This window comes from Microbacterium sp. NPDC056234, from assembly GCF_042267585.1.
GTDB lineage: Bacteria > Actinomycetota > Actinomycetes > Actinomycetales > Microbacteriaceae > Microbacterium.
The window spans coordinates 244941-298823 of the sequence record NZ_JBHJTE010000005.1 but is presented as its reverse complement, the minus strand read 5'-3'; the positions used below and the strand labels follow the sequence as shown (position 1 = coordinate 298823).

Sequence of the window (53883 nt, the reverse complement as noted above, 5' to 3'; positions counted from 1 at the left end):
ATCCGGACTTCGTCGACACCTGGCCGGTGCACTGCGTCGCCGGCACCGCCGGTGCGGAGTACGACCCCTTGCTCGCCACGGATGCTGTGACCCACCATGTCCGCAAAGGGCAGGGCAAGCCCGCGTACTCGATGTTCGAAGGCGTGTCGGACGAGGGTGAGACGGTCGCCGAGATCCTGACGGCGCGCGGGGTGCTGACGGCCGACGTCGTCGGCATCGCGACGGATCATTGCGTGCGGGCGTCGGCGTTGGATGCGATCGCCCACGGCGTGCACGTGCGCATCCTCACCGGGCTCGTCGCAGGCGTGGGGGCCGATTCGAGCGCTGCCGCTCTCGCGGAGCTCGCGCATGCCGGCGCGGATCTGGTCGAAGACGAACAGTCGTGACCCGCAGCGTCCTGCTGCTGCGCGCGGTCAACGTCTCGGGTCGCAACCGGGTGCCCATGGCGCGCCTGCGTGACGTGCTGGCGGATGAGACCGACCTCACCGGGGTGAGCACGTACATCGCGAGCGGGAACATCATCTGCGACGCACCGCAGGATGCCGCGGCATCCTGCGCACTGGTCCAGAAAGTGATCGCGGCGGAGTTCGACGTGGACACCCCGGTGATCGCCCGTACGCATGCCGAACTGGTCGCCTCCCTCGATGCGCAGCCTTTCGTGGATGGGATCGACAAGTACGTGCATGCGATGTTCCTCGCGGGCGCTCCTGCCACCGGCGCGGTGGAGAAGCTGACCGAACGTCTGATCCCGGGCGAGCGGCTCGCGCTGATCGGACACGACCTCTGGATCGACTACGCCTCCGGTGTGCAGGGGACCAGGCTCACCAAAGCGGTCTTCGACCGCGCGCTCGGCGTCGCGGGCACCGCCCGCAATCTGCGCACGGTGCGCAAGCTGGTCGAGCTCACACGATGACGTCGTATCCGTCCACGATCGCCGCTGCCGTCGAGCGCGAGTCGGTGATCAAGAAGTCCCGCTTCATCGCTCATGTCGTGCCGGTCGCTTCGCCCGAGGATGCGGATGCCGTCATCGCGAGGCTCAAGAAGCAGTTCTGGGACGCGAGGCACAACTGCTCGGCCCAGGTCACCGGAACCCTGGGGGACCGGGCGCGCTCCTCCGATGACGGGGAGCCGTCAGGAACAGCAGGCGTTCCCATGCTCGAGGTCTTGCGCCGCCGCGAGCTGACCGATGTGGTCGCCGTCGTGACGCGCTACTTCGGCGGAGTGAAGCTCGGGGCAGGCGGGCTCGTCAGGGCGTACTCGTCGGCCGTCTCGGAAGCGCTGGATGCCGCGGTGGTGCTAGATCGGATGCCGTTGTCGCAGGCGATCGTCGCGGTGCCGCACAGCGACGCCGGTCGATTCGACAACCTGCTGCGCGACTGGCTCGACGGACGCACCGGCATCCTCGGGGGTACGGAGTACGGCGCGGATGCCGTGTTCGAGGCGTGGGTCGGCGAGGACGCGCTCGCGGAGCTCGAGGCGGATGTGGCCGCCTGGTCGTCGGGCGCGTGGCGGGTCGTCGCCGGCGGGGTCACTCGTGTGATCGACGTGCCGCGCTGAGACTCACCAGTCGGCTTCGCGGACGACGGCGGGGTGCTGCCCCGCGTCGTAGACGCGCACCCAGGAGGGGCGGACGACGACAACGAGGAATCCGTCCGCGAGTGCTCGTGAACCGGGGAAGCGACGTTCATAGGCGTGGCCGTAGTGCTGCCGCTCGTCGTCCTCGACGATGGTCGCATCGCCCTCGACCTGCACGCTCACGTTCCCCGCAGTGCCGATCACGACCGCGACGCGGCGGAGCGCGCGCAGGTTCTCGACCTTGCGCGCGGCATCCGGCGTGTTGAAGATCAGCGTGCCGTCCTCCAGCGCGGCCAGTCCCACCAGTGCCGCTTCCGGCGAACCGTCGGACGAGGCGGTGGCGATGACACCGCATCCGGTGGCAACGACGAACCGGGCGATCGAGGCGGGATCGTGGGGATCGGGCGTCATGTATCCACGCTAGGACATCACACCTTCCACGACGTCGCTCATGGCCGAGGGAGGATTCGTCGAGTCGCGCTGCAGATCGACTCGCCGGGCGCCGCACTCAGCGCATCGGACGTACACGACGCACCCTTCGCTCGTCGCGTGACGGGATTCGGTGATCCAGCCGTGTTCGTGGACGCGGCGGACGTGCGGGCGAGGGATCGGCCGAGTGTGCAGTGAGGTCATGGAACCATCGTGATGTAATGGTCTTATGCATCTCAACCCTTACGGAGAGTACGCGGTGCTCCTCGCGGCATCGCTCGCGAACGACTGGCCGCCGGACCGCGCCGGTGTCGAGCAGCGCACGCGCGAGATGGGGATGACCATGTTCTTCCCTCCTGCGTCGGGCGATCATGCCGGGGTGCGCCGAGTCGTCGACGACTGGCTCGAGATCGTGGATGCTCCGGCGCCCGAGCAACGCGCGGCGCTGCTCAATGTCCAGATGGCGCAGGCCGCAGCGTATCCGCGACTGACGGACCACGATGGCGAGGGCTGGCATCTGCACTACCGCGATGCCGACGACTCGCTGCCCTTCGTGCTGCGAGCGATCATCAGCGTCGGGACATCCCTGCATCTGGTCACCCGGGGGATGCACCGGCTCGGACGGTGTGCCGCAGATCCGTGCACGAACGTCGTGGTCGATGTGACGCGTAACGGTCGCCAGCGGTTCTGCTCAGTGCGCTGCGCGAATCGCGCCGCTGTGCGGAGGCACCGCGCCAGAACGTGATGCCTCCGCACTGACGCTCAGGCGTGTTGAGCGCGGTGGATGCCTTCGTCGATCTCCTTGATGACTTTCGTGTTGAAAGCAGGGAGGTCATCCGGTGTGCGACTGGATACCAGGCCCTGGTCGACCACGACCTCCTGATCGACCCAGTCCGCCCCGGCGTTGCGCAGATCTGTCGCGAGGCTCGGATAGCTCGTGATCGTGCGTCCCTCGACGACCCCCGCTTCGATGAGAATCCATGCGCCGTGGCAGATGACGCCGACGGGCTTGTGCTGCTCGAAGAACGCTCGGGCGAATGCGACCGAATCCTGGTCCATGCGCAGATGATCAGCATTCACGACTCCGCCGGGAAGCACGAGGGCATCGAAGGAATCGGCCGCGGCATCCGCGGCAGCGATGTCCACGGTCTGCACGTGCCCGTTCTTGCCGGTGATCTCATCCGGCTTCGGCGACACCATCGTCGCGGAGGCGCCGGCGTCGATCACCGCCTGCCAGGGGCTCGTCAGCTCGCTGTCCTCGAATCCGTCCGTCGCGAGGAACGCGACAGCGGCGTCTGTGAGATGGGTCATGGCGGCATCCTTTCCGTTGAGTCGGATCTCTGTTCGCGGATGCCTCCACGCTCGCTCAGGATGTCGCGATGTGGCAGGGGGTCGCGTCCCGCGAACGAGAGTGATACGGCCGATCGCCCGGCGCGCTGCGGATCGCCAGCGGATCAGCGCCCGTCCGAAAGCGCCGGCTCTGTCCCACGGATGCCGCATGTTTTCGCGCGGCATGTGCGCTGGACGAACTTCGTGCTGTCATGGCCTCTCCAGAACTGACTGTTCCGAAGTAACAGCGCCGGGCGCAGACATCTCGTCTACGCGCCGGAATACGGTGGGCCCCGTGGGGCTCGAACCCACGACCCGCGGATTAACCTGCCACTTCGGCTTTCGCCGCCATCCTGACGGATGTTCGTGGTCTGGACTGTCCCTTCACCATGGCTTTCGCTGTAGGTGCCACCCGTCCAGTCTCTACACCTTCCGGACTCGCGTCCGGCTTGGCTCGGGATTGCCAACTGGTTTCCCAGGAAGGGTTCCCCGACTTTGAGTGGTGTCATCCTCGAGGTTTCCCCCGAGGCGCTCCTATTGTGTTGAAGTCCGATGCTCTGCCAACTGAGCTAGAGGCCCGTGATTCCATTCTAGGGGGCGGCAAGAGGCCGTCGGCGACACAGCTCGCCGACGGCCTCCCTGGTGTTCAGTGCATCCCCATGCGACTGATCCGCGCCATTCCTCCCCCGAGGAAGACGGCGCGGTCCCTGGCTCACTGAGCCGGGGGCATGAGGACCGCGTCGATCAGGTACACGGTCGCGTTCGCGGTCTGCACGCCGCCGCACACGATGTTGGCGTCGTTGACCATCCACATGTCACCCTCGCCGGTGACCTCGAGGTCGGCTCCCTGCACGGTGGTGTGAGCGCCTGCGATGTCGGCCGGCTCGATCTGTCCGGGCACCACGTGGTACGTCAGGATCGACGACAGGGTGGCGGAGTCGGTCTTGAGACCTTCGATGGTCGCGGGGTCGATCGCGGCGAAGGCGTCGTCCACCGGGGCGAACACGGTGAACTCGTCACCGTTGAGCGTGTCGACGAGGTTGACGTCGGGGTTGAGCTCGCCGCTCACAGCTGCGACGAGCGTCTTCAGCAGCGGGTTGTTGGAGGCCGCGACAGCCACCGGGTCCTGGGACATCCCCTGGATCGAACCGTCGCCCTCGGGAACGGCCTCGGCGTACGCCTCGCAACCGGGGCCGACGAGGTTCGCGGCGGGGTCCATCTCGGGAGTCTCCGTCGTCTCTTCCGACGTCTCGGGAGCACTCGGCTCGGTCGGCTCCTCTGCCGTGTCGCTGCTCATGGAACAGCCTGCCAGCACGAGAACGCTGGCGAAGCCGAGCGACAGTGCTGCGGTCATCTTCTTCTTGGTGCTGAACATCTCTCTACCTCCGGAGATCGGTGCCGCGGCCTTCCCGCGGCGTCACAGCTTCTTCGGAGCCTCCGCGGGATCGGATGGGGCGGATCTCAACTTTTTTCTCAGCCAATCCGATCGCAGGGTCGGAGCCGAAGTACTCGCGACGGAAGGCGAGGAAATGGACCTCATCATCATCGGGCTGCTCGGCGGCCTCATCACGGGGATCTCACCGTGCATCCTGCCGGTGCTGCCGGTCATCTTCCTCACGGGAGGAGCGCAGTCGGCGCGGTTCGAGGGAGGGGGAGACTATCTGCCGGCACGGCGCAGTCGGCCGTACTTCGTGATCGCCGGGCTCGTGCTGAGCTTCAGTCTCGTGACCCTGGTCGGATCGCTGATCCTCGGACTTCTCAACCTGCCGCAGGACATCATCCGGTGGGTCGGGATCGCGGTGCTGATCCTCATCGGTGTCGGCCTGCTCATCCCGAGGTTCGAGCAGCTGCTGGAGAAGCCGTTCCAGTGGCTGCCGAAGAAGGAAGTCCAGAACCGCGGAAGCGGATTCGGCGTGGGGCTCGCGCTCGGTGCTGTCTTCGTCCCCTGCGCAGGGCCCGTACTCGCGGCCATCATCGTCGCCGGCTCCACCGGGCAGATCGGCATCGGCACGGTGCTGCTGACCGTCTCCTTCGCCATCGGAGTGGCGATCCCTCTTCTGGCGTTCGCGCTCGCAGGACGGGGACTCATCGAGCGGATCAAGGCCTTCCGCAGCCGTGAGCGCGGACTGCGCATCGCCGCCGGCATCGCGATGATCGCGCTCGCGGTCGGCCTCATCTTCAACGTGCCGCAGATGCTTCAGCGGCTTCTGCCCGACTACACCGCAGGATTGCAGCAGGATCTCGCCGAAGAGCAGGCGGATGCTCTGGATCTCGGCGGTCTCGTCACCGACGAGAACCGCGAGTTGGACAACTGCACGAACGGCGCCGAGGAGCTCGAGTCGTGCGGTACCGCTCCCTCGATCCGCGGCATCCAGGAGTGGATGAACACCCCGGATGGTGCGGCGGTCGACCTTGCGGATCTGCGCGGTCAGGTCGTCCTGGTCGACTTCTGGGCGTACTCGTGCATCAACTGCCAGCGTTCGATCCCGCATGTCGTCGCCTGGGATCAGGCCTATGCGGATGCCGGGCTTCAGGTCATCGGCGTCCACTCTCCGGAGTACGCCTTCGAGAAGGACCCGGGTAACGTCGCCGCCGGCATCGCCGACTTCGGAATCGAGTACCCGGTCGCGCTGGACAACAACCTGTCGACCTGGACGAACTACCGCAACCGGTATTGGCCGGCGCACTATCTGATCGATGCCGAGGGCGTGGTGCGCCACATCTCGTTCGGTGAGGGCAACTACGCCGCGACGGAGAAGCTGATCCGAGAGCTGCTCGAGAAGGCGGACCCTGGGGTCGCACTGCCCGAACCGACGGACATCGAAGACACGACGCCGGACGTCGGCTCGACGACTCGTGAGACGTTCCTCGGTTCGTCGAAGGACGTCAACTACGGTGGCGACGAGCGGTATGGCGCGGGGATTTCGACGTTCGAGCTCCCCGATGAGCAGCCGGAGGACAGCTTCGCGCTGGAAGGCACCTGGAACATCGAGACGCAGTACGCGACGCCGGAAGACGGGTCAGGAACGATCCGACTCGACTACCGGGCATCCGAGGTGCGCATGGTGCTCGCCGGAACGGGGGAGATCATCGTCCGGGATGCCGACGGCACGGAACGCACCGTCGCCGTCGAGGGCACTCCCCGCTCCTACCAGGTCGTGAAACAGGATGGCAACGAACGCGGCGTCATCACGGTCGACGTGCCCGCAGGCGTCGAGGTCTACTCGTTCACCTTCGGGTGAGGTCGCGTCAGGTGAGCTCGTCTCGAGTGAGCTCACCTGACCGAAGCGGTGCGCCGGATGCAGAAGAGAGGAGGTGGATGCGGCATGCTTATGGAGATGGTCATCGACGGCGTGGACGTGCCGGAGGACGGCTCGGCGGGAGATCTCGCCGCCGACCTCCTCATTCGCGTCGCCGAGGGAGATCAGCGGGCCTTCGCCGAGCTCTACGACATGCTGTCTTCCCGCGTGTTCGGTCTCATCCTGCGCGTGCTGGTCAACCGCTCGCAGAGCGAGGAGGTGCTCCAGGAAGTCTTCCTGGAGGTCTGGCAATCCGCTGCGCGGTTCGCTCCGAACAAGGGGCAGGGAAGAACATGGGTCCTCACCATCGCACACCGGCGGGCGGTCGACAGAGTGCGCGCGTCGCAGGCGAGCGCCGACCGGGATGTGAAGGCGGGGATCCGAGAGCTGGGAGTCGCGCATGACAGCGTCGCCGAACAGGTCGAACTGAGCATGGACGGACAACGCGTCGTCGCGGCACTGGGGACACTCTCCGAGCCGCAGCGCGAGGCACTCGTGCTGGCATATTACGGCGGTTACAGTCAGAGCGAGATCTCGGTGCTCACCGCAACGCCGCTGGGGACGATCAAGACACGGATGAGAGACGGGCTCACGCGCCTGAGAAGCGAGATGGGGGTGATCGCATGAACGAGAAGGAATTCGCCGAACTGTCGGCAGGGCATGCGCTGAACGCCCTGTCCGCGCAGGACGAGCGCCGATACGCGGAGGCCCTGCGTGCACATCCCGAGTGGCGGGAGCTCGCCGAGACGGATGCCGAGGCAGCCGCCTTCCTGGCCGCAACCGCTCCGGCGCACGAGCCGCCGGCGGCGGTCCGCGACGATCTCCTCGCCCTGATCGCGAAGACGCCGCAGGGTGCACCGGACGAGCAGCCCGGCGCGACCGACGACCAGCCCGGCGCGAGGGATTTACCGTCACAGGCACGGATGACGGGAACATCCTCGGAGGAGTCCGCGCCCGAACAGGCGCCGCGGCGCAGGTCGCGGATGCTGTTCGCCCTCGCCGCCTGTCTCGTCCTCATCGTCGGCATCGGTGCAGGTGCCGCGGTGGTCATCGGCCAGCTGCAGCGACCGGCATCCGTGGTGGCGCTGGAGCAGATCGAGAACGCACCGGATGCCCAGGCGGCCTCCGTCGAGCTCGAATCGGGTGCTGTCGCGACCGCCCACTGGTCCGCGTCGCTCGGCGAGGCGGTACTTGTGACCGACGGCCTCGAGCCGCTGGACGACGATCTCACCTACGAACTCTGGTTCGTGCGAGGCGACGCCCCGGTGTCCGCCGGCGTCTTCGACGTCGCGGACGAGACGAGCACCGCCCTTCTCGAGGGGGAGATGCACGCGGGAGACGCGATCGCAGTCACCGTCGAGGAGGCAGGCGGATCTCCGAGCGGTGCGCCGACGACGGATCCGATCATCGTGATCCCGACCGCCTGAGCGCGACTAGCCTGGAGGGATGTCCGAGTTCCACCGCCCGGTCCGCCGCCCCTCGGCGTCGTTCGACAACATCGCCGGTTCCGCAGGACCCGCAGAGCGATCGCGCGTGGCTCACGCCACGGCAGCCGCACTGCTCGCGCGTGCGCGTGCTGACGAGACCGGTGAGAGCACGGAGCGTCTGATCGCCTTCACTGCGGAGCACGGCATCGACGAGATCGCTGAGCTGTGGTCCGCGGCGCCGGCGGTCTCGCTGCCTGGAGCCCTGTGGCGGCTGTATCTCATCCATCTGGCGATCCACACGGACCCGCAGACGGCGGCGCTTCTGTATGAGCGCGGCAGGGTCGAACTCGCGACGGCCGATACGGTCGTCGCAGGAGCACCCGCTCCCGCCAGCCCGGAGGAGCTGGTCGACCTCATCGACCAGATCATGCGCGGCGCCTTCCGCGGCGACTTCGCGATCGCCCTCGACCGGGCGGCGGCTTTCTGCCGAGTGCACGCCTCCGGCGCCACGCACGTCGCCGACGACTACGAGGCCACGGAGTCGGAACGGGCGAGTGAGCTGACGACCCGCGCCCTGCGTCTGAGCGTCTACGCGAAGGATCTGAGCACCGCCGCCGACGCGTGGCGTGCCGGCATCCTGAACTGACCTACGTCCTGCGCTGGGCCCGGACATGAGAGGACCGGGCCGCAAGAACGCCTCTCGGCGGAAGGCCGCTCGCAGCGGCAGAATTTGGAGCCCGGGGTTATGCGGCCCGGCCAATCCATTGTAACGCGAGCGGGCGGAGCGTATTCCCGACGGATCGGCCGTAGAGTCGATCCATGACCCGGCGCTTCGCTCTGATCATCGACCCCGTCCCTGCCTCCGAGGAGCGCATCGACTACTCCGAGACGTTCACCGAGGTGGATGCCGCGGCTCCCGCGCTCAGCGTCGGAGAGCTCAGCACACAGCGCGGCGACGGGGTCTTCGAGTCGATCGGCGTCGTCGACGGACACCCGCAGGAACTGGTGCCGCATCTGCACCGATTGGCGCACTCCGCGCAGCTGTGCGACCTTCCCGCCCCCAACATCGAGCAGTGGCGTCAGGCGGTGCGTGTCGCCGCGACCGCCTGCCCGCCCGGCGAGGCGGTCATCAAGCTCATCCTCAGCCGTGGCGTGGAGCACGGGCCGACGCCGACCGCCTGGGTGACCGCGGCCCCGGCGTCCGATTTCTCCTGGGTGCGCACGGAGGGCGTCCGCGTCGTGACGCTGGACCGCGGCTATGACCTGAGCGCGGCCGAGCGTGCTCCGTGGCTGCTGCTGGGCGCCAAGACGCTGTCGTATGCCGTGAACATGGCGGCTCTGCGCGAGGCGGCGCGCCGCGGGGCCGACGACGCGATCTTTCTCTCCAGCGACGGGTTCGTGCTCGAGGCTCCGACCGCGTCGCTGATCCTGCGCTTCGGAGACCGGTTCGTGACGCCGGCGCCGAACGGCGGCATCCTGCACGGCACCACGCAGCTGAGCGTGTACGACCACCTGGCTTCGCAGGGCTTCACGACGGATTACGCGCAGGTTCCGGCATCCGATCTGGCGAAGGCGGATGCCGCGTGGTTGGTGTCGAGCGTGCGCCTGGCGGCGCCGATCACCGCGATCGACGGACGTCGGGTCGCCGCCGACCGCGAGTTCACGGCCGAGCTGAACCGTTACCTGCTGTCCCCGCGGGACTGACCGGTGCTGTCCCGTTCCGAGTTCCGGACGGTGACACGTGTCGCTCGCTATTCAGGCGACGAAACGCCGCGCGGCGACCGTGCCGTCCGGAATTCGACACACCGACGAGCGCGCCGCGCGCGGATCACGCCCGCAGATGCGCGCCGGCCGCGACCTTCGCCAGGATCGCGGTTTTTACGGTGGGCCAATCGTGGACGATCATCGCGTAGTCGAATCGAAGAGTCTCATAGCCGAGAGCTGCGGCGCGGGCATCGCGGAGCAGGTCCTTGTGGCGGCGTGAACCGCCCTCCCGGGCCTTCTCCGTGTCGTCGTGATTCTCCTTGCCATCGGCCTCGACGATCAGGCGGTCGCCGATGACGAAGTCCACCTCGCCGACGCCGTCGATCTGCACCTGCGTGCGCACGGCGACGCCGACGCGGTGAAGTCGCAGGCGCACGAGCGACTCCAACCCGCTGTCGGCATCGGATCGAGCGAACTCCAAGAGCCGGCGCATCGAGGGCGGTAACCGCCACCCCAGCCAATCGAGGGCCCGAGCGGACAGGCGGCTTTGCCGAAGCCCCGATTCGAGCGCGACGAAGAACGCCTCTTCGCCCGCGCAGACAGCGATCTGCAGGAGGACGTTCTCGACGGGCGGCAGACGCCCGAGCGTGACGGTGCCCGCATCCCAGTGCACCGTGACGTCCGAGCACCCGCGACGACCGCAGGGACGTCGGTCTCCCGCTGTGCCGAGCCAGAGGTGGAACGGGGCGTTCTTCTCATCGCCCGTGTCGAGGACCCAGAGGCTGTGCAGACGGCCCGCCTCCTGGCAAGCCGGTGCGCCGCCGTGCTCGGCGGCATGGATCATGGCGTCCGAGGCATCCGCGAGGGCGTAGACGCCTTGACGCACTCGTCGGATCTCGCCGGTAGCCGCTGCGCGGGCGATCTCGCGCTGGGTCACGCCACGCGTGCGGAGTTCGTGAGTGCGGGCGACAGGTCCGATGGTTCGCAGTGCGGTGGTGGCATGGACGAATGACATCTCTCGAGGGTGCCGCGTGCTCGACCCGGCATCGTCGGAATCACGGCATCCGTGGATAACTTCTCAGATTTCCAGAATGTGCAGGGCGAGTGCGATGTGTCGAATCCCAGACGGTCGAACGCGACAGCGGCGTGTCGCAGATGCGACACGCCGCTCGATCACCGCAGCATCCGGAATTCGGCACGCGGCCGCCCGAACCGAGGGCCTCAGCTCACCCGAAGCGTCCGGAGACGTAGTCCTCGGTCGCCTGCACGGTCGGCGTCGTGAAGATCGACGTCGTGTCGTCGTACTCGATCAGCTTGCCCGGCTTGCCGGTGCCGGCGATGTTGAAGAACGCCGTCTTGTCCGATACGCGGGAGGCCTGCTGCATGTTGTGCGTCACGATCACGATCGTGAACTCGTTCTTCAGCTCGCCGATGAGTTCTTCGATCGCATAGGTCGAGATCGGGTCGAGGGCCGAGCACGGCTCGTCCATCAGCAGCACCTCGGGGGAGACGGCGATGGCGCGGGCGATGCACAGACGCTGCTGCTGCCCACCGGACAGGCCGGAGCCAGGGCGGTCGAGACGGTCCTTGACCTCGTTCCAGAGGTTCGCGCCGGTGAGGGACTTCTCGACGAGGTCGTCAGCCTCGCTCTTCGAGATGCGCTTGTTGTTCAGCTTGACGCCAGCGAGCACGTTCTCCTTGATCGACATCGTCGGGAACGGGTTCGGGCGCTGGAACACCATGCCGACCTGACGGCGGACGAGCACAGGGTCGACGCCCGGCGCGTACAGGTCTTTGCCGTCCAGCAGCACCTCGCCCTGGACACGCGCGCCGGGGATGACCTCGTGCATGCGGTTCAGGGTGCGCAGGAACGTGGACTTGCCGCAACCGGACGGACCGATGAAGGCGGTGACGCTGCGCGGCTGGATGTCGAGGGAGACGCCCTCCACAGCGAGGAAGTCGCCGTAGTAGACGTTGAGGTCGTTGACTTCGATGCTCTTGGACACTTCAGTTCCTTCGGGTTGCGGCTCAGCGGCCGGAGGTCTTCGGGGCGAACCATTTCGCGATCAGACGCGCGAGCAGGTTCAGGACCATGACGATCAGGATGAGCGTGAGTGCGGATGCCCACGCGCGGTCCAGGGCGGCTTCGGGGTTCGTTCCCTGGTTCATGTACTGGTTGTAGGCGAACACCGGCAGGGTCATCATCTGACCGCTGAACAGGTTGGTGTTCAGGCTCAGGGTGAATCCGGCGGTCAGCAGCAGCGGTGCGGTCTCGCCGATGACGCGCGAGATCGAGAGCATGATCGACGTCGTGATGCCGGCGATCGAGGTCGGAAGCACGACCTTGAGGATCGTGAGCCACTTCGGAACGCCGAGGGCGTACGAGGCCTCACGCAGCTCGTTGGGGACGATGCGCAGCAGCTCCTCGCTGCCTCGCACGACGACGGGCGTCATCAGCACGGCCAGGGCGAGAGCGCCCATGAAGCCCATCGAGATGCCGGGGCCGAGGACCAGCGCGAACACGGCGTAGATGAACAGACCGGCGACGATCGACGGGATGCCGGTCATCACGTCGACGAAGAACGTGATCCCCTTGGCGATCTTGCCCCGTCCGTACTCGACCAGGTAGATCGACGTCATGAGGCCGACCGGGATCGAGATGACCGCGGCCATCAGGGTGATCAGCACGGTGCCCCAGATGGCGTGCACGATTCCGCCGCCCTCGCCGACGACGTTGCGCATCGAGAAGGAGAAGAACTCGGCATCGAAACGGGCCAGGCCGTTGGCCACCACGGTCCACAGCAGCGAGATCAGGGGGAGCAGCGCGATGACGAACGCCGTGGCGACGAGCGCCGTCATGAGGCGGTCGACGGCCTTGCGACGGCTTTCGGCGATCGAGGAGATCACCGTGATGAGCACCATGTAGAGCAGGATGCCGACGACGACGGCCCCTGCGACGTTGAAGTCCGCGATGTCCACGCCGATGGAGGCGACTCCGAAGATCGCGAACGAGACGACGAGGGAGCCGGCGAGCAGTGCCCAGGGGGCCCACTTGGGGAGCTTGCCCGAGGTGAGAGCGGCCGAGGGCGCGGGTGCGGTGAGAACGGTCATGTCAGTTCGCTCCGGAGAACTCGGCACGGCGGGCGACGATCCAGCGCGCCAGCGCGTTGACGGCGAAGGTCACGACGAACAGGATGAGTCCGGTCGCGATGAGAGTGTTGACGCCGGTGTCGTGTGCTTCGGGGAACGCCAGCGCGATGTTCGCGGGGATCGGCGTAGGGTTCGTCGAGGTGAGCACGAGGAAGCTGACCACGGCGGACGGCGAGAGCACCATCGTCACGGCCATCGTCTCACCGAGCGCGCGTCCCAGGGCGAGCATCGCGGCGGAGACCATGCCGCCGCGCGCGAAGGGCAGCACAGCCATGCGGACCATCTCCCAACGGGTGGAGCCGAGCGCGAGCGCTGCCTCCTCATGGAGCTTCGGGGTCTGCAGGAACACCTCGCGGCAGATCGCGGTCATGATCGGGATGATCATCACCGCGAGCACGACGGCTGCGGTGAGGATGGTGCGACCGGTGGGGGACACCTGGCCGCCGAAGAAGGGGATCCAGCTGGCGTTGGCGTTCAGCCAGGCGTATACGGGCTGGAGCAGGGGGGCCAGTACGAGCCCGCCCCAGAGACCGAACACGACCGAGGGGACGGCGGCGAGCAGGTCGATGAGGTAGCCGAGCACGGATGCGAGTCGACGCGGCGCGTAGTGCGAGATGAACAGCGCGATGCCGATGGCGATCGGCGCAGCCATGACCAGTGCCATGAACGACGCCCACAGCGTGCCGAACACGAGCGGCCACACGTAGGACCAGAACGATTCGCCCCGGAGGATGTGGTTGCCGGAGGTGTCGGCCTCGAACGCCGGGATGCTCTGGATGATGAGGAACGTGGCGACGGCGGCGAGGACGACGAGGATGATGATGCCCGCGCCGAGTGCGGTGCCGGAGAAGACGCGGTCGCCGAGCCGTTGCTTGGCCTTGATCGGTGCGGGTGGTTCCGTCGCCGTCGTGGTGACGACGGGGGCCTGCTCGGTCGTGCTCATGGTCTCCCTGTTTCGGGCGGGTGGATGAAGAGCGGATTCTGGACCTGCCGATGCCCTCGCGTCCTGTCAGGACGCGAGGGCATCAGCGTCAGCGTTCAGCCGGATGGCTGATGTCAGCCGACCTGGATCAGTTCGATCGCGGCGTTGACCTTCTCGCGAAGGCCGTCCGAGATGGGGGCGTTGCCGGCGTTCTCAGCGGCTGCGTCCTGGCCCTCGGCGCTGGCGACGTAGGTGAAGTACTCCTTGACGAGGGTCGCGACGTTCTCGTCCTCGTACTGCTCGCAGCCGATCAGGTAGCTGACCAGTGCGATCGGGTAGGCGCCGTCCGCTGCAGCAGCGGGGTCGACGTCGAACGCGAGGTCGCCTTCGCCGCGGCCCTCTTCGAGAGCGGCGCCCTCGACGAGCTGCGAAGCGGCCTCTGCCGAGTAGGCGACGTACTCGCCGTTGACACCGACGTGCACCTGGCCGAGGTCGCCGACCTGCGATGCGTCAGCGAAGCCGATGGTGCCGTTGCCGGAGGTGATGGCCTGGACGACGCCCGACGTGCCCTGTGCGGCCTCGCCGCCCTGGATCGGCCACTCGTCCGAGACCTCGTAGGTCCAGATCTCGGGCGCGGTGGCCGCGAGGTAGTTCGCGAAGGTCTCCTGCGTGCCGGACGGGTCCGAGCGGTGCACGGGCGTGATCGCGAGATCCGGCAGCGTGGCGTCCGGGTTGAGCGTCGCGATGGCCTCGGAGTTCCAGTTGGTGATCGTGCCCGCGAAGATGCCAGCGATGGTGGCGGCATCCAGGTTCAGCGTCTCCACACCCTCGAGGTTGAAGGCGACGGCGACCGGCGAGATGTAGACGGGGACCTCGACGATGTCGTCGGTGACGCAGGTGCCGAAGCCGCCGGCGGCGATCTCCTCGGCGTTGAACGCGCGGTCGGAGCCGATGAAGTTGCTCGCACCGGCGAGGAAGTTCTCGCGACCCGTGCCGGAGCCGGTGGGCTCGTAGTTGATCGTGACGCCCTCGTTCGCGGTCTGGAACGCGGCGACCCAGGCCTCCTGGGCGGCCGTCTGCGAGGACGCACCGGTCGCGTCCAGCGTGCCGGACAGCGTGGACGTGGAGGGCTCTTCGGAGGAGCCGCCGGCGGGCGCCTCGTTCGCGGCGCAGCCGGCGAGTGCGAGAGCGGCGACGGCGCCGACGGCGCCGATTCGTGCGATTCGGGAGATCTTCACTGTGGATCCTTCGATCGATGATGGGTGGGGCCCGGTGCAGGGCACACAGTGACGCTAGGGGTGACGGTTAACGAGACTCTCCCGCGCAGGTAAACGAGAGGTGAACGGGCGGCAACCCTCTGGGGTGCCTCGCCGCTGCCTCGCGCACGCCGTCAGACCGTCGGGACGTGTGTCTCGATCGCGATGATCCCGGATCCCGGGTTCGTCTTGGACAGATGCACGACGGAGAATGCGGCGACCTCGAGCGCGGATGCGCTGGACACGTAGGAGCCGCGCAGCGTCCCCGTCGCGAGCGCGATCTCGGTGAGCACATCGGGGAGCACGGGGCCATGGCTGCAGATCACCGCGGGCTTGCGCGACCGCACGCGCTTGCCGATCACGGCTCGCACGTCCGAGAAACCGTCCTCCCAGGCATCCTGGCTCAGACGAGGGGTCTCGACCGGTACGCGTTCCAGCGCCTTCGCGAGGGGCGCCACCGTCTGCACGCACCGAGCGGCGTCGCTGGTGACGATCTTGCGCACGCCGAACGCGCGCAGCGGTCCGACGATCGCCTTCGCCTGGCGCCTGCCGCGCTCGGTGAGCGGGCGACCGGCGTCCGGACCATCCCATTCCGAGCGGGACATGGCCTTCGCATGGCGCAGCGCGATCAGTGGGAAGGTGTGGAGCACACCATCGTCGACGAGCTTCTCGAACGCGTCCAGGATCTCCACGTCCACCGGATAGCTCAGCTGGGCGCGCGCCTTCTTCAGGCTGACCCACTCGATCGCGGCGATCTCACCGTTCGGGACGAAGCTCGAGCGGCGAATCGCCTCTTCGGTCGCCTCAGCCGCCCAGTAGTGCACGACCTTCTGGCGCTTCGGACGCATGAAGTACCGACTGACGCCGACCGGGACTCCGAGGAAGACGCGGATGCCGGTCTCCTCATGGACCTCGCGCACGGCGGTCTCGGCGAGCATCTCGCCGGGGTCCACCTTGCCCTTGGGGAGCGTGACGTCCCGGTACTTCGTCCGGTGGATCAGGAGGACGCGCAGTTTCGAATCGACCAGGCGCCACACGACGGCGCCGGCCGCATATACGGCCTTGTCATCGCGTACGACCTCCGTCGCGGCGCCCCTGGTCGAGTGGACGGTCATCGCACCGAACGGCTCCGACGCCGCCTGCGGATCTGGCTCATGGTCTTATCCTGCAGGTCGATGAGCGGCTTGCCGGCGGCATCCACGGTGTGGCGCACCCAGACGCCGCCTTCGCCGAGATGCCAGGAGTTCGTTCCATCGTCCATCGCGAGGTCGAACAGCGTGATGAGCTCCGCGACGTGCTCCGGGTCGACGACGCGCACCAGCGCCTCGACGCGGCGGTCGAGATTGCGGTGCATCATGTCGGCGCTGCCGATGTGCACCTGCGGGTCGCCGTCGTTGTGGAACGCGAAGATGCGCGAATGCTCGAGGTACCGGCCGAGGATGCTGCGAACGGTGATGTTGTCGGTGATCCCTGGCAGATCGGCACGCAGACTGCAGATGCCGCGCACCCACACGTCGACCTTCACGCCGGCCGCGCTCGCCCGATACAGACCGTCGATGATCTCCTCGTCGACCATGGAGTTCACCTTGATCCGGATGTGCGCCGGCTTGCCGTCGAGGGCGTTCTGGCGTTCGTTCTCGATGTGGCGCAGCAGCCCCTTGCGCAGGTGGAGCGGCGCGACGAGCAGACGCTTGAACTTCTTCTCGATCGCGTACCCGCTGAGCTCGTTGAACAGTCGGGTGAGGTCCTTGCCGACCTGAGGGTCGGCGGTGAACAGGCCGAAGTCCTCGTAGATGCGGCTCGTCTTCGGGTTGTAGTTGCCCGTTCCGACGTGAGAGTAGTGCCGCAGCATCCCGTCTTCCTCGCGGATGACGAGGGCGAGCTTGCAGTGCGTCTTCAGCCCGACCAGGCCGTAGACGACATGGACGCCGGCCTTCTCCAGCTTGCGCGCCCAGACGATGTTGTTGGCTTCGTCGAAGCGCGCCTTCACCTCGACCAGCGCCAGCACCTGCTTGCCGGCTTCGGCCGCGTCGATGAGCGCCTGGACCACCGGGCTGTCACCCGAGGTGCGGTACAGGGTCTGCTTGATGGCGAGCACGTGCGGATCGCGTGCGGCCTGTTCGAGGAACGCCTGCACACTGGTCGCGAAGGACTCGTACGGGTGGTGCACGAGCACGTCCCGCTTGCGGATGCTGGTGAAGATGTCGCGACGCTCGTTGTTGTCGCCCGGCTGGAAGGCCAGCGCCGTCGTCGGCAGATGCGGCGGGTAGCGCAGGTCGGGGCGCTGGATGCGGCTGAGATCGAACAGCCCGCGCAGGTCGAGCGGCCCGGGGAGGCGATAGACCTCCTTGTCGGTGATGTCGAGCTCTTTCACGAGCAGGTCGAGCGTGAGCTCGTCCATGTCGTCGGTGATCTCCAGACGGATCGGCGGACCGAAGCGTCGGCGCAGCAGCTCGGCCTCGAGTGCCTGGATGAGGTTCTCGCTCTCATCCTCTTCGATCTCGACGTCCTCGTTGCGGGTGAGGCGGAATGCGTGGTGGTCGAGCACCTCCATGCCGGGGAAGAGATCGCCGAGGTGATTCGCGATCAGCTCTTCGAGGCGCAGGAACCGCTTGATCTCGCTCGCTCCCGGGACCTCGACGAAGCGGGGGAGCATCGGCGGCACCTTGAGACGCGCGAATTCCTGCCGGCCGGTGCGGGCGTTGCGGATGCGGATCGCGAGGTTCAGCGACAGTCCGGAGATGTACGGGAAGGGGTGCGCAGGGTCGACAGCGAGCGGCATGAGCACGGGGAACACGTGGGCCTGGAAGTACTCTCCCAGCGCATCGCGCTCATCGGCGGTGAGTTCGCTCCATTCGGAGATCTCGATTCCGGCATCCGCCAGTGCAGGACGGACCGAGTCGGTCCAGACTGCGGCGTGTCGCAGCTGCAGAGCATGGGCTTCCCGCGAGATGTCGGACAGGACGTCGGACGGGGCGCGTCCGACGTTCGTCGGCACTGCGAGCCCCGTGATGATGCGTCGCTTGAGTCCGGCGACGCGCACCATGAAGAATTCGTCGAGATTGCTCGCGAAGATGGCGAGGAAGTTGGCCCGCTCGAGCTCGGGGAGCGACGGATCCTCGGCCAGCTCGAGCACCCGCTGGTTGAACGCGAGCCAGCTGAGCTCGCGATCGAGGTAGCGGTGGTCGGGGAGCTGTGCGTCCTCGAAGCCGAGAGCGTCGAAGTCGTCGTCCTCCGCGTCTCCGAGACCGGCATCGGCGAGTGAGGGATCCATCATGGGATTCATCTAAGCACCGCCAGGTGACGCGCGTGTGAACTGCGTCGCGTCAGCGAGCGCCGGCGAGCTGGTCGTCCTCGTAGATGTTGAAGCGATAGCCCACGTTGCGGACGGTCCCGATGATCTGCTCGGCGTCGCCGAGTTTGGCGCGCAGGCGACGCACGTGGACATCGACGGTGCGGGTGCCGCCGAAGTAGTCGTACCCCCACACCTCGCTGAGCAGCTGCTCGCGGGTGAAGACGCGCGACGGATGCGTCGCCAGGAAGTGCAGGAGCTGGAATTCCTTGTACGTCAGATCCAGCGGGCGGCCGTGGAGCTTCGCGGAGTAGGACTGCTCGTCGATCGTGACGCCGGAGGCCTGCACGCGCGTCGGCTCGGAGTTCTCCTCGCTGCGTGCGATCGCGAGTCGGATGCGGGCGTCGGCCTCGGCAGGTCCGGCGGTGGACAGCAGAACGTCGTCGATGCCCCAATCGCCCGACACCGCGCTCATGCCGCCTTCGGTCACGACGAGCAGCAGCGGGGCGTCCTGCCCTGTCGTGCGCAGCAGCTTGCACAGCGACTTCGCCCCGGCGAGGTCGTGCCTGCCGTCGACGATGACGATGTCGCTCTCCGGGGCGGAGACGAGCTGAGCCGGCTCGGCGGGGATCTGACGGACACGATGGCTGAGCAGATCGAGGGCGGGCAGGACCGACTCCGCGGTGGGAGCAGATGTCAGAACCAGAAGCAGGGCCACGCAACGTCCTTTCGGGCGTCGAGATCGTCGCCCTTGACGACGATCGCGAGCGACGCCGTGGGCCAATGATACCGATGCGGATGCCGCACATGTCGCTGGAGGGTCGGATGGGGGAGAATGAGGGAATGTCCGAACCCGCTCTGGCTCCGCGCAACGCCTTCACCGGGATGATCGTCGTCTGGGGGACCGCACTGCTGGCCGCTGTCGCGATCGGCATCTTCGTCGTCGAGCCGTGGCGCATGCCTGCGCTGCTGGTGGCGTTCGGGGGAATCGTGCTGCTCGCCTTCGCGATGCAGCTGGGGTACGGCCGGACGCACGGCTTCATCGTGCGCGTTTCCGCCAGCATCATGGGGGCGCTGCTGCTGATGGGCGTCATCTCGGTCGGCTTCGGCCTCGCCGCCATCGGCACCGCGGGGTAGAGTGACGGTATGGATCTTTTCGCGCTCGAGCTCTTCTTCATCGGTCTGCTCGGCCTCGCGAGCCTCGCGATCGTGTTCGTCTCCGGAGTCGTTCTGCGGAACCTGTTCCGCGGCCAGCGCTGATCGATCGTGCTCGAGCTGCCGACCGACCTCCCCGCGGATCTCGTCCCGCTGTCCTGGCTGCTGGGTGTCTGGGAGGGCACCGGCGTCATCGACTATCAGGTCGGTGACCACCACTACGAGAGCGAGTTCACGCACCGCGTGAGCTTCAGCCACGATGGCGGTCCGTACCTGAACTACTCCGCGACCGGATGGCTGGCGCGCGCAGAGGGCGAGGAGTCCGTTCCCCTCGTCGCCGAGTCCGGCTTCTGGCGCATCGCGCGACCGGCGGGCCCTGCCGACGCGGGCCCCGCGCTGCTGCCGCCGATCGAGGACGCCCCCGCCAGGACCGTCGACGATGTGGAGCTGCTGCGTGCGGCATCCGGCGGATTCCCGCTCGAAGTGTCGATCGCGCACTCGGATGGCGCACTCGAGCTGTATCTCGGGGAGATCGCGGGGCCTCGCATCGACATCGCCACCGACGCGATCGTCCGCGGAGCCGGCGGCAAGGACTACGCCGCGGCGACCCGCATGTACGGACTGGTCGACGGCCATCTGCTGTGGGCCTGGGATATTGCGGCGCTCGGTTCAGAGCTCGGCTCGCACGCGTCGGCTCGTCTGGCCAAGGTATGACCGGGTTCGGGTTCGCGGACCTTCCCGGCGCCGTGCTGGATGAGGGCGTCGTCGCACACTACGGCGGGCCGATGCGCGAGCAGCGGCGCCTGCTGTCGGGCGATGCCGTCGCACTGCTCGGAGACCGCACGGTCATCGAAGTGGCCGGCCCTGACCGACTGACCTGGTTGGATTCGTTCACGTCGCAGGCGACGACGCGGCTCGCACCGGGGGAGAGCAGCGAACTGCTGATCCTGGACCCGCAGGGGCACGTCGAGCATGCGGCCGGCATCGTCGACGACGGCGCGTCCGCGTGGCTCATCGTCGACGTCGCCGACTCCGAGGCGCTGCTGGGTTGGCTCAAGCGCATGGTGTTCCGCTCACAGGTGACGGTGGAGATCCACTGCGACCGCGCACTGGTGGGGTTCTTCGCCGGTGGTTCGGCCGAGACGGCGCTCGCCGGAGCCCTCGTCTGGGCAGATCCGTGGGAGAACGTGCAGGTCGGCGGACACCAGTACGCCGATGTCGCCGAGCACCCCGCGACCGGTTACGCGTGGCGCATCGCCATCCTCGACACGGAGGCCGCGGCATCCCTCGCCGACTCGGTCGAAGCCGCAGGACTGCTGGCGGCCGAGGCGCTGCGGATCGCCGCATGGCGTCCGCGGTGGGCCTCCGAGGTCGACGAACGGTCGTTGCCGCACGAGACCGATTGGATCCGCAGCGCCGTGCACCTGAACAAAGGGTGCTACCGAGGGCAGGAGACGGTGGCGAAGGTGCACAATCTCGGCCATCCGCCGCGTCGCCTCGCCGCACTGCAGCTGGACGGCAGCGATGACGTGCTGCCGGCCCCTGGTTCACCCGTTTTCGCCGGAGAAGCCGAGGTGGGTCGCGTGACCTCGGTCGCACGCCACCATGAGGACGGTCCGATCGCGTTGGCGATCCTTTCTCGCCGCGCGCCGGACGGCGACCTGATCGTGCGCGCCGACGGCGTGGACATCGCAGCGGCGCAGCAGGTGATCGTCCCCGCGGATGCCGGGGCGACGGCCGACATCCCCAAGCTCACGCGTCTGTCCCGCCGACGCTGACCCGCACTGTCAGCGCGGGGCGACCGCAGTCCACGGCACCGTCAGTTCGCCGAGGCGCCAGCGACTGCGACCCCCCAGCACGGGCCAGCCCTGAGATCTCAGGGCGGCCGCAGCGGCGATGAACCGCTGGGTCGCGCCGAACGTCGACAGGGGAGCGGCCCTGTCCCATTCCCGGTCGAGGTCGACGAGCAGATCGTGCACGCGCTCGCCGGGCACGTTCCGATGGATCAGGGCCTTCGGCAGGCGCTCGGCAACGATGCCCGGTCGCTCCAGCTCGGCGAGGCGCAGCGAGATCGTGAACCGCACCGGCTCGGCGTCCGCGCTCACGTCGACCCAGCTCGCTTTCCGGCCGATCTCGTCGCACGTGCCCTCGGTGAACAGCCCACCAGGCGTCAACCGGGCGGCGACGGTGCGCCAGGCATCGGCGACGTCGGCTTCGTCGTACTGACGCAGCACGTTCATGGCTCGGATGATCGCCGGGCGCCGCCCTCCGGAGACGGGGACCTCGAACCCGCCGCGCTCGAAGGAGACACGGATGCCGGGATCGAACGGAGTGCGACCGGCACGGACCTCTTCGAGCTGTGCACGCGCCGTGGACACGCGTGCAGGGTCGAGCTCGAGACCGAGTACTTCGGCATCCGGGCGCACACGCCTCAGACGCGTGGCGAGCTCGAACGCCGTGACGCCGCTCGCGCCGTACCCCAGATCGACGACCAGCGGGTCCGCAGCCGTACGGAACGCGGTCGAGGCGGCGATCCACCGATCATTGCGCCGCAGCCGGTTCGTGCCGGTGGTGCCGCGCGTCGGCCTGCCGAGCGGAGATGACGCCATGGATCAATCCTGGCAGGGCTCTCGATAAGCTGGATTCATGACGCGCACCCTGATCCTTCTCCGCCACGGCCGGAGCGAATGGAACGAACTGAACCTGTTCACCGGCTGGGTGGACGTCCGCCTGAACGCGCAGGGCGAGGCCGAGGCCCGCCGCGGTGGCGAGCTGCTCGCCGAGGCGGGCATCCTGCCCGACGTCCTGCACACCTCGCTGCTGAGCCGGGCGATCCAGACCGCGAACATCGCGCTGGACGCCGCCGACCGCCTGTGGATCCCCGTGACCCGTTCCTGGCGCCTGAACGAGCGCCACTACGGAGCTCTGCAGGGCAAGGACAAGGCGCAGACGCTCGAGGAGTTCGGTCCGGAGCAGTTCCAGCTCTGGCGCCGGTCCTTCGACGTGCCGCCGCCGCTGCTGGACGACGCGAGCGAGTTCAGCCAGGTGAACGACCCCCGATACGCGGGCATCGACGGCGAGGTGCCGCGCACCGAGTCGCTCAAGCTCGTGATCGACCGCATGCTGCCGTACTGGCAGGGCGCGATCGTCCCCGACCTCGAAGCCGGCAAGACCGTCCTCGTCACCGCGCACGGCAACTCCCTGCGCGGGCTCGTCAAGCACCTCGAGGGCATCAGCGATGACGACATCGCCGAGCTCAACATCCCCACCGGCATCCCGCTGGTGTACGAGCTCGATGAGAACAACGTCCCGACCGGTCCCGGCCGCTACCTCGACCCCGAGGCCGCCGCGGCGGGAGCCGCGGCTGTGGCTGCGCAGGGCAAGAAGTAGCACCGGATGACGAAGGCCGGATGCTGAGACAGCATCCGGCCTTCGTCGTGAATGTCTCAGGCGTGCCCGAGCTCCTGCTGCTCCGCCTCCTGGGCCTCGAGCGCGAGCGCGATGTCCGCCTCCTGGACGCCCCAGTCACCCGTGGACAGATAGACGACCTTCTTCGCGACGGCCACGGCGTGGTCGGCGAAGCGCTCGTGATAGCGGCTGGCGAGCGTGGCGTCGACGGTCGCGTGCGCCTCGCCCTTCCAGTTGTCGCTGAGCACCTTCTCGAACACGCTGGCGTGCAGCTCGTCGACGTCGTCGTCCGCGTTGCGGATGGCGTCCGCGAAGCGGAGGTCCTGCGTGCGCAGCAGCTCGCTGAGCGTACGGGAGATCTCCACGTCCAGCTCGCCCATCTTGGTGAACGTGCCCTTGAGGCCCTTGGGGATCGCGCGCTCAGGGAAGCGCAGGCGTGCGAGCTGGGCGATGTGCTCGCTCATGTCGCCCATCCGCTCCAGCGAGGCGCTCACGCGCAGCGCCGTGACGACGATGCGCAGGTCGCGGGCGACGGGCTGCTGGCGGGCCAGGATCTCGATGGCCTGTTCGTCGAGGGCGACGGCGAGCAGGTCGATCTTCGCGTCATCGGCGATGACTTCTTCGGCGAGACCGACGTCGCTGGTCGCGAACGCGCGGGTCGCCTTGTCGATCGAAACCGTGACGAGATCGGCGATCTCCACGAGGCGGGACTGCAGGTCCTCGAGGGACTGGTGGAAGACTTCGCGCATGTGGGGCGCAACCTTTCGGGTCTCAGCGGCGTGGTACGGCCGATCGGTGGGCGCAGCGCCTCGTGCGGGCCCGAAGCGATTGTGTTCGTCGAAGGTTAACGAATGGTGCCCAGAACGTGAATAGTAGTTCGCCATGGCCCGTTGTGGCGCGGAAACCCGCCGAAGCCGTGGTGAACGCACTCTACGCTGGTCCTATGACCACGCCGCAGATCGCGCTGCTCGCCCTCGCCATCGGCGTGCTGATCGGTGCGGGAATCTGCGGCCTGATACTGCTCGCGTACCGCGCTCGCGCGGAGGCCGAGGCGGAGACGTCGTCGGTGATTCCGTCCGGAATCACCGACGTCCTGCTCAGCATGGAGGATGCCGCCTGCGTGGTCGACGCATCCGGTCTCGTGCTGGCCACCTCGCACGCAGCAGAGCTCTTCGGGATCGTGAGCGGCTCGACGCTGGAGAACCAGGAACTGCGCCAACTCGTCCGCACGGTTCGCTCCACCGGGGCGTCCGAGACGGAGACCATGCGCATCCGGCGCAGCGGAACGACGCTGGATCCACGGCTCGTCTCCGCGCGCGCCAGTGCTGTCGGCGCTCGATTGACTCTCCTCGTGATCCGCGACGTCACCGAACAGGAGCGCCTCGACCAGATGCGGCGCGATTTCGTCGCGAACACCAGCCACGAGCTCAAGACACCTGTCGCTTCGGTGAGCCTGCTCGCCGAAGCGATCGAATCGGCGGCCGAGGATCCCGCGCAGGTGCGCATCTTCGCGAGTCGCATCTCGGCGGAGGCCACGCGTCTGGGCCAGCTCACCGGGCGCATCATGAGTCTGTCGCGGCTGCAGGCGGCCGACGGACTCGCCGACGTCGCGACGGTGGCGATCGATGAGGTCGTCGCGGCGTCCATCGAGGCGCACGCCGTGCAGGCCGGGTCCGCAGGCGTCGAGCTGGCGCGAGGCGGAGATCGCGGCATCTGGGTGCGCGGCGACGCCCAGATCCTCATCGAGGCCGTCGGAAACCTCATCGCGAATGCGATCGTGTACTCGCCGCGTGGTTCGCGCGTCGGCGTGGGCGTCAGAGTCGACGAAGGCGTCGTCGAGATCGCCGTATCCGATCAGGGCATCGGCATCTCGGAATCGGACCGGGAGCGGATCTTCGAGCGTTTCTACCGTGCAGACGAGGCGCGCTCCCGCCGAACCGGTGGTACCGGGCTCGGCCTGTCGATCGTCAAGCACGCGATCCATCGCCACGGGGGAGAGGTGCGGGTCTGGTCGCGCCCCGGCCGCGGCTCCACCTTCACCATCCGCCTTCCGCGAATCGATGCCCCCGAGCCGGAGGACATCAGCAGGAAGACCAAGAAGAAGCGCACCAAGAAGGCTGCGAAAACAGCCCGCGCACGAACCGGAGAGAGTGTATGACCCGCATCCTTCTCGTCGAGGACGAACCAGACCTCGCCGATCCCCTCGCCTACCTGCTGCGCCGTGAGGGCTACGAGGTCGAGATCGCCGAAGACGGACCGGGTGCGCTCAACGCGTTCCGCGAGCAGGGCGCCGACATCGTGCTGCTCGACCTGATGCTCCCCGGGATGCCGGGAACCGAGGTGTGCCGGCAGATCCGATCGACCTCAGCCGTTCCGATCATCATGCTCACGGCGAAGGATTCCGAAGTGGACATCGTCGTCGGGCTCGAGCTCGGCGCGGATGACTACATCACCAAGCCGTACTCGTCCCGTGAGCTGCTCGCGCGCATGCGCGCGGTGCTGCGCCGCGTGGTTCAGGCCGAGAGCGAGCTCGACGAGCGCGTTCTGGACGGCGGACGCGTGAGCCTGGACATCGACCGGCACACGGTGACGGTCGCCGGTGACCAGATCAACATGCCGCTGAAGGAATTCGAGCTGCTCGAGGTCCTCATGCGCAACTCCGGTCGGGTGCTCACCCGCGGCCAGCTGATCGACAGGGTGTGGGGCAGCGACTACTTCGGCGACACGAAGACGCTCGACGTGCACATCAAGCGCATCCGCTCGCGCATCGAGGAGAATCCGTCGGACCCGTCGATGCTGGTGACGGTCCGCGGTCTCGGATATCGCTTCGAGGGCTGAACGCACGACGGACGAAGAAGGCCGGTCACCCGCTTCGGGGACCGGCCTTCATCGATGTCGGGATGCCGAGGCTCAGTGCTCCTCGGACTCCGAGGCATCCGGCTTGTCGGTGGGAACCGGCGTCTCGGTGGGGACGGTGACCTCATCGTCGAGGACGATTTCCTCTTCGGCGGATTCCGGCACGAGGTCGGAGTAGTAGGGGAGGGCGCCGTCGAGCACGGGGACGCTGACCGCGTCGCCCGTTCCGTCGCCGGACTGGAAGTAGACCTCGACCGTGGAGCCTGGCGCGAAGCTCAGGTCGCCGTCGGCGTCCGCGCTGTCCAGCAGCAGCGGCTCCTCGTTCGCGCCGAGGCTGACGGTCTCTTCGGCCGGGACCTCGACCTCGAAGGGCTCGAGACCCTGCAGCTCCACCGTGACGACGACGTCTTCGCCGGTGGGGTTCACGAACGCCGCTACCAGGTTGCCCAGCTCACCGCTCTCGTCGGCGATGATCATCGCGTTGCGGATGGCGACGGGGCCGGACGAGTCGGCGACGTTCACCCCGTCGGATGCCGAGTAGGCGATTGTGCTCGCCTGCGGGGTGATGAAGGTGCACCCCGTCGCACCCGTCAGCACGACAGCGCTGAGAACGACAGACGCAACAAGGCGCGATTTCACGGGTCCTCCTGAGATGCGGCGGGAAATGCACGTCCATTCTATGCGTACGCCGGGCGGCCGTCGGGACGATGCGGCGCAAACCTTAGTGCATGTCGCCTGTGGTATCCTGGAGGTTGCCGAAAGGACACGCTTTTATGCTTTTTGAGGTTGGCGAGACCGTCGTCTATCCGCACCACGGAGCCGCGACGATCATCGAGGTCAAGGACCGTATCATCAAGGGCGAGACGAAGAAGTATCTGAAGCTCAACGTCACGCAGGGGGATCTGATCATCGAGGTCCCCGCCGAGAACGTCGACCTCGTCGGGGTCCGCGACGTGATCGGCAAAGAAGGGCTCGACCACGTGTTCGAGGTGCTGCGCGCTCCGTTCACCGAAGAGCCGACCAACTGGTCGCGTCGCTACAAGGCGAACCTCGAGAAGCTCGCTTCAGGTGACGTGATCAAGGTCAGCGAGGTCGTTCGCGATCTCTGGCGCCGCGATCAGGACCGCGGGCTCTCCGCGGGCGAGAAGCGCATGCTGGCGAAGGCGCGTCAGATCCTCATCTCCGAGCTGGCGCTCGCGGAGAAGATCGACGAGGACAAGGCGGGTTCGCTCCTCGACGAGGTGCTCGCTTCCTGAGCCGATGATTCATGAGAAAGGCGGATGCTCCGGCATCCGCCTTTGTCGTCTCCGCCGGTAACGTGAGAACGTGACTGCGCTGCCCGTACTCGATACCGCCATCATCGTCGTCGCGGCCGGTTCCGGCACGCGACTCGGAGCCGGCGCCCCCAAGGCTCTGATCGCCATCGATGAGCGCTCGATCCTGCGCCACGCGCTCGACGGCGTCTTCGCCGCATCGCCGATGCAGGTGATCGTGGTCGCGCCGGCCGGATTCGAAGGGGAGGCCGAGAGCGCGTTGTCGGCTGCAGCGGGTGATCGTGCCGACGTCGGACGGGTCGTCACCGGCGGTCCGACCAGGCAGCTCTCGGTGGCGGCCGGACTCGGCGCGCTGCGGGGCGAGGTCACGACCGTGCTCGTGCACGACGCCGCGCGCGCACTGACCCCACCGGCTCAGATCGAGGCCGTCGCCCGAGCCGTCACCGCCGACGCCGGAGCGATCCCCGTGCTGGCGGTGGTCGACACGCTCAAGCGCATCGACAGCACGTCGATCGTCGAGGCCGTCGATCGCGCTGAGCTCGCTGCGGCCCAGACGCCGCAGGGATTTCCCCGCCTGCCGCTCGAGGCCGCCTATGCGTCGGCGCTCTCCGCGGCGGTGGAATACACCGACGACGCAGCGTTGTACGCCGCGGCCGGGCATGTCGTGCATCACATCGCCGGGTCCGAGCGCGCGTTCAAGATCACCACTCCGGCCGATCTCGAGCGCGCGCAGCTGCTGCTGGGGGCGGTGCCCGCGGCATCCGATCCGGTGGTTCCCGTCGTCGGAATCGGCACCGACGTGCACGCCTTCGGTGGCAAGGGCGACCTGTGGCTCGCCGGACTGGAATGGCCGGGCGAGCCTGCGCTTTCCGGACATTCCGACGGGGATGCCGTCGCCCATGCCATTGTCGACGCTCTGCTCGGCGCTGCCGGACTCGGTGATATCGGCCAGCACTTCGGCACCTCGCACCCCGAGTTCGGCGGCGCGCATGCCGACGTCTTCCTGGCGCGAACGCTCGAGCTGGTGAACGATGCAGGCTGGAGGATCGGGAACGTCTCCGTGCAGTTCCAGGGCAATCGCCCGCGGTTCAGCGCGCGACGCGCTGAGGCCGAGGCCGCGCTGTCGAGCGCCCTCGGCGGAGCGCGGGTGACCGTATCCGCGACGACCACCGACGGTCTCGGGTTCAGCGGCCGCGGCGAGGGGATCTCGGTGATGGCCGTCGCCGTTCTCGTGCCGGACGTTTCACGGATCCGATGACGAATCGCGGAGGAATCTCCCCGATCCGTCCGTGATTCGTCACACCGTCCGTGATTCGTCGCCTGCAGGCGGCCGTTCAGCACCGCCCCGGTAGGCTGTTGCAGTGACCATCCGCCTCTACGACACCCGCGCACAGCAGCTGCGCGACTTCGTGCCTCTCGATCCCGAGAACATCACGATGTACGTGTGCGGACCCACGGTGCAGTCCGGCCCGCACATCGGGCATGTCCGCAGCGCCCTGAGCTACGACATCCTGCGACGATGGCTGCAGCACCGCTACGGGCGCGTCACGGTCGTGCGCAATGTCACCGACATCGACGACAAGGTGCTCGCCAACGGTACGGATGCCGAGCCCTGGTGGGCCTTGGCATATCGGATGGAGCAGGAGTTCACCGCCGCGTACGCCGGCATCGGCATCCTGCCCCCGACGTATGAACCTCGAGCGACCGGATCCATCCCGCAGATGCAGGAGCTGATCCAGACGCTCATCGACGGAGGGCACGCCTATGCGGCCCCCGACGGATCGGGCGATGTCTACTTCGACGTGCGCTCCTGGGCCGCATACGGCGAACTGACGCGACAGTCCGCCGACGCCATGGAGGCCGCCGAGGACGCTGACCCTCGTGGCAAGCGCAACCCGCAGGACTTCGCCCTCTGGAAGGGCGCCAAGCCGGACGAACCGGCGGATGCGGTGTGGCGGTCGCCCTGGGGCGACGGGCGCCCCGGCTGGCACATCGAGTGCTCTGCCATGTCGAAGCGGTATCTCGGTGCAGAATTCGACATCCACGGCGGAGGCCTCGACCTGCGCTTCCCGCACCACGAGAACGAGCTCGCGCAGTCGACGGCGGCCGGTGACGGCTTCGCGCGGTACTGGGTGCACAACGGCCTCGTGACGGTGAACGGCCAGAAGATGTCGAAGTCGCTGGGCAACTTCACGCCCGCCGCCGACGTGCTCGCCGCACACGACCCGCTGGTGGTGCGCTACGCGCTCGCCGCCGCGCACTATCGGTCGAGTCTCGACCTGACGGAATCGTCATGGGGAGAGGCTGACGCGGCGCTCGGTCGGATCCGGACGTTCGTGGAGCGCGCGGTGCGCGCCGTCGGCGATGACGCGGTGCACGACTCCGAGATCCCGGTTGCCTTCGCGACGGCGATGGACGACGACCTCGGCATCCCCCAGGCGCTGGCGGTGCTGCATGAGGCCGTGCGCGTCGGGAACACCGCTCTGGATGCTCGTGACGCCGACGCCGTCCGGAGCGCACTCGGCTCGGTGCTGGCGATGCTGACGATTCTCGGCCTCGACCCGCGAGCACGACAGCAGACCGACGCGGAGGGCGGCGAGGCGACAGCCCTGGACGCCCTCGTGCGGACGATGATCGACCAGCGCGCACAGGCGCGGGCTGACAAGGATTGGGCCGCGGCGGATCGCATCCGCGACGCGATCGCGGCCGCAGGCATCACTCTGGAGGACACTCCGGACGGAACACATTGGAGTATCGATGGCTAAGCCAGGCAACCCGTCAGCGGGCAAGGGAAAGAAGAAGGGCCCCACGAAGGGCACCGGAGGCCTCGGCCGCAAGGCGCTCGAGGGGCGCGGACCGACGCCGAAGGCGGAGGACCGCTCGTGGCACGTCGCCGGCAAGCGCAAGGCCGCGGCCGAGCGCTACGCGGCCTCGGGCGGCAAGGGTCGCCCGGGAGTCGCCGGCAAGCGGCAGACCACGGGTGGCAACCCCAACCGCTCCGCACGGTCGAAGGACAACACCGCCGACACCGAGACGGTCACCGGGCGCAACTCCGTGCTCGAGGCGCTGCGCACGAAGATCCCCGCGACCGCGTTGTACATCGCGCAGCGCGTGGAGATGGACGACCGCGTCAAGGAGATGCTCGCGATCGCGAAGAACCGCGACATCCCGATGCTCGAGGTCACGCGTCAGGAGCTGGATCGCATGGCCGGTTTCGACGGCGTGCACCAGGGGGTCGCTCTCAAGGTGCCGCCGTACGAGTACGCGCACCCGCAGGACCTGCTGGAACAGGTGATCGCTCGCAAGGAGGTTCCGCTGTTCGTCGCTCTGGACGGTGTGACGGATCCGCGCAACCTCGGAGCCATCATCCGCTCCACCGCCGCATTCGGCGGTCATGGGATCATCCTGCCGCAGCGGCGCTCCGCCGGTGTCAACTCCGCCGCATGGAAGACGAGCGCCGGGGCCGCTGCCCGCATCCCGGTAGCGCTCGCGACGAACCTCACCGCCCAGCTCAAGGAGTTCAAGAAGCAGGGAGTCTTCGTGCTCGGCCTCGACGGCGACGGCGATGTGTCGCTGCCGCAGCTCGAGCTCGCCGATCGTCCGGTGGTGATCGTCGTCGGATCCGAGGGCAAGGGGCTGTCGCGCCTGGTCACGGAGACCTGCGACCAGATCGTCTCGATCCCGATCTCGACGGCGACAGAGTCGCTGAACGCCGGCATCGCGACGTCCGTCGCCCTGTACCAGGTGTCCACCGTGCGCAACGCGCTGAAGTAGAAGAGGGAACCGCATGGCTCGCATCGTCGTCATCGGAGGAACCGGCTATGCCGGACGTCACATCGTCCAGGAGGCGGTGAACCGCGGTCATGAGGTGATCTCGGTCTCACGCTCCAAGCCGGAGAACCCCGTGGACGGCGCGCTCGCCGTGCAGGGCTCTGTGCTGGACATCGAGGCGCTCGGCGATGTCTTCGACGGTGCGGATGCCGTGGTCTCCGCGCTCTCACCGCGCGGCGACATGGCGGAATCCGTGCTCGGAGCGCTCCGCGGGCTCATCGCGAAGCTGAGTGGCACTCCAACGCGCCTCGGCGTCATCGGCGGTGCCGGTGGCAGCCTGGTCGCCCCCGGTGGCCCTCGGCTGTTCGATCAGGGCTTCCCCGAGGAGTACAAGCACGAGGCGCAGGTCGGCATCGATTCGCTCGCGCTGCTGGAAGAGTCGGATGCCGCGCTCGACTGGTTCTTGGTCCACCCCGCCGAGGTCTTCGGTCCGTGGGCCGAGGGGGAGCGCACCGGGCACTATCGCGATGGCGGCGATGTCCTCGTGCGCGATGACGACGGCAAGTCGTTCATCTCCGGTGCGGACTTCGCCATCGCCATGGTCGACGAGATCGAGCAGGGCAACCATCACCGCGAGCGCTTCACGGTCGGCTATTAGATCGAGATGCCCTGATACCCGCGAAGCGGAGACCGGGGCATCCTGCCAGGATCAGTGCTGGAGCGGCCCGATCAGCGAGTCTTCAACTCGCGCCCGTGCACCGTCAGCGCGTAGATCACGAGAACGTCCAGGGCCAGCACGGTCAGCGACAACCAGGGCTGCGCCGCGAGGAGCGTCAGCTGGGCGATCGCGTTCAGTGCCACGAGGATGATCGCGATCACCCTCGCCCAGGTCGCCCCGCCTGCGAGCGCGAATCCGACCAGCAGGATCAGAGCGCCGAGGATCAGGTGGAACCACCCCCATGCTTCGATGTCCAGCGAGAAGAGACCCGCGTCGGCGATGAAGTAGAGGGTGTCCGGGCCGATCAGGGCCTGCAAGCCGTGGAAGACGTTGAGTGCGCCCGAGATGATGAGGATGACGGCGGCGAAGACGCCCCATCCCACCCAGCCGGTGGCAGCGGTGTTGTTATCGGTCATGGGAGTTCCTTTCCGAAGGCGGATCGGTCCCATTCTGAGAGCAGACCGCGTCGGAGCGCGTCATGCAAGTCGCGTGAATCCGCCTTTGCGCCCGGTCCAGGTCTAAACGAGGTCGCGCCAGTCCAACGCGGCGGTGTCGTCCGACACCGGCACGGCGTCGGTGACGACCGGGATCGCCATCGTCTCCGTGGGCGGGCCCATGATGGTGGCCTCATCGCGACGGTGCCGCAGCACCTCGTTGATGTAGCTCGTCAGCACTTCGGCCAGCGGCACCGAGCGGCCTTGCGCCTGCGACAGGTACCAGCGGTGCTCGAGCACCTGATGGAACACCTCGGCCGGTTCGAGCTTGGCTCGCAGGTCGTAGGGGATGGCGCGGACGACCGGCTCGAAGACGCGCGTGAGCCATTCGTGCGCGTACATCTCTTCGTCCGCCCATTGCTTCTTCGAGCGCGCGCGGAACTCGTCCAGATCGTTCAGCAGCCGTCGAGCCTGGTTCTCCTCGACGTCGAGGCCGGTCAGGCGGATCAGACGGCGCTGGTGGTGTCCTGCGTCGACGACCTTCGGCTGGATCTCGACCAGTGTGCCGTCGGCGGTCGTCGACATCGACATCTCATCGATATCGAACCCGAGGGCGTTGAGACGTTCGACGCGCTCGGTGATGCGCCAGGTCTCGTTCGCGGAGAACGACTCGTGCGCGGTGAGCGCGCCCCACAGCGACCGGTAGGAGGACACGATGCCGTCGGCGATCGCCACGGCATCCACTCCGTGTTCGAGCCGGCCGCCGGCGGCGAGGTCCATGATCTCCCCGGCGACGTTGGTGCGGGCCAGGTCGAGATCGTAGGCGCGCTGACCGTCGGTGAGGCCCTCTTCGTGCAGCTCTCCGGTCTCGGCATCCACGAGGTAGGCGGCGAAGGCCCCGGCATCCCGCCGGAAGAGGGTGTTCGACAGCGAGACGTCGCCCCAGTAGAAGCCGACGTTGTGCAGGCGGACCAGCAGCAGCGCCAGCGCGTCGACGAGACGCGTCGCCGTGTCGGGACGCAGCACCCGGGTGAACAGCGCGCGGTACGGCATCGAGAAGCGCAGGTGCGAGGTGACGAGTGCTGCAGGAAGAACGGTGCCGGCGGCATCCGTCCGCCCGTCGATGACGGCCACGCGAGCCACGCACGGGACGTCGAGCTTGGCGAGGTTGCCGAGCATCTCGTACTCGCGTCGCGCCATCTCGGGTGTCGTCTCCTTGACGGCGACGACGCGTCCTGAGAGGTCCGCGAAGCGCACCAGATGGCGGGAGAGGCCCTTCGGAAGCGACACGATGTGCTCGGACGGCCACTTCCCCAGCGGCACCGACCACGGCAGCTCCAGCAAGCCGGGGTCCACCGCGCTGGCGGTGATGCGCAATGCGTCCTGCATGCCTGTCCTCGCTGCTCTGGGTGTGTGAGGGGAAAACGACGCGGCGCGGGCGACCAGAAGGTCAGCCCGCGCCGCGTGTGTGGCGAACTTACGCCGCCGAGACGATCGGCTTGTCGTTCAGACGCTCACCCGACTCGAGGTCGAACGCGTGCACGTGGCCGGGGTTGGCGGCCAGCGTGACGGTCTCGCCCGCGTTGGGGTGGCTGCGACCGTCGACGCGCGCGACGATGTCCGAGCGCTTGCCGTTGATCTCGGTGTGGCCGTACAGGTAGCCGTCAGCACCGAGCTCCTCGACGAGGTCGACCGTGACCGGGATGCCCTTGCCGTCGGCGGGGCCGACGGTGATGTCCTCGGGGCGGACGCCGACCATGACCTGGCTGCCGTGTGCACGGCCGACCGTGTCGCGGTCGAGCGGGACGACCTCGGAACCGAAGCGCACGCCGCCCTCGGCGAGATCCGCCGGGAACAGGTTCATGGCGGGGGAGCCGATGAAGCCGGCGACGAACACGTTGTTCGGCTTCTCGTACAGATCGCGCGGCGAGCCGACCTGCTGGAGGATGCCGTCCTTGAGGACCGCGATGCGGTCACCCATGGTCAGAGCCTCGGTCTGGTCGTGCGTGACGTAGACCGTCGTGACGCCGAGGCGACGCTGCAGCGACGCGATCTGCGTACGGGTCTGGACGCGGAGCTTGGCGTCGAGGTTCGACAGCGGCTCGTCCATGAGGAACACCTGCGGCTGACGCACGATGGCGCGACCCATGGCGACACGCTGACGCTGACCACCCGACAGGGCCTTCGGCTTGCGGGTCAGGTAGTCCTCGAGGTCGAGGAGCTTCGCAGCCTCGAGAACGCGAGCGGCGCGCTCCTCCTTGTTGATGCCGGCGATCTTGAGCGCGAAGCCCATGTTCTCGGCGACCGTCATGTGCGGGTACAGCGCGTAGTTCTGGAAGACCATCGCGATGTCGCGATCCTTCGGCGGGACGTCCGTGACGTCGCGGTCACCGATGAGGATGCGGCCGGCGTTGACCTCTTCGAGGCCGGCGAGCATGCGCAGGGACGTGGACTTACCGCAACCGGAGGGGCCGACCAGGACGAGGAACTCGCCGTCTCCCACTTCGAGGTTGAGCTTGTCGACAGCGGGACGGGTTCCGCCGGGGTACAGGCGGGTGGCGTCGTCGAAAGTGACAGTTGCCATGGCATTTCTCCTTCACCGGCAGGTACGTGCCGGACGATCCGTTGTGATGGAAGCGGCGGGTACACCCGCCGTGGCCCACCTTTGGGCCGAAATCAGTATGGCATGTCTTTCCGCATCTGGGTATTTCCCAGCCTGCCTCGTTAGCATCGACACCAGTGCTGCTTCACAGAGCGGCCATTTTGGGGGAACCCGTCCCCGCAGACTTTCAAGAGGAACGATGTCGAGCGACGAAACGCCGAACGTCCCCGCCACCCGCAATACCCGCGAGGCGGTCCGGGAGAAGGCACAGCAGGTCAATGCGAAGCAGTCCCGCGCGCGCATCGTGCGTCGGATCATCATCGGGCTGGTGGCGGTGGTCGCTGTCGGTGCGGTAGGCACCGCCGTGGCGATGGCGGTCAATTCTTCGGTGTCAGAACCGACGATGAACCCCGCCGGACTCGACGACGACGGCATCGTCGTCCACGAGATCACCGGGGCGATGGTCGCCAGCGCTGAGATTCCCGCGACGCCGACGGCCGAGCCGACCGAAGCGGGCGAAGAGGCGACTCCGACGCCGGAGCCGACCGCAGCCGGCGCCGTCGACATCCACATCTACGTCGACTACCTGTCGCCCGGCGCCGGCGAGTTCGAGCGCGCCAACGCTCTTCAGCTGACCGGCTGGATCACCGAGGGCGCTGCGAGCGTCACCTACCACCCGGTCTCGCTCCTCACCGCCAACTCCAACGGCACGAAGTACTCGCTGCGCGCTGCGGCGGCCGCGGCCTGCGTGGCCGAGTACTCGCCGACCCAGTTCTACGCCTTCAACCACGAGCTGCTCATCGGTCAGCCCGAGGTCGACAGCGATGGACGTTCGGACGTCGAGCTCGCAGATCTGGCCGGTGCGGTCGGCGTCGACGCCGGCAAGAAGGTGCGCTCGTGCATCGAAGGTCAGGACTTCGTGTCCTGGGCGAAGGACGCCACGGCTCGTGCCCTCGAAGGGCCGCTGCCCGGTTCTGAGGACCTGGCGCTGAGCGCGGCTCCGATGGTCGTCGTCAACGGTCAGGCCTACGTCGGATCGCTCAACGACCCGGCCGAGTTCTCGCAGTTCGTGCTCACCGTCTCCAGCGATGCCTATTACGAGGCGGCCGAGACGGCGACACCGACCCCTGCGCCGTCGGAGACCGCGGTCACGACCGAGACACCGGCTGTGACCGAGACTCCCGCCGAGTGACGTCCCGCTGACATCCCGCTGACCGGTCGTGAGCCGGTCGGTGCGGTGCCATAGACTCTTTCCAGCGGCGCCCCGGCGCCCTACGCCGACTTAGCTCAGCTGGTAGAGCACCTGTCTTGTAAACAGGATGTCGCGGGTTCGAGTCCCGCAGTCGGCTCCGTTTCGCCCTTCGCCCCCAGCCACCGTGCCAGGATGGCTCGCATGGACTACACGCATCTCGGACGCACCGGCACGCAGGTCTCGCGCATCATCCTCGGGACGATGAACTTCGGCGATCGCACCTCGGAAGAGGATTCCTTCGCGATCATGGATCGTGCTCTCGAATTGGGCGTGAACTTCTTCGACACTGCGAACGCGTACGGCGGCAGCGGCGGACGCGGCGCGACCGAGGAGATCATCGGACGCTGGTTCGCGGCGCGTCCCGGCGTGCGGGACGACATCGTGCTGGCCACGAAGGTGCACTCGCCGATGGTGGCACCGACCGACGACGGCGATGTCGTCAACGCCCGCGGCGCGTCGGCCTGGCAGACGCGCCGCGAAGCGATCGGCTCACTGCGCCGGCTGCAGACCGACCGCATCGATCTCTATCAGTTCCACCACATCGACCGTCACATCCCCTGGGAGGAGATGTGGCAGGCGATGGAGCTCCTCGTCTCTCGGGGCGAGGTCGTGTACACCGGCAGCTCGAACTTCGCAGCGTGGAACATCGCGCAGGCGAACGAGATCGCGAAGCAACGGCATTTCCTCGGCCTGGTGAGCGAGCAGTCGCTCTACAACCTCGCTCATCGCACCATCGAGCTCGAAGTCATCCCCGCAGCCCGCGAATACGGTCTCGGCATCCTGCCGTGGTCGCCGCTCAGCGGCGGGCTCCTCAGCGGCGGATCCTCCGATGCGAACGCTCGCTCCAACACCGGCCGTGCCGCCCAGACCCGCGCCGAGCACCAGGACCAGGTCGAGGCGTACGAGCGCTTCGCACAGGAGCGAGGATGGAAGCCCGCCGCGCTGGGGCTCGCGTGGTTGCTGCACCAGCCCGGCGTGACAGGGCCCATCATCGGCCCGCGCACCGTCGCGCAGCTGGAGTCGGCTGTCACCGCTCTCGACATCGAGCTCAGCGCGGACGACCTGCACGCGCTGGACGAGATCTTCCCCGGCCCGGGCGGGCAGGCACCGGAGGCCTACGCCTGGTGAGGTGAGGAGACCCCGAACATGTTCGGGTCGACCGGACGCTGCGCACGCGGAAGCTTCTCGACGACGAGTAGATAGGACTCCGTCACGAGCTCCTCGATCAGCCCTGGTTCGATCGACGGACCAGGAGTCACCGAGATCCAGTGCCTCTTGTTCATGTGATAGCCCGGGGCGACGTCGGCGAAGGCGGCGCACAGTGCTTCGGCGTCTTCGGGATGCGACTTCACGGTCACCATGGCGCGGCCGGAGTGGTGCGTCTGCAGCATGAAGACCTTGCCCCGCACTTTGAACACGTCCCACTCCGGGCCGAAGGGGTGCTCGAGTCCGGCGCCGGGCAGTTCGTCGGCACGTGCCGTCGCTGCTTTCAGCAGGGTTTCGTCATCCATCAGAACAGTTTCTCGTCGACGCCCTTGTCGTTGCTGCGCGGTGTCGCGACGACCCGTTGGTCCAGGGATGCCGCGGCCGCCAGCGCCTCGTCGATCACCTCCCGTCCGCCTTCGGCCTGCAGCCATTCGCGCGCGTAGTCGGTGGGGATGAGCACCGGCATCCGATCGTGGATTCCGGCCAGGTGCTCGGGCGCCGGGCGCATGACGATCGAGAAGCACGTGAACCGTTCGCCGTCGGCTGTCCGCCCCCGCTGCGTCACCGCGGCCATGCCGAACAGTGCGCCGCCGTCGAGACCGAACTCGTGCCACACCCGGTCGGGCTTGCGCAGTTCGAACCAGCCGGTGGCCGGGACGATCGCCCGTGCGCGCGCCTTGCCCGGTTGATCCTGCAGTCGCTCGGATCGCGTGTTGATCGAGGGGAACTTCGCCGGCTCGCCATTCACGAGGAACCCCCACCACGCGGGCTCGAGCGTGGCCTGGCCGTCCTGCGGCACGACGATGGGATTGAGGTTGCGCAGATTCTTGCCGGTCGGGCGGAGCGTCTCGCCGGCATTGCGTTCGGCCCACTCCCGCAGGCCGTCGAGGATGTCGGCATCCGCCTCGGCCAGCAGCTCGGCGTCGGTGAATCGAGGATCGAGTCCATAGCTCGCGCACATGTCGCAAGGGTATCCCCGGGCACGGACATCCGGGCGTTCGGGTAGCGTGACGGAGTGACCCGTATCCGCCAGCTGCCCGCGTTCGCAGGGATCGGCGGTGCCGTGTCGATCGGTGCGATGACCGCGGTCCAGGCCCGTATCAACGGCGTCCTCGGCGTCCGCCTCGACAGCGGCGTCACTGCGGGCCTCGTCTCGTTCGGATCCGGTCTTCTGCTGCTGGTCGTACTGGTCGCGGTGGTGCCCTCCGGGAGATCCGGGATGGCGCGCCTGTGGCGCGGGATCCGGTCCCGCAGCATTCCGCCGTGGATGCTGCTGGGCGGAGCGTGCGGGGCACTGACCGTGACGACGCAGGGCCTGACCGCCGCCGTCCTCGGGGTGTCCCTGTTCACGGTCGGCGTCGTGGCGGGGCAGACGCTGCACGGTCTGATCCTCGACCGGATCGGTTTCGGGCCTGCGGGTGTCGTCGCCGTGACGATGGGACGCGTCGCCGGGGGCGCACTGGCGCTCCTCGCCGTGGTGATCTCGCTCGGCGGCGGAGTGCTGGAGTCCGCACCGTTGTGGATGCTGATCCTGCCCTTCGCCGCAGGCATCGGCATCGCCTGGCAGCAGGCGGCGAACGGACGCCTCGCGCAGACGGTCGAATCGCCCGTGATCGCAACGACCATGAGTTTCATCGCCGGCACGATCGTGCTCGCGATCGGGGCCGGTATCAGTGCGCTCGTGAGTGGACCGCCGAACCCGCTGCCGGCCGAACCGTGGATGTACCTCGGCGGTCTGCTCGGTGTCGTCTACATCTTCCTCGGAGCGGCGCTCGTCGCCCGGACCGGCGTCCTGCTGCTGGGGCTCGGATCCGTACTCGGGCAGCTCGTGACCGCCGTGATCATCGATGCGGTCTGGCCGGCCGAAGCCGGACCCGCGCTCTGGCAGACCATCGCGATGGTGGCTGTGGCCGTGGCCAGCGTCCTCGCCGCGCTGGCACGTCCCCGCCGACGCTGAGTGAAGCAGTCGACAGGGACTACTGCTTCTTCTTCTGCGGCATCCTCGTCAGCAGAGCGCGAGCGTCGACCGGCTTGCGGCGGCCGGGCTTCTTCGCCGGCTTGCCCCCGACGTAGAGCCAGCCGAGCAGCTCCTCATTCTTCTTGAGTCCGTGCGCCTTCGCGACGGCCTTCGAACGGGTGTAGTGGCCCGTGCGCCACAGCACGCCCCAGCCGGCTTCATCGAGAAGCAGGCTCAGCGTGTGGGCGACACCGGAGGCCACGGCCTCCTGCTCCCAGCGCGGAACCTTCTCGCTCGCGCGATAGCTCGCGACCACGGCGATCAGGAGCGGAGCGCGCAGCGGCTTCGACGACGGGTGCTTGTCGCCTTCCGCCTTCGCGATCGCCTTGCCGAGCGCCTCGCGGTCAGCGCCGCGCAGCTCGATGAGCCGCCAAGGGCGCAGTGACGAATGATCTGCGACCCGTCCTGCTGCCGCGACGAGCGGCAGCAGCTCCGCACGAGTCGGAGCCTGCTCGGTGACCTTCGACCAGGACTGACGCGCACGGACGGCGTCGAGTGCACTCACGACTGCGGAGCTTCCGGCACCTCGGGAGTGAAGTTGAGCGCCAGCGAGTTCATGCAGTAGCGGTCGCCGGTCGGCGTGCCGAACCCGTCCGGGAACACATGCCCGAGGTGCGACCCGCAGCTCGCGCAGCGCACTTCCGTGCGCACCATGCCGAGCGTGGTGTCCTCGATGAGCTCGACCGCGTCGGGGCGGACCGACTCGTAGAAGCTGGGCCAACCGCAGCCGGAGTCGAACTTCGTGCCGCTCTTGAACAGCTCCGCACCGCACGCGCCACAGGTGTACAGCCCCGCGCGTTCCTCGTCGAGCAGTTCGCCCGTCCAGGCGCGCTCGGTCGCCGCCTGACGCAGCACCGCGTACTGCTGGTCGCCGAGTTCGGCACGCCATTCGGCGTCGGACTTGTTCACGCTGTAGGACATGAGGACCTCCTGAGTCGATGCTCTGTCTATTCTCGCGCGCCCGAGCGCCTGTCGGCGCGCGCTGGCTGGGAACTCGCACGGTGTGTGGCTGATCGTGGGGTCCTCTCGCGCGCTCGAGCGCCTGTCGGCGCGCGCTGGCTGGGAACTCGCACGGTGTGTGGCTGATCGTGGGGTCCTCTCGCGCGCCCGAGCGCCTGTCGGCGCGCGCTGGCTGGGAACTGGCTGTTCTGGAGAGCCGGGAGTGGCTTCCGGGGATCGGGCACCCGCGGCGTAGGCTTCTGCCATGCTCGGAGACCTGACGGACCGCGACCGCGCGATCCTCGCGTTGGAGGTCTCCTGGCCGCGGCACAGCGGTGCGAAGGAAGAGGCGATCCGCGCGCAGCTCGGGATGAGCCCGGCGCGCTACTACCAACTCCTCTGGCGACTCATCGACACCGAGCAGGCTCTCGAGCACGACCCGCTGCTGGTGCGTCGACTGCGCCGGATCCGAGACTCCCGCGGAGTGCAGCGCAACGTGCGCATGCCGGGCTTCGTCGGCTGAGAACCGCGCGCAGGGCATCCTGAACGTCCCTGATGAGGATGCCGAGATGCATGCCCTAGCATCGAGGGGTGTCCAAGCCCGCTCGTGATCGTTTCGACGATGTCCCCCGCACGTCCGGACGCGTAGGTGCTCACCGCGCCGAGAATCCAGGCAGCAATGGCTGGATGCTCCTGCTGTGGTCCGTCGTCGCCGCACTCGTCCTGCTCGTCGTCGGGATCTTCGTCTCCCTCGTCGTCATGGGGCGCATCGCGCTCTTCCCCTCGGACCAGGAGAGCGTCGCGCCGGCGCCGGAGGAGACCGGGATCGTCGACACCTCGTACTCGGTCATGATCCTGAACGCCACGCCGGACGACGGCCTGGACGATCAGATGCGCGACGAGCTGATCACTGCGGGGTACAACCCCGAGCTCGTCTTCGCGACCGACAGCGACGCTGACGACTTCGCGGACACCACCGTCTACTACGTGGACGACGCGGATGCGGATGCCGCGCTCGGCCTCGCCGGTCTCATCGGTGGGGCGCTCGTCGAGCAGAGCAACGCCTATGCGTCGATGAACACCACCGCTCAGGCGCAGTTGACGATCGTGATCGGGCTCGACCGCACGGCCGAAGCTCCGGCGGAGTAGACCCGCTCCTACACCGTGGCAGGCATCGCGAGGCTGCTGTTTCTCCCTGCGCGTACGCGGCTTGCACTCGATGGGGTCGAGTGCCAGAATGGGCGTTAGCACTCGATCACTCTGAGTGCTAAACCGAACGTAAACGTCCAGGAGGGACGACAAAACTCATGGCAAAGATCATCGCTTTCGATGAGGAGGCCCGTCGCGGTCTCGAGCGCGGCCTGAACATCCTCGCCGACGCTGTCAAGGTGACCCTCGGCCCGCGCGGTCGCAACGTCGTACTCGAGAAGAAGTGGGGCGCACCCACGATCACGAACGACGGCGTCTCGATCGCCAAGGAGATCGAGCTGGACGACCCGTACGAGAAGATCGGCGCGGAGCTCGTCAAGGAGGTCGCCAAGAAGACCGATGACGTCGCGGGTGATGGAACCACCACCGCGACCGTCCTCGCTCAGGCTCTGGTCCGCGAAGGGCTGCGCAACGTCGCGGCCGGCGCTGACCCGATCTCGCTGAAGAAGGGCATCGAGAAGGCTGTCACGGCCATCACCGAGGAGCTCCTCTCCAGCGCCAAGGAGATCGAGTCCAAGGAGGAGATCGCGGCCACGGCATCCATCTCCGCCGCTGACGCCTCGATCGGCGAGCTGATCGCCGAGGCGATCGACAAGGTCGGCAAGGAGGGCGTCGTCACCGTCGAGGAGTCGCAGACCTTCGGCACCGAGCTCGAGCTCACCGAGGGCATGCGCTTCGACAAGGGCTACATCAACCCGTACTTCGTCACGGACCCCGACCGCCAGGAGGCGGTGTTCGAGGAGCCCTACATCCTCATCGCCAACTCGAAGATCTCCAACATCAAGGACCTTCTGCCGGTCGTCGACAAGGTGATCCAGGACGGCAAGGAACTCGTCATCATCGCCGAGGACGTCGAGGGCGAGGCTCTCGCTACTCTCGTGCTCAACAAGATCCGCGGCATCTTCAAGTCGGCTGCCGTCAAGGCTCCCGGCTTCGGCGACCGCCGCAAGGCGCAGCTGCAGGACATCGCGATCCTCACCGGTGGTCAGGTCATCACCGAAGAGGTCGGCCTCAAGCTCGAGAACACCACGCTCGACCTGCTCGGCCGTGCGCGCAAGGTCATCATCACCAAGGATGAGACCACCATCATCGAGGGCGCCGGCGAGGCTGACGCGATCGAGGGTCGCGTGACCCAGATCCGTCGCGAGATCGACAACACCGACAGCGACTACGACCGCGAGAAGCTCCAGGAGCGCCTCGCGAAGCTGGCCGGTGGCGTCGCCGTCATCAAGGCGGGCGCTGCGACCGAGGTCGAGCTCAAGGAGCGCAAGCACCGCATCGAGGACGCCGTCCGCAACGCGAAGGCTGCTGTGGAAGAGGGCATCGTCCCCGGCGGTGGCGTCGCGCTCATCCAGGCGGGCACCAAGGCACTCGACGCTCTGGAGCTCGACGGCGACGAGGCGACCGGTGCGAACATCGTTCGTGTCGCGATCTCGGCTCCGCTGAAGCAGATCGCCCTCAACGCCGGCCTCGAGCCGGGTGTCGTCGCGGCGAAGGTCGCGGAGCTCCCGAGCGGCCAGGGCCTCAACGCGGCCACGGGCGAGTACGTCGAGATGTTCGCAGCGGGCATCATCGACCCGGCCAAGGTGACGCGTTCGGCTCTGCAGAACGCGGCGTCGATCGCCGGTCTGTTCCTCACCACCGAGGTCGTCGTCGCCGACAAGCCCGAGAAGAACCCGGCTCCGGCCGGCGACCCCACGGGTGGCATGGACTTCTGAGTCCAGACGTTCCACACAGAAACGCCCCGGCCGAGGCCGGGGCGTTTCTGCGTTCCGCCGCGGGGGATCAGCGGAACAGGCTCGCGGAATAGGCGTCGGCGTCATCGTAGTTCCGGGAGGCATTGCCCAGTGCGACACTGATGGATGCGAGCGCCTGCTCGACGTGCAGCTGCGCGGAACGCCACTGCTCGCCGCAGGTCTGGAACGCGGCGGATGCGTTGCCGGTCCAGGAGGACTGCAACTGCGTCAACTGCGCCGCCAGCGCGGTGGACTCGGCCTGCAGCCGCTCGACGGTGCCACGAGCGGCGGCGGTTGCGGCCTTGACGGCTTCGGTGTCGACGCTGAAGACGGACATGGGAACTCCTCTCGTTGCCCGGCGTCAGCCGCCGGGAGCTCTGAGGTTAGGCAGCCGGCACCACGCCGCGTCCGTCTGGATGAGCGCTGTCCACGGCATCCGTGGACAGTCCGCGCACACGACGAGCCTGTGCAGAACGAGTGGTCAGAGCTCGAGCGGTGGGATCGGCTGGGTGTCCTGGAGCAGGTGCTCGGGGATCGCGCGAGCGGGAGCGAGAGGAAGGGTGACCGTGAACGTCGCTCCGCCGCCGGGTGTCTCCGACACGGATACGGAGCCGTGCAGCGCTTCGACGATCGAGGCGACGATCGCCAGACCGAGACCCGACCCACCGGTCTCGCGCGCCCGGGAGGTGTCGGCGCGCCAGAACCGCTGGAAGATCTGCTCGCGGATCTGCTCCGGCACGCCTTCGCCATGGTCGGCGATCGAGATCGTGCCGACTCCTGCGACACGATCGGCGCCGACGACGATCTCGATGGGGGATTCCTCGCCGGAGAAGCGGCGGGCGTTTCCGAGCAGGTTCGCCACGACCTGACGGACCTTGTTCTCTTCGCCGAGCACGATCGGCGGTGTGCTCACCGGGTTGTCGATGACCTCGCTGAAGTCGATCTCGGGGACCGGTTCGGAATGCGGGTTCCGCGGTCGCCGGCGCAATCTGGCCAGTGTCGCGCCGGCCCTGCCGCGCGGCGCCTGAGCCGGGCGGTGCTGGTCGATCGGCACGGTGGCGGTCGACGGCTTGAGCGAGGGCCGGTCGGCGGTGGTGTCCACCACGGTGACCGTGCGGCCGGGAGCAGCGGCGCGCACATCGAGCGCGGCGTCCCTGGCGATCGGGCGCAGGTCGAGGGGGCTGATCTCGGGTTCGCGTTCCTCGTCGAGACGCGCGAGTGCGAGGAGATCCTCGACGAGCACGCCCATCCGGATCGCCTCCTTCTCGATGCGCTCCATCGCCCTGGCCGTGTCCTCATCGCCGCGGATGGCACCCATCCGGTAGAGCTCGGCGTATCCGCGCACGCTCACGAGCGGCGTTCGGAGCTCGTGGCTCGCGTCGCCGATGAACCGGCGCATGTGCTGCACTGTGCGGTCGCGTTCGGCGATCGAGCGGTCGAGGCGGTCGAGCATCGTGTTGATCGCGAGATTGAGACGCCCCACCTCTGTCGTCGGTTCGAGATCGGTCATGCGCTGCCCGAAGTCGCCGGAGGCGATCGCCATGGCGGTCGTCTCGACATGACCGAGGCGACGGAAGGTCAGCGTGACCAGCCCGCGTGTCAGCAGCGCCGCGATCAGGATCGTGAACAGCGCGACCGTCGTGTAGACCCCCAGATACAGCCCGATGATCCGGTCGACCTCTTCGAGCGGCATCGCCACGTACTGCACGTAGACGGTGCCATCCGGCCCCGCCTTCGTGCTGACCGCGCCGTGGAACGCCGTCTTGCCGTCGACACCGGTGAGCGGGAGCGGGATGCTCTCTTCGTCGGCCTTGGCCTCGGCGAGGGGATAGGTCTCCGGAAAATCGGGCCCCACGGCATCCGGAGCCCCTCCGGCCTGAGCGATGAAGGCGCCTCCGGCGTCGTAGAAGGCCACGAAGGCCTCGCTGCGGACGGCATCCTCCCTCTCGGTGAGCACCAGCCCGCCGTTGCCGTCGGAGGTCGGGATGAAGAACCGCTCGACCATGCTGGTGCCGGCCAGCTGGCCCAGCTGCAGGTTGATGTTGCCGATCAGGGCCGCGCGCATGATCGGCACCGTGCCGATGCCGGCCACCAGCAGGCCGAGCGCGAGCACGGCGACCGTGACTCCGGTGACCTTCGCGCGCAGACTGATCCGCCGCCACCAGCCGGTGACCGCGTCGGGCTCGTGCGCCATGCGGTCCCTCCTGTGAACGGCGTGCGACGGATGCGGGTCAGGCGGACTTGCCGCTGACCTTCAGCATGTAGCCGAACCCGCGCTTGGTCTGGATGAGGGATTCCTCGGTGTGCGGGTCGATCTTGCGTCGCAGATACGAGATGTAGCTCTCCACGATCCCGGCATCCCCGTTGAAGTCGTACTCCCAGACGTGGTCGAGGATCTGCGCCTTCGACAGCACGCGATTGGGGTTGAGCATGAGATAGCGCAGCAGCTTGAACTCGGTCGGGCTGAGCTCGATCGGCACCTTGCCGACGTAGACGTCGTGCGTGTCCTGGTCCATCGACAACTCACCGGCGCGGATGATCGATTCCTCGTCGGCCTGCATCGTGCGGCGCAGGATGGCCTGTGCGCGCGCCACGATCTCGTCGAGGGCGAACGGCTTGGTCACGTAGTCGTCGCCGCCGGCGTTCAGGCCCTCGATCTTGTCCTGCGTGTCGTCCTTGGCAGTGAGGAAGAGGATCGGCGCGGTGAATCCGGCCCCACGCAGCCGTTTGGTGACGCTGAAGCCGTTCATGTCGGGAAGCATGACGTCGAGGATGATGAGGTCGGGCTCCTCTTCGAGGACCGCCGAGATCGTGGCGGCTCCGTTCCCGACGGTCTTCACCTGGAAACCGGCGAAGCTCAGACCCGTGGACAGCAGGTCACGGATGTTCGGCTCGTCATCGACGACCAGGATGCGCGCATCAGTCATGCCCCCATTATGGTGACTCAACCCATGCCGTGGCTGACCATTCGCGGAATGGCGCGCAGTGGCTATGCCGCAGCGAGCTCGTCGGCGTCGAGGATCGTGTAACTGTAGCCCTGCTCCGCGAGGAAGCGCTGGCGGTTCTGGGCGTAGTCCTGATCGACCGTGTCGCGGGCGATGAGCGTGTAGAAGCTCGCCGTGTGACCTGACTGCTTCGGGCGCAGGAGGCGCCCGAGACGCTGCGCCTCTTCCTGCCGGGAGCCGAAGGATCCGGAGACCTGGATGGCGACGGATGCCTCGGGCAGATCGATCGAGAAGTTCGCCACCTTGGAGACCACCAGCAGCGAGATGTCCCCCTCGCGGAACGCCCGGTAGAGCTCTTCGCGTTCGTCGACCGGGGTGGCGCCGGTGATCTGCGGAGCATCCAGAGCCTCGGACAGCGTCTCGAGCTGATCCAGGTACTGCCCGATGACGAGGATCTGCTCGCCGGGGTGCTTGGCGATCAGCTCTCGCACTGCGTCGATCTTCGCGGGAGCGGAAGCCGCCAACCGATACCGGTCGTCGTCGGTTGCCGCCGCGTACTCCAGCCGGTCGCTCGGCGGCAGATCCACGCGCACTTCATAGCAGGCGGCGGGGGAGATGAAGCCCTGAGCTTCGATCTGCTTCCACGGCGCATCGAACCGCTTGGGGCCGATCAGGCTGAACACGTCCCCCTCGCGACCGTCCTCGCGCACGAGCGTCGCTGTCAGACCGATGCGGCGTCGAGCCTGCAGATCCGCCGTCAGCTTGAACACGGGAGCCGGCAGCAGATGCACCTCGTCGTAGACGATGAGGCCCCAATCGAGGGCGTCCAGCAGCGCCAGGTGCGCATACTCGCCCTTCCGCTTGGCCGTGAGGATCTGGTAGGTGGCGATCGTGACCGGCTTGACCTCCTTGGCCTGCCCGGAGTATTCGCCGATCTCCTCCGGCGTGAGAGACGTGCGCTTGAGAAGCTCGTCGCGCCACTGCCGGGCGGAGACGGTGTTCGTCACGAGGATCAGCGTCGTGGTCTTGGTGGCGGCCATCGCGCCGGCGCCGACGATCGTCTTCCCCGCACCGCAGGGCAGCACCACGACGCCGGACCCATCCTTCGAGAATGCATCCACGGCATCCTGCTGATACGGCCGGATGTGCCAGCCGTCCTCGGCCAGATCGATCTCATGCGGGGTGCCCGGGGTGTAGCCGGCGAGGTCCTCCGCAGGCCAGCCGATCTTCAGCAGTTCCTGTTTGATCTGTCCGCGTGCCCATGCGTCGACGACGAACGTGTCCGGAGTGGGGTGCCCGACCAGCAGCGGCTGGATGCGCTTGTTGTTCGCGACCTGCGTGAGCACCGCGGGGTCGATCGAGCGCAGGATGAGCGTGCCCTCGTCGTCACGCTCGATGGTGAGGCGCCCGTAGCGGCTCACCGTCTCCTTGAGATCGACGGACACCGACGGCGGGACGGGGAAGCGCGACCAGCGGTCGAGCGTCTCCAGCATGTCCTCCGCGCTGTGCCCGGCGGCGCGGGCGTTCCACAGCCCCAGGCGGGTGATGCGGTAGGTGTGGATGTGCTCGGGGGCCCGTTCGAGCTCGGTGAAGATGGCCAGCTCGTGGCGAGCGCTCTCGGCATCCGGGTGGGCGACCTCGAGCAGGACGGTGCGATCGCTCTGGACGATCAAGGGGCCATCAGACATAGCTGACCAGTCTACTGCGCTCGGCCGTGCGCGGCGCGGTCAGTGCTCGGCGCTCGCATCCACGATCCGAGCGGATCGGATGCTGGACACCGGCAGCGTCCGCTCGACATCGGCGGCGCGGTCGCGGCCGCGCAACCGGCCGCCGCCGAGTCCGCTTGCCTCGAGTGTCAGCTCGCGCGAAGAGCCGTCCGGCATACCGACCTCGACGACGACCATGGCGCGCTGCCGGACCGCCGCCTCGAGCTCCCGATCGAGCCATGCCGCGTCGGCGTCGGGGCCCTGGTGCTCGCGGAGCCGTGCGATGAGTGCCGCATACGAGGGAGCGCTCTGCGTCGGTCCGTCGTCGACGGCCGGCGCACGTCGTGTGGACACGGCCTGTCCGTCGTCGTCGACGAGCGTCGCGGGGTAGCGGGCATCGACGAGCGCCCAGTACACGGTTTCGGCGCCGACACGAGAGGTCAGCATCCGGTCTTCCGCAGTCAGGGTGAGCGGACGCAGGCTGCGGTCGACGCTCATCGTCTCGATCAGGTGCGCATCGCTGCTCGTCACGATCGTCCCGCCCTCCGACGCCCACACGCGGACCAGGCCGTGCCGCTGGGCGGTCTGGGAGACCAGGTACGCCAGCGGCTGCGGCACGCCGGTGAGCGACAGAGCCGTGAGGAACTCGATGAGCGAGGCCTCGGTCTCACCCTCGACGAGTCCTCTTGTGATGGATTCGGCGGTGAACCGGTACGAGGAGGACTGTGCCGAGTCGCGTTCCACCATGCTGCGCAGGCGCACATCCAAGTCGGGGCGGAGAGGGCCGGGTGCGATCGCGGTGAGATCGTTCTGGAGGAACACGCGGTCGACCTCGGCGGGGACGTGCCGCACGAGCGGCTCCGCGTCGGCATCCTGACCATGGCGGAGTCGGGCCGACCAGGTCGGCTCGGTTCCGTCGTCCGCGATCAGCCCGAGCAGGAGCGCCCGACGCCGCAGCCGCTGCTCGCGGGCAGGCCACGTCGCGTCCCAGGGGTAGGCCGCGCGCCACTCCGCCGGCGGCAGCCATCCGTCGATGGAGCGGATGCCGATGGGCAGCGCCGCGCGGAACGCGGTCGCCAATCGCGCCCACCGTTCGGCGAAGGCGAGCCGGAGCCAGTCCTCGGTGGACGCGGTGGGCAGCACGCGTCGCTCTTGCGTGCGCACCAGCGCGGCATCGGCGGCGATCGCCCGCAGGTCGTCGGCATCCTCGGCATCGATTCCGATATCGGTGAGGCGCTTCTTCTCGCCGGCAGCGAGCATGCCCGTCGCCAGGAGCGCGAGCGGCGCCTCGCGGGCGGCGAGCAGAAGATCCGCGAGACGGGCGACGGTCGCGAACGCGAGTTCGGCCGCTCGGGCGGAGGCATCATCGGATGCCGCGGTCGGTTCGGCGGCTTCGGGAGCGGTGACCGGTGTTCGACCGGAGATCGCTTCGGCGACGGGGGCGAACAGCGCCCCGTTCTGATCGATCAGACCGAGGCCGAGTAGTCGATCTCGATGCGATCCGGCATCCTGCCCTGCGGCGACACGAGCGATCGCCGCAGCCTCCTCGCGGGGAAGCGACGAGACGGCGCGGTCGATGGAGGCAGGATCGAGCAGCGATTCGGCCGCATCGAAGAAGTCGTTCCATGCGGGATCCGGTCGGACCTCGCGCCCGGCGAACAGGCGCTCCAGATCCGCGTCCGAGGCGGCAGCCAGCCACACGGCGAGCGGGCGGGCATGCGTGCTCATCGTCAGGAGCGCTTGTTCGCGCGGCCCTTCCTGGTGAAGCTCATGATCAGCAGGGTGATGATGAGCACGAAGGCGATCGGAAGACCCCATTGCGGAACGCCTGCGACGAAGGGCCAGGCGCCGTTCGCGAAGTCTTCATGGTGCATGCCCACGGCTGTGCCGATGATGATCGCGAAGAAGCAGATGACCGAGAGTGCGGCCAATCCGAGCGCGGTGAAGGCGAGGATCCGATCCACTGCGCGGACCGGGACGTCCGATCCGGAATTCTGCGTGCTCATCAGACTCAGCCTAGTCCCTCGTTCCCCGGTAGGATCGAGGCAGGTGCGCGCGGACGCATCCGAGTTATCCGACAGCAATACAGTGAGGTTCTCCATGCCCACCGGCAAGGTCAGGTTCTACGACGACGAGAAGGGGTTCGGCTTCATCGCCAGCGATGACGGCCAGGATGTCTTCCTGCACGCCTCCGCCCTGCCCGCGGGCGCCACAGTGAAGACCGGGAGTCGCGTCGAGTTCGGCGTCGCCGACGGCAAGCGCGGACTGCAGGCGCTCTCGGTGCGCGTGCTGGAGGCCCCGACGAGCCTTGCGAAGGCGAAGCGCAAGTCGGCCGACGACATGGCGATCATCGTCGAGGATCTCGTGAAGCTCCTCGACGGCATCGGCGGCGATCTGCGCCGCGGACGCTATCCCTCTTCCAGTCACGGTCGAAAGATCGCGGCAGTGCTGCGCAAGGTGGCTGATGACCTCGACGCCTGAGCCCGACGCGCGTCTGATCGGCGCCCGTGATCTCGCGCTCGCCGCGCTGCACGAGATCACGCCTGCGTCGACCGTCGGCCCCGCCGCCGGCCACGTGGTCGAAGCGGACGGCTCGGTGTCCCTGCGGTACGAGAACCGTCTCGGCGGCTACCCGGGCTGGTTCTGGACCGTGACCGTCGCCGCAGTCGACGATGCCGACCCGACCGTGCTCGAGGTCGAGCTGCTTCCCGGCGACGGGGCACTGCTCGCGCCGGACTGGGTGCCGTGGGCGGAGCGTCTCGCCGAGTACCGCGCGCACCAGGCCGAGCTCGCCGAGCAGGCCGCTGCCGCCGCATCCGACGCCGTCCAGGACGACGACTCCGAAGAGGACGTCGATGACGAAGACATCGACGATGAGGATGAGGACGAGTCCGACGACGATGACTTCGACGCCGACGACGATGATGACGTCGACGTGATCTCCCCTCGGCTCCATGCCGGCGACCTCGACGGCGTCGACATCGATGAGCTCGACGACTCCGCGGAAGACGGAGCACCGGTCGACGGGGAGAACTCCGAGGAGGACGACTCCGAGGAAGACGACGAGGACTCCGTCGACACGGTCTCCGACGACGAGGAATGACCTCGCGCCCCTGCGCAGACGCGAACAGAACTGCCCCGCCTCTCGTCAGAGATGCGGGGCAGTTCTTCGTCGTTGGGCGCTACGCCCCCGAGCGGTTGGCGAGCACGTACTCGATCGAGCGGATGAGTTGGCGGACGTCGTCCGGCTCGATCGAGACGAACGTCGCGACGCGCAGCTGGTTGCGGCCGAGCTTGCGATACGGCTCGGTGTCGACGATGCCGTTCGCGCGCAGGGTCTTCGCGATCGCCGCGGCGTCGACGCTGTCGTCGAAGTCGATCGTGGCGACGACCGGGGAGCGGTGCGCGGCATCGGCGACGTAGGGCGTCGCGACAGCGGATGCCTCGGCCCAGTCGTACAGTGCCCGGGAGGACTCCGCGGTGCGGGCTCCGGCCCACGCGAGTCCGCCGTTGCCGTTGATCCACTGCAGCTGGCTGTGCAGAAGGTGCAGGGTCGTCAGCGCTGGCGTGTTCAGCGTCTGGTTCAGGCGGGAGTTGTCGACCGCGTTCTTCAGACTGAGGAACTCGGGGATGTACCGATCGGACGCCGCGATGCGCTCGATCCGCTCGATGGCGGCAGGAGAGACCGCTGCGAACCACAGGCCGCCGTCGGATCCGAGGTTCTTCTGCGGGGCGAAGTAGTAGACGTCGGCCTTCGCGACGTCGAAGTCGATGCCGCCCGCCGCGCTGGTGGCGTCGATCACGGTGAGGGCGCCATCGGCGGCGACGCGCTCGACGGGGGCTGCCACACCGGTCGAGGTCTCGTTGTGCGGCCAAGCGTACACATCGATGCCTTCGACGATCTCTGCGGACGTGCGCGACCCGGGCTCGGCGTTGCGCACGTCGGGTGCCTGGAGCCACGGCGCGGCCGCCGCCTTGGCGAACTTCCCGCCGAACTCGCCGAAGACGAGGTTCTGGGAGCGGTTCTGGATCAGGCCGAACGCCGCGGCATCCCAGAACGCCGTCGAACCGCCGTTGCCGAGGACGATCTCATAGCCGTCCGGAAGGCGGAACAGGTCCGCGAGCTGCTCGCGGACCCCGCCGACGAGGTTCTTCACCGGCGCCTGCCGATGCGACGTTCCCAGGATCGAGACGCCGGAGGTGAGCAGCGCCTCCAGCTGCGCGGGGCGCACCTTGGACGGACCGCAGCCGAAGCGGCCGTCGACGGGCAGGAGGTCACGGGGAATCTCGATCGCCATGGGTCGATTCTAGGCCCGTGCCCCTCGGCCGTTTCGCCGCGTGACGGGGCCGATCCCCGATTGGGAATGTAGGCTTACCTAAGAACTTTCGGAGGGCCAGATGACCGACCTGATCGACACCACGGAGATGTATCTCCGCACCATCCTCGAACTCGAGGAGGAGAACATCGTGCCCCTGCGCGCACGCATCTCCGAACGCCTCGGTCACTCCGGTCCGACGGTGTCGCAGACGGTCGGGCGCATGGAGCGCGACGGGCTCGTCGTCGTGTCCGAGGACCGCACGCTCGAGCTGACGGATGCCGGCCGCCGCAAGGCGGTCGACGTGATGCGCAAGCACCGTCTCGCCGAGCGTCTGCTCTCCGACGTGATCGGCCTGGATTGGGCCTACGTGCACGATGAGGCATGCCGTTGGGAGCACGTGATGAGCGAGCAGGTCGAGCGTCGGCTCGTCGAGCTGCTCGGCCACCCCACCGAGTCGCCGTACGGAAATCCGATTCCCGGACTCGACCAGCTCGGCGACATGCCTGCTCGGACCTTCGACGAGGGCGTGATCGGTCTCGTCCAGAAGCTGAACGCCGCCGAGGAATCCACCGAGGGAACAGTGCGCCGCCTCGCCGAACCCGCACAGGTCGATCCCGAGCTTCTCCAGCAGTTGCGTGACGCGGGCGTCGTTCCGGGTGCGCACGGCACATACCGGTACAACGAGGGCTACGTCCTGATCCAGATGGATGGCAACGACGAGGGCCTCGAGCTTCCGGTCGAGCTGGCATCCCACATCTTCCTGGTGCGCGACGAGGCCTGATTCCGCGGGCCTGCGGATGCTGCGAGGCACGCCTTCGGAGAATTGCCAGGTTGCCAGGGTGACAGAATCGTTATCTTCCGGTAACCTCGGTCAAGTCGTCAGCGAAGGAAGCCCGCGGGCGATGACCGCGAAGATCGCCTCACCGGCTCGTCGTCTTCGCGGGAGACGATCGCACAGTGCCCGAAGCTACACGTGCCCCGATAGCAGAGTGCCGACGAGCCAGCGCAACCCGAGCGCCGAGGCGCAGGAGGATCACTGATCTTGGCCACAGACATCGAATCGCCCGAGAAGACATCTGAAGATCGCACCCCCGCCCGTCGCGGCGTGGGTCGCAGCGGGCGAAAGCTGTCCGTGAAGAAGCCACTGCGTTCCATCGCCATCTTCGGCGCCGTCGGCGCCCTGGTCGCGGCCGTCGCACTGCCGGCGTACGCGTCGACGACCCCCACGATGGAAGCAGCCACCACTCTGCAGCAGGTGGCCATGGACGACGCGCAGTCGCTCGTGGTCGCATCCGAAGCGACGGCCGCTCCGATGGACCGTGGCAACTACTCGGCGACCACGCCGGATGAGATCGCGCAGAAGAAGGCCGCAGAAGCGGCCGCCGCGCGAGCACAGGCTGCGGCCAAGGCCGCGGCATCCTCCTCCCGTGGTGGCGGCGGCGGGTACAGCACCGCCGGTGTCGCGCTGGTCGCTCCGGGGTCCGGTGAGGTCCGCAACCCCGTCGGCGGCGGTTACTACGTCAGCCGCACGCTCAGCGGCGGCCACAACGGCGCCGACATGGTCGGCGACGCCGGGACTCCGCTCTACGCGGCGGCAGCCGGAACCGTCCGCATCTCGACCGACAGCTACTACGGCTACGGCGTCGGCGTCGTGATCGACCATGTTCTCGGTGGTCAGCAGGTCTCCACGCTCTACGGACACATGATCTACGGCTCACGCCAGGTCCAGCCCGGTCAGACCGTGCAGGCCGGGCAGCTGATCGGATTCATGGGAAGCACCGGACGCTCGACGGCGAACCACCTGCACTTCGAGGTGCGCATCGGTGGCAGTCTGGTCGAGCCGATCGGCTGGCTGAACGCCAACGGCGCTCCCGCCTGATCCTTCGTCGACACGCCCTCTGCAGTTCACCGGGTGTTTCGCCCGCACACAGGTGGATGGGTTAGCCTGATCCC

The 53883-nt window shown here is 67.8% G+C and carries 58 protein-coding genes and 1 tRNA gene (1 of these 59 cut by a window edge); 31 read left to right on the top strand and 28 right to left on the bottom strand.

The annotated features are described in order from the left end of the window. The 3 genes in view from ACFCYE_RS15280 to ACFCYE_RS15270 are tightly spaced (each overlapping or abutting the next) and all read left to right on the top strand, a layout consistent with a single transcriptional unit that may run on beyond the window. Positions 1 to 386, top strand: partial view of an isochorismatase family protein gene (locus ACFCYE_RS15280; RefSeq protein ID WP_376180043.1) — the 3' portion only. It extends 196 nt beyond the left edge of the window; the window shows 386 of its 582 coding nt (coding positions 197-582); the start codon falls outside the window, past its left edge; the stop codon is at positions 384 to 386. Then, the gene (locus ACFCYE_RS15275; protein ID WP_376180041.1) at positions 383 to 913 is read left to right on the top strand and encodes a DUF1697 domain-containing protein; all 531 of its coding nucleotides are present in this window, start codon (positions 383 to 385) and stop codon (positions 911 to 913) included. The genes ACFCYE_RS15280 and ACFCYE_RS15275 overlap by 4 nt, the downstream gene beginning before the upstream one ends. Beyond that, a complete protein-coding gene (locus ACFCYE_RS15270) occupies positions 910 to 1557 on the top strand; it encodes an IMPACT family protein (RefSeq protein ID WP_376180040.1) in 648 nt (215 codons plus the stop codon). The genes ACFCYE_RS15275 and ACFCYE_RS15270 overlap by 4 nt, the downstream gene beginning before the upstream one ends. Before the next feature lie 3 nt (positions 1558 to 1560). On the opposite strand, the gene ACFCYE_RS15265 is transcribed toward ACFCYE_RS15270, so the two are convergent. Further along, complete coding sequence (locus tag ACFCYE_RS15265; RefSeq protein ID WP_376180038.1) at positions 1561 to 1986, bottom strand: pyridoxamine 5'-phosphate oxidase family protein; 426 nt, start codon at positions 1984 to 1986, stop codon at positions 1561 to 1563. Positions 1987 to 2233: 247 nt separating this feature from the next. Between ACFCYE_RS15265 and ACFCYE_RS15260 the strand changes: the two genes are divergently transcribed. Further along, entirely contained in the window at positions 2234 to 2749 is a 516-nt protein-coding gene (locus tag ACFCYE_RS15260; RefSeq protein ID WP_376180036.1) for a CGNR zinc finger domain-containing protein, read from the top strand. A 17-nt stretch (positions 2750 to 2766) separates the two neighbouring features. Here ACFCYE_RS15260 and ACFCYE_RS15255 read toward each other — a convergent pair whose 3' ends face one another. Continuing rightward, positions 2767 to 3315, bottom strand: a complete 549-nt coding sequence (locus tag ACFCYE_RS15255) for a type 1 glutamine amidotransferase domain-containing protein (protein WP_376180034.1) — start codon at positions 3313 to 3315, stop codon at positions 2767 to 2769. Positions 3316 to 4045: 730 nt separating this feature from the next. Continuing rightward, the gene (locus ACFCYE_RS15250; RefSeq protein ID WP_376180033.1) at positions 4046 to 4708 is read right to left on the bottom strand and encodes a fasciclin domain-containing protein; all 663 of its coding nucleotides are present in this window, start codon (positions 4706 to 4708) and stop codon (positions 4046 to 4048) included. Between the two features lie 154 nt (positions 4709 to 4862). Between ACFCYE_RS15250 and ACFCYE_RS15245 the strand changes: the two genes are divergently transcribed. The 5 genes from ACFCYE_RS15245 (at position 4863) to ACFCYE_RS15225 (ending at position 9763) form a co-directional block, all read left to right on the top strand. Next, positions 4863 to 6575 carry a cytochrome c biogenesis protein DipZ gene (locus tag ACFCYE_RS15245; RefSeq protein ID WP_376180031.1) on the top strand — a complete coding sequence of 571 codons (1713 nt, stop codon included), beginning with the start codon at positions 4863 to 4865 and terminating at the stop codon, positions 6573 to 6575. Positions 6576 to 6659: 84 nt separating this feature from the next. Continuing rightward, positions 6660 to 7259, top strand: coding sequence for an ECF RNA polymerase sigma factor SigK (gene sigK / locus ACFCYE_RS15240; RefSeq protein WP_376180030.1), 600 nt, complete (start codon positions 6660 to 6662; stop codon positions 7257 to 7259). Continuing rightward, on the top strand, positions 7256 to 8059 hold the full coding sequence (locus ACFCYE_RS15235) for an anti-sigma factor domain-containing protein (RefSeq protein ID WP_376180028.1): 804 nt from the start codon (positions 7256 to 7258) through the stop codon (positions 8057 to 8059). Before sigK ends, ACFCYE_RS15235 begins: the two co-directional genes overlap by 4 nt. Before the next feature lie 19 nt (positions 8060 to 8078). Then, the gene (locus ACFCYE_RS15230) at positions 8079 to 8705 is read left to right on the top strand and encodes a DNA-directed RNA polymerase subunit beta (protein ID WP_376180026.1); all 627 of its coding nucleotides are present in this window, start codon (positions 8079 to 8081) and stop codon (positions 8703 to 8705) included. A 173-nt stretch (positions 8706 to 8878) separates the two neighbouring features. After that, positions 8879 to 9763 carry an aminodeoxychorismate lyase gene (locus ACFCYE_RS15225; protein ID WP_376180024.1) on the top strand — a complete coding sequence of 295 codons (885 nt, stop codon included), beginning with the start codon at positions 8879 to 8881 and terminating at the stop codon, positions 9761 to 9763. A 124-nt stretch (positions 9764 to 9887) separates the two neighbouring features. Here the strand turns inward: ACFCYE_RS15225 and ACFCYE_RS15220 are convergent, their stop codons facing one another. The 8 genes from ACFCYE_RS15220 to ACFCYE_RS15185 form a co-directional block, all read right to left on the bottom strand. Further along, positions 9888 to 10778 carry a type IV toxin-antitoxin system AbiEi family antitoxin domain-containing protein gene (locus ACFCYE_RS15220; protein ID WP_376180022.1) on the bottom strand — a complete coding sequence of 297 codons (891 nt, stop codon included), beginning with the start codon at positions 10776 to 10778 and terminating at the stop codon, positions 9888 to 9890. Between the two features lie 211 nt (positions 10779 to 10989). Continuing rightward, positions 10990 to 11769, bottom strand: coding sequence for a phosphate ABC transporter ATP-binding protein PstB (pstB, locus tag ACFCYE_RS15215; protein WP_264157111.1), 780 nt, complete (start codon positions 11767 to 11769; stop codon positions 10990 to 10992). 22 nt (positions 11770 to 11791) lie between these two features. Next, complete coding sequence (gene pstA, locus ACFCYE_RS15210; RefSeq protein WP_376180020.1) at positions 11792 to 12874, bottom strand: phosphate ABC transporter permease PstA; 1083 nt, start codon at positions 12872 to 12874, stop codon at positions 11792 to 11794. Position 12875: 1 nt separating this feature from the next. Beyond that, positions 12876 to 13856, bottom strand: a complete 981-nt coding sequence (gene pstC / locus ACFCYE_RS15205) for a phosphate ABC transporter permease subunit PstC (protein ID WP_376180019.1) — start codon at positions 13854 to 13856, stop codon at positions 12876 to 12878. 113 nt (positions 13857 to 13969) lie between these two features. Next, entirely contained in the window at positions 13970 to 15073 is a 1104-nt protein-coding gene (locus tag ACFCYE_RS15200; protein ID WP_376180017.1) for a phosphate ABC transporter substrate-binding protein PstS, read from the bottom strand. A 152-nt stretch (positions 15074 to 15225) separates the two neighbouring features. Beyond that, the gene (locus ACFCYE_RS15195) at positions 15226 to 16206 is read right to left on the bottom strand and encodes an NUDIX domain-containing protein (RefSeq protein WP_376180015.1); all 981 of its coding nucleotides are present in this window, start codon (positions 16204 to 16206) and stop codon (positions 15226 to 15228) included. Next, positions 16203 to 18368, bottom strand: coding sequence for an RNA degradosome polyphosphate kinase (locus tag ACFCYE_RS15190; RefSeq protein WP_376180014.1), 2166 nt, complete (start codon positions 18366 to 18368; stop codon positions 16203 to 16205). The genes ACFCYE_RS15195 and ACFCYE_RS15190 overlap by 4 nt, the downstream gene beginning before the upstream one ends. Before the next feature lie 49 nt (positions 18369 to 18417). Next, positions 18418 to 19101 (bottom strand): winged-helix domain-containing protein, encoded by a 684-nt coding sequence (locus ACFCYE_RS15185; RefSeq protein WP_376180012.1) that lies wholly within the window; start codon positions 19099 to 19101, stop codon positions 18418 to 18420. 125 nt (positions 19102 to 19226) lie between these two features. Here ACFCYE_RS15185 and ACFCYE_RS15180 point away from each other — a divergent pair, with 125 nt between their 5' ends. The 3 genes from ACFCYE_RS15180 (at position 19227) to ACFCYE_RS15170 (ending at position 21316) form a co-directional block, all read left to right on the top strand. Further along, the gene (locus tag ACFCYE_RS15180; protein ID WP_376180010.1) at positions 19227 to 19520 is read left to right on the top strand and encodes a hypothetical protein; all 294 of its coding nucleotides are present in this window, start codon (positions 19227 to 19229) and stop codon (positions 19518 to 19520) included. Between the two features lie 129 nt (positions 19521 to 19649). Then, on the top strand, positions 19650 to 20252 hold the full coding sequence (locus ACFCYE_RS15175; protein WP_376180008.1) for an FABP family protein: 603 nt from the start codon (positions 19650 to 19652) through the stop codon (positions 20250 to 20252). Beyond that, positions 20249 to 21316, top strand: a complete 1068-nt coding sequence (locus tag ACFCYE_RS15170; RefSeq protein WP_376180006.1) for a YgfZ/GcvT domain-containing protein — start codon at positions 20249 to 20251, stop codon at positions 21314 to 21316. The genes ACFCYE_RS15175 and ACFCYE_RS15170 overlap by 4 nt, the downstream gene beginning before the upstream one ends. Before the next feature lie 9 nt (positions 21317 to 21325). Here ACFCYE_RS15170 and ACFCYE_RS15165 read toward each other — a convergent pair whose 3' ends face one another. Then, complete coding sequence (locus ACFCYE_RS15165) at positions 21326 to 22147, bottom strand: class I SAM-dependent methyltransferase (protein ID WP_376180004.1); 822 nt, start codon at positions 22145 to 22147, stop codon at positions 21326 to 21328. A gap of 37 nt (positions 22148 to 22184) precedes the next feature. Here ACFCYE_RS15165 and ACFCYE_RS15160 point away from each other — a divergent pair, with 37 nt between their 5' ends. Continuing rightward, entirely contained in the window at positions 22185 to 22928 is a 744-nt protein-coding gene (locus tag ACFCYE_RS15160; RefSeq protein ID WP_376180003.1) for a phosphoglyceromutase, read from the top strand. A gap of 56 nt (positions 22929 to 22984) precedes the next feature. Here the strand turns inward: ACFCYE_RS15160 and phoU are convergent, their stop codons facing one another. Then, a complete protein-coding gene (phoU, locus tag ACFCYE_RS15155; RefSeq protein WP_376180001.1) occupies positions 22985 to 23695 on the bottom strand; it encodes a phosphate signaling complex protein PhoU in 711 nt (236 codons plus the stop codon). A gap of 194 nt (positions 23696 to 23889) precedes the next feature. On the opposite strand from phoU, the gene ACFCYE_RS15150 reads away from it, so the two are divergent. Next, positions 23890 to 25104: a sensor histidine kinase gene (locus ACFCYE_RS15150; protein ID WP_376179999.1), complete on the top strand. Its 1215-nt coding sequence runs from the start codon at positions 23890 to 23892 to the stop codon at positions 25102 to 25104. Beyond that, positions 25101 to 25784, top strand: coding sequence for a response regulator (locus ACFCYE_RS15145; protein WP_376179997.1), 684 nt, complete (start codon positions 25101 to 25103; stop codon positions 25782 to 25784). The genes ACFCYE_RS15150 and ACFCYE_RS15145 overlap by 4 nt, the downstream gene beginning before the upstream one ends. A gap of 72 nt (positions 25785 to 25856) precedes the next feature. On the opposite strand, the gene ACFCYE_RS15140 is transcribed toward ACFCYE_RS15145, so the two are convergent. Continuing rightward, positions 25857 to 26441, bottom strand: a complete 585-nt coding sequence (locus ACFCYE_RS15140) for a DNA modification methylase (protein ID WP_376179996.1) — start codon at positions 26439 to 26441, stop codon at positions 25857 to 25859. A 134-nt stretch (positions 26442 to 26575) separates the two neighbouring features. Here ACFCYE_RS15140 and ACFCYE_RS15135 point away from each other — a divergent pair, with 134 nt between their 5' ends. The 5 genes from ACFCYE_RS15135 to ACFCYE_RS15115 all read left to right on the top strand — a co-directional run bounded on the left by ACFCYE_RS15135 (position 26576) and on the right by ACFCYE_RS15115 (position 31505). After that, positions 26576 to 27058, top strand: coding sequence for a CarD family transcriptional regulator (locus tag ACFCYE_RS15135; protein WP_120229576.1), 483 nt, complete (start codon positions 26576 to 26578; stop codon positions 27056 to 27058). 70 nt (positions 27059 to 27128) lie between these two features. Beyond that, entirely contained in the window at positions 27129 to 28334 is a 1206-nt protein-coding gene (gene ispD, locus ACFCYE_RS15130) for a 2-C-methyl-D-erythritol 4-phosphate cytidylyltransferase (protein ID WP_376179994.1), read from the top strand. A gap of 103 nt (positions 28335 to 28437) precedes the next feature. Next, positions 28438 to 29841 (top strand): cysteine--tRNA ligase, encoded by a 1404-nt coding sequence (cysS, locus tag ACFCYE_RS15125; RefSeq protein ID WP_376179992.1) that lies wholly within the window; start codon positions 28438 to 28440, stop codon positions 29839 to 29841. Then, positions 29834 to 30850, top strand: coding sequence for a 23S rRNA (guanosine(2251)-2'-O)-methyltransferase RlmB (rlmB, locus tag ACFCYE_RS15120; RefSeq protein WP_376179991.1), 1017 nt, complete (start codon positions 29834 to 29836; stop codon positions 30848 to 30850). The genes cysS and rlmB overlap by 8 nt, the downstream gene beginning before the upstream one ends. A gap of 13 nt (positions 30851 to 30863) precedes the next feature. Then, complete coding sequence (locus ACFCYE_RS15115) at positions 30864 to 31505, top strand: NAD(P)-dependent oxidoreductase (protein WP_376179989.1); 642 nt, start codon at positions 30864 to 30866, stop codon at positions 31503 to 31505. 71 nt (positions 31506 to 31576) lie between these two features. On the opposite strand, the gene ACFCYE_RS15110 is transcribed toward ACFCYE_RS15115, so the two are convergent. The 3 genes from ACFCYE_RS15110 to ACFCYE_RS15100 all read right to left on the bottom strand — a co-directional run bounded on the left by ACFCYE_RS15110 (position 31577) and on the right by ACFCYE_RS15100 (position 34583). Then, positions 31577 to 31981, bottom strand: a complete 405-nt coding sequence (locus ACFCYE_RS15110) for a hypothetical protein (RefSeq protein WP_376179987.1) — start codon at positions 31979 to 31981, stop codon at positions 31577 to 31579. Positions 31982 to 32083: 102 nt separating this feature from the next. Then, on the bottom strand, positions 32084 to 33388 hold the full coding sequence (locus ACFCYE_RS15105; protein ID WP_376179985.1) for a DUF4032 domain-containing protein: 1305 nt from the start codon (positions 33386 to 33388) through the stop codon (positions 32084 to 32086). Positions 33389 to 33476: 88 nt separating this feature from the next. Beyond that, on the bottom strand, positions 33477 to 34583 hold the full coding sequence (locus ACFCYE_RS15100; RefSeq protein WP_376179983.1) for an ABC transporter ATP-binding protein: 1107 nt from the start codon (positions 34581 to 34583) through the stop codon (positions 33477 to 33479). Between the two features lie 217 nt (positions 34584 to 34800). On the opposite strand from ACFCYE_RS15100, the gene ACFCYE_RS15095 reads away from it, so the two are divergent. From ACFCYE_RS15095 to ACFCYE_RS15085, 3 genes are all read left to right on the top strand, one after another. Continuing rightward, the gene (locus ACFCYE_RS15095; protein WP_376179981.1) at positions 34801 to 35793 is read left to right on the top strand and encodes a DsbA family protein; all 993 of its coding nucleotides are present in this window, start codon (positions 34801 to 34803) and stop codon (positions 35791 to 35793) included. An 84-nt stretch (positions 35794 to 35877) separates the two neighbouring features. Continuing rightward, positions 35878 to 35950: transfer RNA gene (locus tag ACFCYE_RS15090), tRNA-Thr, on the top strand. Positions 35951 to 35994: 44 nt separating this feature from the next. Continuing rightward, positions 35995 to 36981, top strand: a complete 987-nt coding sequence (locus ACFCYE_RS15085) for an aldo/keto reductase (RefSeq protein ID WP_376179979.1) — start codon at positions 35995 to 35997, stop codon at positions 36979 to 36981. On the opposite strand, the gene ACFCYE_RS15080 is transcribed toward ACFCYE_RS15085, so the two are convergent. Beyond that, positions 36969 to 37364, bottom strand: a complete 396-nt coding sequence (locus tag ACFCYE_RS15080) for an MmcQ/YjbR family DNA-binding protein (protein WP_376179977.1) — start codon at positions 37362 to 37364, stop codon at positions 36969 to 36971. The two genes, ACFCYE_RS15085 and ACFCYE_RS15080, sit on opposite strands and share 13 nt — an antisense overlap. Then, positions 37364 to 38020, bottom strand: a complete 657-nt coding sequence (locus ACFCYE_RS15075) for an SOS response-associated peptidase family protein (protein WP_376179975.1) — start codon at positions 38018 to 38020, stop codon at positions 37364 to 37366. The genes ACFCYE_RS15080 and ACFCYE_RS15075 overlap by 1 nt, the downstream gene beginning before the upstream one ends. Positions 38021 to 38074: 54 nt before the next feature. On the opposite strand from ACFCYE_RS15075, the gene ACFCYE_RS15070 reads away from it, so the two are divergent. Further along, complete coding sequence (locus tag ACFCYE_RS15070; RefSeq protein WP_376179973.1) at positions 38075 to 39016, top strand: DMT family transporter; 942 nt, start codon at positions 38075 to 38077, stop codon at positions 39014 to 39016. A gap of 19 nt (positions 39017 to 39035) precedes the next feature. On the opposite strand, the gene ACFCYE_RS15065 is transcribed toward ACFCYE_RS15070, so the two are convergent. Both ACFCYE_RS15065 and msrB read right to left on the bottom strand, forming a co-directional pair. Beyond that, positions 39036 to 39581 (bottom strand): nitroreductase family protein, encoded by a 546-nt coding sequence (locus ACFCYE_RS15065; RefSeq protein WP_376179971.1) that lies wholly within the window; start codon positions 39579 to 39581, stop codon positions 39036 to 39038. Then, a complete protein-coding gene (gene msrB, locus ACFCYE_RS15060) occupies positions 39578 to 39997 on the bottom strand; it encodes a peptide-methionine (R)-S-oxide reductase MsrB (protein ID WP_376179969.1) in 420 nt (139 codons plus the stop codon). Before msrB ends, ACFCYE_RS15065 begins: the two co-directional genes overlap by 4 nt. A gap of 283 nt (positions 39998 to 40280) precedes the next feature. Here msrB and ACFCYE_RS15055 point away from each other — a divergent pair, with 283 nt between their 5' ends. The 3 genes from ACFCYE_RS15055 (at position 40281) to groL (ending at position 42942) form a co-directional block, all read left to right on the top strand. Further along, complete coding sequence (locus ACFCYE_RS15055; RefSeq protein ID WP_376179968.1) at positions 40281 to 40538, top strand: DUF3263 domain-containing protein; 258 nt, start codon at positions 40281 to 40283, stop codon at positions 40536 to 40538. A gap of 68 nt (positions 40539 to 40606) precedes the next feature. Beyond that, entirely contained in the window at positions 40607 to 41164 is a 558-nt protein-coding gene (locus ACFCYE_RS15050; RefSeq protein WP_376179966.1) for a LytR C-terminal domain-containing protein, read from the top strand. Positions 41165 to 41322: 158 nt separating this feature from the next. Then, positions 41323 to 42942, top strand: coding sequence for a chaperonin GroEL (gene groL / locus ACFCYE_RS15045; protein WP_376179964.1), 1620 nt, complete (start codon positions 41323 to 41325; stop codon positions 42940 to 42942). Between the two features lie 67 nt (positions 42943 to 43009). Here the strand turns inward: groL and ACFCYE_RS15040 are convergent, their stop codons facing one another. The 6 genes from ACFCYE_RS15040 to ACFCYE_RS15015 form a co-directional block, all read right to left on the bottom strand. Further along, on the bottom strand, positions 43010 to 43297 hold the full coding sequence (locus ACFCYE_RS15040) for a WXG100 family type VII secretion target (protein ID WP_376179962.1): 288 nt from the start codon (positions 43295 to 43297) through the stop codon (positions 43010 to 43012). A 144-nt stretch (positions 43298 to 43441) separates the two neighbouring features. Further along, complete coding sequence (locus ACFCYE_RS15035) at positions 43442 to 45154, bottom strand: sensor histidine kinase (protein WP_376179960.1); 1713 nt, start codon at positions 45152 to 45154, stop codon at positions 43442 to 43444. Positions 45155 to 45191: 37 nt separating this feature from the next. Further along, positions 45192 to 45887 (bottom strand): response regulator transcription factor, encoded by a 696-nt coding sequence (locus tag ACFCYE_RS15030; RefSeq protein WP_376179958.1) that lies wholly within the window; start codon positions 45885 to 45887, stop codon positions 45192 to 45194. A 62-nt stretch (positions 45888 to 45949) separates the two neighbouring features. Next, a complete protein-coding gene (locus tag ACFCYE_RS15025) occupies positions 45950 to 47593 on the bottom strand; it encodes a DNA repair helicase XPB (protein WP_376179956.1) in 1644 nt (547 codons plus the stop codon). 39 nt (positions 47594 to 47632) lie between these two features. Continuing rightward, positions 47633 to 49339, bottom strand: coding sequence for a helicase-associated domain-containing protein (locus ACFCYE_RS15020; protein ID WP_376179954.1), 1707 nt, complete (start codon positions 49337 to 49339; stop codon positions 47633 to 47635). Positions 49340 to 49341: 2 nt separating this feature from the next. Then, positions 49342 to 49617: a multidrug ABC transporter ATPase gene (locus tag ACFCYE_RS15015; protein ID WP_376179952.1), complete on the bottom strand. Its 276-nt coding sequence runs from the start codon at positions 49615 to 49617 to the stop codon at positions 49342 to 49344. A 94-nt stretch (positions 49618 to 49711) separates the two neighbouring features. On the opposite strand from ACFCYE_RS15015, the gene ACFCYE_RS15010 reads away from it, so the two are divergent. Both ACFCYE_RS15010 and ACFCYE_RS15005 read left to right on the top strand, forming a co-directional pair. Then, positions 49712 to 50092 (top strand): cold-shock protein, encoded by a 381-nt coding sequence (locus ACFCYE_RS15010; protein ID WP_376179951.1) that lies wholly within the window; start codon positions 49712 to 49714, stop codon positions 50090 to 50092. Next, a complete protein-coding gene (locus tag ACFCYE_RS15005) occupies positions 50076 to 50714 on the top strand; it encodes a DUF3027 domain-containing protein (RefSeq protein ID WP_376179949.1) in 639 nt (212 codons plus the stop codon). Before ACFCYE_RS15010 ends, ACFCYE_RS15005 begins: the two co-directional genes overlap by 17 nt. A 79-nt stretch (positions 50715 to 50793) precedes the next feature. Here the strand turns inward: ACFCYE_RS15005 and serC are convergent, their stop codons facing one another. Next, positions 50794 to 51909, bottom strand: a complete 1116-nt coding sequence (gene serC / locus ACFCYE_RS15000; protein ID WP_376179947.1) for a phosphoserine transaminase — start codon at positions 51907 to 51909, stop codon at positions 50794 to 50796. Between the two features lie 100 nt (positions 51910 to 52009). On the opposite strand from serC, the gene ACFCYE_RS14995 reads away from it, so the two are divergent. Both ACFCYE_RS14995 and ACFCYE_RS14990 read left to right on the top strand, forming a co-directional pair. After that, entirely contained in the window at positions 52010 to 52711 is a 702-nt protein-coding gene (locus ACFCYE_RS14995) for a metal-dependent transcriptional regulator (protein ID WP_376179945.1), read from the top strand. 351 nt (positions 52712 to 53062) lie between these two features. Beyond that, positions 53063 to 53809 (top strand): M23 family metallopeptidase, encoded by a 747-nt coding sequence (locus ACFCYE_RS14990; RefSeq protein WP_376179943.1) that lies wholly within the window; start codon positions 53063 to 53065, stop codon positions 53807 to 53809. Positions 53810 to 53883 lie beyond the last annotated feature (74 nt).

What these genes read in the sequence shown, in the direction of transcription:
- ACFCYE_RS15270 (WP_376180040.1), top strand. Translation starts at nt 910, where the DNA reads ATGACGTCGTATCCGTCCACGATCGCCGCTGCCGTCGAGCGCGAGTCG.
- ACFCYE_RS15265 (WP_376180038.1), bottom strand. Translation starts at nt 1,986, where the DNA reads ATGACGCCCGATCCCCACGATCCCGCCTCGATCGCCCGGTTCGTCGTT.
- ACFCYE_RS15260 (WP_376180036.1), top strand. Translation starts at nt 2,234, where the DNA reads ATGCATCTCAACCCTTACGGAGAGTACGCGGTGCTCCTCGCGGCATCG.
- ACFCYE_RS15255 (WP_376180034.1), bottom strand. Translation starts at nt 3,315, where the DNA reads ATGACCCATCTCACAGACGCCGCTGTCGCGTTCCTCGCGACGGACGGA.
- ACFCYE_RS15250 (WP_376180033.1), bottom strand. Translation starts at nt 4,708, where the DNA reads ATGTTCAGCACCAAGAAGAAGATGACCGCAGCACTGTCGCTCGGCTTC.
- ACFCYE_RS15245 (WP_376180031.1), top strand. Translation starts at nt 4,863, where the DNA reads ATGGACCTCATCATCATCGGGCTGCTCGGCGGCCTCATCACGGGGATC.
- sigK (WP_376180030.1), top strand. Translation starts at nt 6,660, where the DNA reads ATGCTTATGGAGATGGTCATCGACGGCGTGGACGTGCCGGAGGACGGC.
- ACFCYE_RS15235 (WP_376180028.1), top strand. Translation starts at nt 7,256, where the DNA reads ATGAACGAGAAGGAATTCGCCGAACTGTCGGCAGGGCATGCGCTGAAC.
- ACFCYE_RS15230 (WP_376180026.1), top strand. Translation starts at nt 8,079, where the DNA reads ATGTCCGAGTTCCACCGCCCGGTCCGCCGCCCCTCGGCGTCGTTCGAC.
- ACFCYE_RS15225 (WP_376180024.1), top strand. Translation starts at nt 8,879, where the DNA reads ATGACCCGGCGCTTCGCTCTGATCATCGACCCCGTCCCTGCCTCCGAG.
- ACFCYE_RS15220 (WP_376180022.1), bottom strand. Translation starts at nt 10,778, where the DNA reads ATGTCATTCGTCCATGCCACCACCGCACTGCGAACCATCGGACCTGTC.
- pstA (WP_376180020.1), bottom strand. Translation starts at nt 12,874, where the DNA reads ATGACCGTTCTCACCGCACCCGCGCCCTCGGCCGCTCTCACCTCGGGC.
- pstC (WP_376180019.1), bottom strand. Translation starts at nt 13,856, where the DNA reads ATGAGCACGACCGAGCAGGCCCCCGTCGTCACCACGACGGCGACGGAA.
- ACFCYE_RS15195 (WP_376180015.1), bottom strand. Translation starts at nt 16,206, where the DNA reads ATGACCGTCCACTCGACCAGGGGCGCCGCGACGGAGGTCGTACGCGAT.
- ACFCYE_RS15190 (WP_376180014.1), bottom strand. Translation starts at nt 18,368, where the DNA reads ATGATGGATCCCTCACTCGCCGATGCCGGTCTCGGAGACGCGGAGGAC.
- ACFCYE_RS15180 (WP_376180010.1), top strand. Translation starts at nt 19,227, where the DNA reads ATGTCCGAACCCGCTCTGGCTCCGCGCAACGCCTTCACCGGGATGATC.
- ACFCYE_RS15170 (WP_376180006.1), top strand. Translation starts at nt 20,249, where the DNA reads ATGACCGGGTTCGGGTTCGCGGACCTTCCCGGCGCCGTGCTGGATGAG.
- ACFCYE_RS15165 (WP_376180004.1), bottom strand. Translation starts at nt 22,147, where the DNA reads ATGGCGTCATCTCCGCTCGGCAGGCCGACGCGCGGCACCACCGGCACG.
- ACFCYE_RS15160 (WP_376180003.1), top strand. Translation starts at nt 22,185, where the DNA reads ATGACGCGCACCCTGATCCTTCTCCGCCACGGCCGGAGCGAATGGAAC.
- phoU (WP_376180001.1), bottom strand. Translation starts at nt 23,695, where the DNA reads ATGCGCGAAGTCTTCCACCAGTCCCTCGAGGACCTGCAGTCCCGCCTC.
- ACFCYE_RS15150 (WP_376179999.1), top strand. Translation starts at nt 23,890, where the DNA reads ATGACCACGCCGCAGATCGCGCTGCTCGCCCTCGCCATCGGCGTGCTG.
- ACFCYE_RS15145 (WP_376179997.1), top strand. Translation starts at nt 25,101, where the DNA reads ATGACCCGCATCCTTCTCGTCGAGGACGAACCAGACCTCGCCGATCCC.
- ACFCYE_RS15135 (WP_120229576.1), top strand. Translation starts at nt 26,576, where the DNA reads ATGCTTTTTGAGGTTGGCGAGACCGTCGTCTATCCGCACCACGGAGCC.
- rlmB (WP_376179991.1), top strand. Translation starts at nt 29,834, where the DNA reads ATGGCTAAGCCAGGCAACCCGTCAGCGGGCAAGGGAAAGAAGAAGGGC.
- ACFCYE_RS15115 (WP_376179989.1), top strand. Translation starts at nt 30,864, where the DNA reads ATGGCTCGCATCGTCGTCATCGGAGGAACCGGCTATGCCGGACGTCAC.
- ACFCYE_RS15110 (WP_376179987.1), bottom strand. Translation starts at nt 31,981, where the DNA reads ATGACCGATAACAACACCGCTGCCACCGGCTGGGTGGGATGGGGCGTC.
- ACFCYE_RS15105 (WP_376179985.1), bottom strand. Translation starts at nt 33,388, where the DNA reads ATGCAGGACGCATTGCGCATCACCGCCAGCGCGGTGGACCCCGGCTTG.
- ACFCYE_RS15100 (WP_376179983.1), bottom strand. Translation starts at nt 34,583, where the DNA reads ATGGCAACTGTCACTTTCGACGACGCCACCCGCCTGTACCCCGGCGGA.
- ACFCYE_RS15095 (WP_376179981.1), top strand. Translation starts at nt 34,801, where the DNA reads ATGTCGAGCGACGAAACGCCGAACGTCCCCGCCACCCGCAATACCCGC.
- ACFCYE_RS15085 (WP_376179979.1), top strand. Translation starts at nt 35,995, where the DNA reads ATGGACTACACGCATCTCGGACGCACCGGCACGCAGGTCTCGCGCATC.
- ACFCYE_RS15080 (WP_376179977.1), bottom strand. Translation starts at nt 37,364, where the DNA reads ATGGATGACGAAACCCTGCTGAAAGCAGCGACGGCACGTGCCGACGAA.
- ACFCYE_RS15075 (WP_376179975.1), bottom strand. Translation starts at nt 38,020, where the DNA reads ATGTGCGCGAGCTATGGACTCGATCCTCGATTCACCGACGCCGAGCTG.
- msrB (WP_376179969.1), bottom strand. Translation starts at nt 39,997, where the DNA reads ATGTCCTACAGCGTGAACAAGTCCGACGCCGAATGGCGTGCCGAACTC.
- ACFCYE_RS15055 (WP_376179968.1), top strand. Translation starts at nt 40,281, where the DNA reads ATGCTCGGAGACCTGACGGACCGCGACCGCGCGATCCTCGCGTTGGAG.
- groL (WP_376179964.1), top strand. Translation starts at nt 41,323, where the DNA reads ATGGCAAAGATCATCGCTTTCGATGAGGAGGCCCGTCGCGGTCTCGAG.
- ACFCYE_RS15040 (WP_376179962.1), bottom strand. Translation starts at nt 43,297, where the DNA reads ATGTCCGTCTTCAGCGTCGACACCGAAGCCGTCAAGGCCGCAACCGCC.
- ACFCYE_RS15035 (WP_376179960.1), bottom strand. Translation starts at nt 45,154, where the DNA reads ATGGCGCACGAGCCCGACGCGGTCACCGGCTGGTGGCGGCGGATCAGT.
- ACFCYE_RS15030 (WP_376179958.1), bottom strand. Translation starts at nt 45,887, where the DNA reads ATGACTGATGCGCGCATCCTGGTCGTCGATGACGAGCCGAACATCCGT.
- ACFCYE_RS15025 (WP_376179956.1), bottom strand. Translation starts at nt 47,593, where the DNA reads ATGTCTGATGGCCCCTTGATCGTCCAGAGCGATCGCACCGTCCTGCTC.
- ACFCYE_RS15020 (WP_376179954.1), bottom strand. Translation starts at nt 49,339, where the DNA reads ATGAGCACGCATGCCCGCCCGCTCGCCGTGTGGCTGGCTGCCGCCTCG.
- ACFCYE_RS15015 (WP_376179952.1), bottom strand. Translation starts at nt 49,617, where the DNA reads ATGAGCACGCAGAATTCCGGATCGGACGTCCCGGTCCGCGCAGTGGAT.
- ACFCYE_RS15010 (WP_376179951.1), top strand. Translation starts at nt 49,712, where the DNA reads ATGCCCACCGGCAAGGTCAGGTTCTACGACGACGAGAAGGGGTTCGGC.
- ACFCYE_RS15005 (WP_376179949.1), top strand. Translation starts at nt 50,076, where the DNA reads ATGACCTCGACGCCTGAGCCCGACGCGCGTCTGATCGGCGCCCGTGAT.
- serC (WP_376179947.1), bottom strand. Translation starts at nt 51,909, where the DNA reads ATGGCGATCGAGATTCCCCGTGACCTCCTGCCCGTCGACGGCCGCTTC.
- ACFCYE_RS14995 (WP_376179945.1), top strand. Translation starts at nt 52,010, where the DNA reads ATGACCGACCTGATCGACACCACGGAGATGTATCTCCGCACCATCCTC.